A 57,671-nucleotide genomic window follows, 5' to 3' on the forward strand; every position below is an offset into this window, starting at 1 on the left:
GCAAAACTCAAAAATCCCCTATAAAGACTGTTGAATTCGCCTATATACGAAAGTCCGAAACCGTGTAAAGTGGGTGTCAAAAGAGCTTCGGGAGGAGTGGGCAAATGGGACCTGGCATCGCTCAAATGCGCGTGCGGTTCGCGGAGCCGGATCCGCATTACGGACCGGTGCCGTTCTGGTGGTGGAGCGGCGAGGAAGTGACGGAGGAAAGGATCCGCTGGCAGCTTCGGAAATTTCGCGAGGGAGGCCTTCGCAACATCGGCATTATCCATCTGGCGCCGACCGGACCGCAATACGGTTCCTGCGGCGATCGTCCCGTCTTCATGAGCGAGGAATGGTGGACGTTGTTCGAGGTCGCGCTGCGGGAAGCCGAGCGGCTGGGGATGAGGCTGTGGTTCTACGACCAAATCGGGTTCTCCGGCGCCAACAAGCTCGCGCGTCTCGTGGCGGAGAATCCGGAATATGCCGGATACCAGCTGCGCAGGTTCGCTGCATCGGAGGCATTGCCCCCCGGCTCGCAGCTCCTGCTCGAGTCGGGCGGATACCGTTACGCCGCCGTGCGCCAAGGCTTTAACTGGCTGGATCCGCTGGCGTCGGCCGCCTTGCTCGGCCGGGTGCACGGCGAGCTCGAGAAGCGGTTTCCAGGCGACCTGGGCCGAACGATCGCGGGCAGCTTCCAGGACGAGCTGCCGCCGCTGCCGCTCTGGTCGCCGGATGTTCCGGCCGTTTATGGCGAACGGTACGGGGAAAATTTGCTTGATGCTCTCCCGGCGCTGTTCGACGATATCCCCGGCGCGGCCGACGTTCGCCGCCGCGTCTACGCGATCGCGGCGGAGCTTGCCGAACGGGCTTTTTTCATCCCGCTCGGCGACTGGCACCGCAAATACGGCATGCTGATCGGCTGCGATCAAGCGGGACAGGGGCGCAGGGCGGACATACACGGCGCGCAGCGGCTGTATCTCGATTATTTCCGGACGCATCGCTGGTACAACGCGCCGGGAGCGGATATGGACGGAGATTCGAAGGCCCATTCCTCGATCGTCCATCTGAACGGCGGCTCCCGCGTATGGCTGGAGGCTTTCCATTCCAGCGGCTGGGGCGGCACGATCGAGGAAACGATGCATTGGCTGGTGCCGTGGCTGCAGTCGGGCGTGACGCTGTTCAGTCCGCACGCCGTTTATTATTCGACCCGCGGCGGCTGGTGGGAGTGGGCGCCGCCGGATACGGGCTGGCGCCAGCCCTACTTCGAGCACTACGGGATATTCGCGGACACGGTCAGCCGGGTATGCCGCCTGCTCAGCGAAGGGACCCACGCGGCCGACATTGCCGTCCATTATCCTTCATTCGCCGCGCTAGGTTATCTGTCGCTTGACGACGTGAAGCCCCGCGAGCATCCGATGGCCGCTTCCAACCGCGACCCTAACGAGCGGATTACGCAGCTGCGGAAGGCGTATTTGAGCATGGCGGGAACCACGCACCGAAAGGTGGCCGAATCGAATACGGGCGCGCTTCGCGATCGGGGGCTCGACTTCGATATCGTGGACGATTCTTCGCTTGCGGGAGGCGAAGTCCGGGACGGTGCGCTGGAAATCGCGGACGAGCGGTTCCAGGCGCTCGTCCTGTGCGGGACGACCGTCATGGACGGGCCCGCCCTTGCGAAAGCGCGGGCGATGGCGGAGCAGGGCGGGCTGGTCGTCGGGGTGGACGTCCCGGAGGAAGAGCGCGGCGCGCTCCCGGGCGCCGTGTTCGCCGGCTCGGCGGAGGAGGCGGCCGCGCTCGTCGAGCGGAAGCTGGAGAAGCGGGTGGAAGGCCCCGGCTTGTCGCTTCACCGGCGCACGGACGATGCGGACATCTTCCTCCTGCTGCCGGAGAACGGCGCGCTGCTTCGGATGCACGAGCCGGCGGACGAGTCCGCGAGGCCTCTTCCGGCGGCCGTTTACCGGATTCGGACGGCAGGCGTGCCGGAGCTATGGGACCCGGTCAGCGGCCGGATCGAGCCCGTCGCCTATGTGCGCGAAGGCGATTGGATTCGCCTCGAGGCCGGCTTCGACCATTGGCCTTCCGCGCTGATCGTCTGCGCGGAGGAATCCGCCGGCAATCCGGGCAGCCGGGCGGCGGACGTTCCTTCCGCGGCAGTCCCGAACCCGGGAAGAGAGCGCTTCCCGGCCGATCCGGGCGCCTGGACGTCCGGCCGCGGACAGGTCCGGACACTGGACGATTGGCGCGTCCGGATCGAGGCGACGCTGGACAACCGGTACGGCGACTTCGACCTGCACAACGACCGGCGAAGTATAATGCCTCCCGAGCGGCGCATGATGCTGGTCCGCACGGAGCGGCCGGGCGAAGACGGGGCGGCGGAAGGCTGGCATAGGCCGGGAATTTCCGAAGCGGGCTGGGAGGAGCGGCTGTGGAGCGAATCCGCTTACTGGCATGTCCATAAGGGGGAGACCTTCGAGCCGGACAAGGCGCAGCCTCTCGTCTACAGCAACGTGTTCGGCGATTTGAAATTCCGGTCCTGGGCCGGACGGATGGGCCGCGTGCCGCGAAGATATTTGCATCTAGGGGAAGCGTCCAAGGGCGACATCGTATGGGCGTCCGCGTTCGCCGTCGCCCCGAAGGAAGGCCGCTACTGGATGCGGACGGAAAGCAATGCCGAGCTGACGGGCTGGGCAGGCGGGAAGGCCATCGAATGGAGCGGTGGTCCCGAGGAGAAGACGGCATGGATTTGGCTGAAGGAAGGCCCGAATACGGTCATGCTGCGCGCGGAAGCCAGAAAGGACGGCATGCTGCGCGCCGGGATCGAAATCAACGAATCGGCGGGCGAGCCTCTGCCGAAATGGATATACGCGGAGCGGCCGAGCCCCGAATCCCGCTTGCGGATGACGCTGGCGGCTCCCGAGGAGCGCCAGGCGCACCGCGTCCGCGTCGTCTTCGCCGCGCGGGGGAGAGCCGTGCTGCAGGTGAACGGAGTAACCGTTACCGAGCACGGGGACTTCAATCCGTATATTCGCCAAGGACAGGAAGAGGTGGATATTACCGCCTATTGGCGCGAAGGCGAGAACGAAATCGGGTTTCTGCTGCCCGAGGGCAAAGGGGAAGTGTTCGCGGACGGAACAATCGAGCTGCGAGGCGGCGGCGCCATCCCGTTCTGCACCGGTCCCGACTGGCGGGATGAACGGGGACATGCGCCGCTCGTCCTTCATGCGGGCGTGCTGCAGTTCGCGGAGACGGAGTCGCTCTGGATCAACGACCGTCCCCATCCGCTTCCCGGCGTGGGCTGGCTTATGCCCGGCTCGGTACCTGCGACGCCGCCCGTCCCGTTCGTTGCCGATTTGGACGCGATCGGCCGGGCGGTCTGGCTCCGGTTCCCTCTACCTGTCGGAGCGCACCAGCTGCGCCTGGAGGCCAAGGGCCGGGTACGCCTATGGATCGGAGGAGAAGAGGTGCCGTTCGCGGGCGGCGTCTCCGAATTCGAGCCGCAGAATGCGGGTACGATAGCCGCCGTCCGCATCGAACCAGACGGCGCGCTGACGGAAGCCGCCGTCCTCGGCGCGCCCGTCCGGTTCGAGACGGTTCCCCGCCGCGGGGAGCTCGGCGACTGGCGGACGGCGCTTCATCTGCCGCATCATAGCGGAGCGGTGGAGTACGAGACGAAGCTTGCGCTTGAGGAAGAAAGCGCGGTCGCGCTGGATCTGGGCTATGTCAGAGGGACCGCGGAGGTCTGGGTGAACGGCTCGCCGGCCGGCGTCCGCGTGTGGCGCCCTTACCGGTATGCGATAGGGACGCTGCCAGCCGGCTCGCACATGCTGCGCATCCGCGTAACGAATACGCTCGGCACGCATTACGAGCACGGTCGCCCGACCGGTCTCGTCGGCGCGAATCCGGCCGTCACGTATTGGGACAAGACGCCTCGGCCGGAATGGCAGGCTTCTTTTCCGACGGGTGGTCTATACGGTCCCGTGCGCGCATCGATCATACAATCGGGGGAGGATGGACATTGAATATCGATAACTGGCTGACGCCATATAAATGGGGCAAGCCCGTCCTGATCGGCTCGGGCGAGAAGGGGGCCTTCGATTACCATGCGGTCGATTGTCCTTTCGTGTTCCGCCACAACGGCCGTTTCTACATGATGTACGTCGGCTTCGACGGAACCGGCTATCAGACGGCGCTTGCGGTTAGCGACGATCTGCTTCGCTTTGAACCTCTATCGACGATTTTGCGCCGGAACGAGGGCTCGGACTGGGATTCGAGGAACGTGGCGGGAACGTGGATTTTGCGCGACAACGAGATGTTCGGGCCGGGCACGTTGAAGCAGTGGAACGGCAAGTATTGGCTTGCCTATCATTCCTATCCGGGGGACGGCTACGAGGAAGGCTCCGCCAAAATCGGTCTGGCGTGGACGGAGGACGAAAATTTGCTCGAATGGCACCGCCTGCCGGACCCGATCCTGACGCCAGAGGAAGGGGAGCCGTGGGAGAGAGGCGGGCTCTACAAGGAGTGTCTGCTTGAGCACGAAGGAAAATTTTATTTGTTCTATAACGCCAAAAACAAAAACCGCGGGCGGTGGATCGAGCAGACCGGGCTGGCCGTTTCGGCGGATTTGATCCATTGGACGCGGCATAAGGACAATCCGGTCATCCGCGTGACGCCGGACAGGTGGGACAGCGGGTTCGTCAGCGATCCGTGCGTGCTTAAGGACGGGGACCGCTGGGCCATGTTTTTCTTCGGCTACGACTACAAGAAGGCGCAGGAGGGGATCGCTTATTCCGCCGATCTTCTGAATTGGACGAAGCATCCCGAGCCGATCATTACGGTTGGCGGCGAGGGAGAGCTCGACGAAGTATTCGCGCATAAGCCGTCCGTCATCGCCCATAACGGCGTGCTGCATCACTTCTATACCGCATGCAGAAAGCCGCGGGAAGGCGACCGGACCTGCAACTTCTACCCCGAATTTCGGACGATAGCCGTCGCGACGTCGCGGAAGCTTTGATCGTATTCGGCCAATGCCCGCCGGTATATCCGACGGATCGGGCAATCAGTCGGCCGTCTGCGAGCGGCCATAAGGAGGAGCATGGTGGCAGCGATCGAGATTGCGGCTTTGCGCACGGAAGGAATCCATTGTCCGCTGGGCCTGGACGTTGACAGACCGAGGCTATCGTGGTCGTTCGGAAGGCCGGGCGATCGCGGCGGCCGTCAAAGCGCCTACCGGATTGCCGTTGCGACGAGCGAGGAGAGGCTGAAGACGGGAATGCCGGATGCGTGGGACAGCGGCATTGTAAGTACCGGGGCGCATACATCCATCGCTTACGAAGGAGCTTCGCTATTGCCAAGACAGAGGTATTACTGGCGAGTGACGGTTTGGGACGAACAAGGGCAGTCATCGACCGGCGCGGCGGCTTGGTGGGAGACGGGCATGCTGTCCGGCGATCGTTGGACGGGACGCTGGATCGGCGCCTCCGCCGGGGCGGGCGGCGAGAGGCGGCTTGTCCAGCTGCGAAGGTCTTTCGACGTTAAGGGGCCGGTTGCGCGCGCGCGTGCCTACATTTCCGGACTAGGCCACTACGAAATGCGATTGAACGGGGCGAAGGTCGGGCGGCGGGAGCTTGAACCGGGATGGACCGACTACGACAAAACGGTGCTCTACTCGATCCACGACTTGACTTCCCGGGTCAGGCAGGGGGAGAACGCGGTCGGCGTCCTTCTCGGCAACGGATTTTACCGCGTCGCCGGCGGACGCTATGCGAAGTTCAAGGACAGCTACGGCGAGCCGGCATGTCTTGCCGAGCTGGTCATCGATTACGACGACGGCACGACGGAGAAGATCGTCACCGATCGTACGTGGTCGGCGAGCGAAAGTCCCCTCACCTTCTCCTGCATATACGGCGGCGAAGATTACGATGCGGGGCTGGAGCAGGAAGGCTGGGACGAGCCCGGCTTCGCGGAGAACGATAGCTGGAGCCGGGCCTGCGAGCTGCCGCCGCCGCGAGGCAAGCTGCTTGCGCAATCGTCCCCTCCGCTGGCGGTGATGAAGCGGTTCCCGGCGTCCGTCGTCTCGGAGCCGCGCCAAGGCGTCTACGTCTACGACCTGGGTCAAAATATATCGGGCTGGCCGTCCATCCGTATAACCGGACCGCAAGGCGCGCGGGTCAAGCTGAAGCCCGCGGAGCTGCTGACGGACGAGGGCCTGGCCAATCAGAAATATTCGGGATCGCCGTACGAGCTGAACTATGCGCTCAAGGGCGGAAGCATAGAAGAATGGCGTCCCCGGTTTTCGTATTACGGCTTCCGTTACGTGCAGGTGGAAGGCGCGGTGCCTTGCGGCAAGGAAAGCGGGGGGAAAGCCGGTCTTCCGGTGCTGCACGGTCTCGAAGGCGAGATGATCTATCCGGATACGCCCGCGTGCGGCGGCTTCCGATGCTCGGACCCGCTGCTGAACCGGATTCACGAAAACATCAATTGGGCGATCCTCGGCAATATGAAGAGCATTTTCACGGACTGTCCTCACCGCGAGAAGCTGGGCTGGCTGGAGCAGCTTCATTTGATGGGCCCCTCCGTTATGTTTAATTACGATATTGAAGCGCTCTTGGACAAAATCATGCGCGATATGGCCGATGCCCAGCTTCCAAGCGGGATGGTGCCGACAACGGCGCCGGAATACGTCGTATTCAAGGAGCCGTGGCATATATTCCGGGATGCGGCGGCCTGGGGAGGCTCCTACATTCTGGCAGCCTGGGAAATGCTGCAGCGGTATGGCAGCACAGGCCCGCTGGAAAGACATTACGACGGGATGCGCCGCTACCTCGATTATTTGACGGGGACCGCCGACGGATTCATTCTCCGCGCCGGACTCGGCGATTGGTACGACATCGGGCCGAAGGGACCGGGCTTTGCCCAAAATACGCCCGTCGAGCTGGCGGAGACGGCCGTCTACTTCGGACTGGCCCGCGCGATGCGGCAAATTGCGATCGTGCTCGGCAAGGAGGAGGACGCTGCCGCTTATGCGTCGCTTGCCGAATCCATCAAGCAGGCATTCAACGAGGCGTTCTACGACTCTTCCTCCGGGCAGTACGCCGAAGGCAGCGATGCCGCCATGGCTATGCCGCTCGCGATCGGCCTTGCGCCGGAAGAGCGGCGGGGCGCGCTCTTGAGCCGCCTCGTCCGCCATATTTCGGAGAGGGGATGGATGACGAACGCGGGCGACGTCGGTCACCGTTACGTGCTCCTGGCGCTTGCCCGCGGAGGCCGTTCGGACGTCGTCTACCGGATGACGAGGAGCACGGATACGCCCGGCTACGGCTATCAGATCGCGCACGGCGCTACGACGCTGACCGAGGCGTGGGACGGTCCGACCGTCGGCAAATCGCAAAACCATTTCATGCTCGGCCATCTCGAGGAATGGCTGTACGGCGGCCTCGCCGGTCTCGATTACCGGTATCAGCCGGGGACCGGACGCTTCATCGTCAAGGTGAAGCCGGCCGTCGTAGGCGATGTCGCATGGGCGGAAGCCTGGCAGGAGCTTCGTCCCGGCAAGGCGAGCGTCAGATGGGAGCTCGGGCCGGGACGGACGATTGCGATCAAGGCGGAAATACCCGCGAACAGCGAGGGCCGAATTTATATTCCCGCCGCACAAGACGCGGAAGTCCGCAAGAGCGGACCGGAAGCCGACTATTTGGGGCGCGAAGACGGCTATGCGGTTTATCGCACCGGTCCCGGTTGCTATTTCTTTAAATATAAGAATCTGTAAGTTTTGCACTTATAAATGAGCTTATATTTCATCGCGAAACGAGCTTATACCGCCGAAGGACGGCACAGAACCGAGCTGCGCAAGATGCAGCTATCGGTTCGTGCGCAGAGTCAGCCGTTTACGCTTGACCGCTGATTTTGAAGCGGACGGCCGCATTAGGCGAGAGAGGAGTCGACACATGAGATTGCGATTCAATCGGAAGTCGCCGGACTACGAGAACATGGACATTTTGCAAATACATGCCGAGCCGCCGGACGCGCGCGGCATTCCGTATCCGGACAGGGAGTCGGCGCTTGCCGCCGCGGCTGCTTGCGACAAGTACGCCTCCTCCCGCATCCGGACGTTAAACGGCGAATGGAAGTTCCATTACGCGAAGTGCCCGGAGGATGCGCCGGAGCGCTTCTTCGACGAATCGTTCGCGGGAAAGGAATGGGACCGGATACCGGTTCCTTCGAACTGGCAGCTGCTCGGCTACGGCACTCCCTTGTACAGCAGCAGCAAATATCCATTTCCGGTTGATCCGCCGCATATTCCGAAGCGAAATCCGACCGGCTCTTACATACGATCGTTCGAGCTGCCGGCACAATGGGCGGAAGGAGACGTTTTCCTTGTATTCGAAGGCGTGGACTCCGCCTTTCACGTCTGGGTCAACGGGGAGGAAGCCGGCTACGGGCAAGGCAGCCACAACCGCATGACGTTCAAGGTGACGGATCTGGTCCGTCCGGGGGTTAACAAGCTTGCCGTCCGCGTCTACCAATGGTCGACCGGCAGTTACTTGGAGGATCAGGACAAATGGCGGCTCAGCGGCATATTCCGCGACGTCTACCTGTTGTCCTCGCCGGCCGCCGTCCGCGTTCGCGATACCCATATCCGGACCCGCCTGTCCGAGTCCTACGACAGCGGAGTGCTCGAGTTAGCAATAAGCCTTGCGGCGTCCGCCGGCAACAGCGGCGAGGGATATCAGATCAGGGCCGAGCTGCTCGATGCCGGCGAATCGGCGGTCGCAGCCGGCGAAGCCGATGTTCCGGGCCTGGCCGGGGGAATGCAAGAAGCCGGCCTCCGATTGGAGCTGCCCGTGCGCGATCCGAAGCTGTGGTCGGCGGAAGAGCCGCAGCTCTACACGCTGCTCGTCACCTTGTCCGGAGAGCCGGGGCAGGTAGCGGAGGCATACCGGTACGCGGTCGGCTTCCGGGATATCGGGGTGCGGGAAGGACGGCTGCTCGTGAACGGCAGGCCGGTCATCCTCCGCGGGGTGAACCGGAACGAATTCGATCCCGGGCGCGGTCACGTTATTACAATGGAAGCGATGATCGAGGACATCGTGCTGATGAAGCGCCACAATATCAATACGGTGCGCTGCTCGCATTATCCGAACGACGAGCGCTGGCTTGATTTGTGCGACCGTTACGGGCTGTTCGTCGTCGACGAAGCCGATCTGGAGACGCACGGCTGCGTATTTCTCGGCGAAATCAGCCGCTGGATCGACAATCCCGCCGAGAAAACGGCCTTCGAGAGCCGATTGGCGAAGGACCCGGCTTGGAAGGAAGCGTTCATGGACCGTATCGTTCGGCTCGTCGAGCGGGACAAGAACCATCCGTCCGTCATCGTCTGGTCGCTCGGCAACGAATCGGGCTACGGAGCGAACCACGACGCGATGGCCGCCTGGGTGCGGGAGAAGGATCCGACGCGGCCGATTCATTACGAGCGGGCTTCCGATTCGCCGATCGTGGATATCGTCAGCAGCATGTACCCGTCCGTCGATAGGCTCGTCGCGGAAGGCGAGAAAACGAACGAAGCCCGGCCTTATTTGATGGTCGAATTCGGTCATGCGATGGGCAACGCGCTTGGCAGCCAGAAGGAATACTGGGATGCGGTCTATCGCTATCAGCGGCTTTGCGGAGGATTGATTTGGGAGTGGGCGGACCTTTCCTTGCGGCGGCCGGGGCCGGACGGACGCTTCGAATACGCCTATGGCGGCGATTACGGCGACAGCCCGAACAGCGGCCACTTCTGCATCGACGGGCTGCTGTTTCCGGACCGGTCCGTCAAGCCTGCGCTGCTGGAGTTCAAGAAGGCGATTGAACCGGTATGCATAACGCCCGCCGATTCGGATCGCTTGCTCCGGATTCGCAACCGGTACGATTTTGTCTCGCTGGAGCATTTGGCCGTACGGTGGACCGTCTTCCGGGATGGCGCCGCGGTCGAGGAAGGGACGCTGCCGCCGCTTGCGATTGCCGCGGGAGAAGAAGCATCCGTCGCCGTTCCTTACCGGACGAACCCGGAGCGGGAGCCGGGCGGCGGGGAATATTGGCTCCATATGAGCTGCTCGCTCCGCGAGGGGACAAGCTGGGCGCCCGCCGGACATGAAGTCGCTTGGGCGGATATCCCGCTTGCGTCCTCGGCGCCTTCCTTGCCGCCGTTATCGCCGGCAGCGATAAGCGCCGTCGCCTTGGAGGAAGGCAGCCGGTCGCTCACGGCGACCGGAGCGGGGTTCGCGGTCACGTTCGACAAGCTGAGCGGCGCGATGGACCGTTGGGAGCATAACGGCGTAAGCCTGCTGGAGTCCGGACCGCGGATCCAGCTGTGGAGAGCGCCGGTCGACAATGACGTCCATCTGGCGAAGAAGTGGCGGGAGGCCGGCTATCACGAGCTGGAGGCTCACGTCAGAGGCATCGAGGCCCGTCATGCCGCTGGTGGCCGGGCCGTCCAGGTGCGGACGGAGTCGGTCCTCGCCGTGAACGGCCTGCGGCCGGCGTTTGCGGCCGCATCGCTGTACACCGTCTACGGCAGCGGCGACGTGACGATCGAATCTGTAATCAAGCCGCTTAAGGAAGGACTCCCGCCGCTCCCCCGCGTCGGGCTCCGGTTCGTCATGCCCTCCCGATTCGGGAAGATGGCCTGGTTCGGCCTCGGTCCGCACGAATGCTACGCCGACCGCAAGCAAAGCGGCAAGCTCGGCTTGTACGAAGGAACGGTCGAGGAACAATTCGTTCCGTACATCAAGCCGCAGGAGAGCGGCGGCAAGGCCGATGTCCGCTGGGCGGGCATCACCGCGGGCGACGGCTCCGGACTGCTGATCACGGGAGGCGGGGAGACGCTCGGTCAGGTCGGCGCGCGCCCGTACTCGACCGAGGCCTTAAGCGCCGCCAGGCACCATTCGGAATTGAAGCCGCTCGGCGCGACCGAAGTAAGCGTCGATTGGCGCCAATCCGGCCTCGGCAATCACAGCTGCGGCTATGCGCCGACCTTGCCGGAGTATCTGATCCCGGCAGAGCCGGTATCGTTCACGATCCGATTGAAGCCGGTCGTCGAGGGAGAGGAGAGCGCCCAAGACGCAAGCCGGCGAATGCCGGAACGGATCGAGTGGGAACCGAAGGAGGAGGAACGGATTCAATGAACGCCTTGTCTAACAAAATATTGTACGGAGGGGACTATAACCCCGAGCAATGGCCGCGGGACGTATGGGAGGAGGATATGCGGCTGTTCAAGCTGGCCGGCATCGACATCGCCACGGTCAACGTCTTCTCCTGGGCGCGGAACCAGCCGGACGAGAAGACGTACCGCTTCGAATGGCTGGACGACGTCATGGATATGCTGCACGCGAACGGGGTTCGCGCCTGCCTTGGGACCGGCACCGCGGCTCATCCCGCCTGGATGGCGCGCAACTATCCGGACGTGCTGACCGTAGACTCGCAAGGCCGCGGCAAAAAGTACGGCCGCCGGCACAATTCCTGCCCGAACAGTCCGACCTTCCGCCTCTATGCGGAGCGAATGGCGCGGAAGCTGGCGGAGCGGTACAAGGAGCATCCCGCCCTGCTGCTCTGGCATGTCAACAACGAGATGGGCTGGCGGTGCTATTGCGGCAACTGCGAGCGGGCGTTCCGCGTCTGGCTGCGGGAGCGGTACGGTACGCTGGACGCCTTGAACGCCGCATGGTACACCTCGTTCTGGGGGCATACGTTCTACGAATGGGAGGAGATCGTCCCGCCGAGCCAGCAGAGCGAGCATTTCAGCGCTTTCGGCCATGAATGGACGGCCTTCCCGGCCATGTCGATCGATTACGACCGCTTCAACTCGGACAGCTTCCTGGCGTGCTATAAGCTGGAGCGAGACGCGATCAAATCCGTCATGCCGGATGCGGTCGTCACCACCAATTTCCAGAGCAACGGCACCTACAAGCCGCTCGATTATTTCAGGTGGGCAAAAGAGCTGGATGTCGTCGCGCTGGACAGCTATCCGGCCAACGATACGCCGATGAGCCAGATTGCGATGCGGCACGATCTGATGCGGGGGCTGAAAAACGGCGCCCCGTTCCTGCTGATGGAGCAAAGCCCGAGCCAATTGAACTGGAAAACCGTCAACCCGCTGAAGCGGCCGGGCGTCATGCGGCTGTGGAGCTATCAGGCGGTCGCGCGGGGCGCGGAGGCGGTCATGTTCTTCCAGCTCAGGCGCTCCGCGGGCGCCTTCGAGAAGTTTCACGGCGCCGTTATCGATCATGCCGGGCACGAGCATACGCGGGTATTCGCCGAATGCGCCGAGCTCGGCCGCGAGCTGCGCGAGCTGGGGGATACGCTGCTTGGAGCCGGAACGGGTTCGAAGGTCGCCATCGTCTTCGATTGGGACAACTGGTGGGCGCTCGAGCATTCCAGCGGCCCGACGAAGCAGCTCAACTATTTAAATCAAATTCAGCGTTATTACGACGCCTTCTATAGCCGGAACGTGCAGGTCGATATGATCGGCCTGGAGACCGGGCTCGGCGATTACGACCTGGTCATCGCTCCCGTGCTTTACATGGTGAAGCCGGGTTATGCGGCGAAGCTGGAAGCTTATACGGCCGGCGGCGGCACGTTCGTGACGACGTTCTTCAGCGGCATTGTGCAGGAAACCGATCGGGTGACGCTCGGGGGGTATCCCGGCGAGCTGCGGAAGCTGCTCGGCATCTGGGTGGAAGAGATCGACCCGCTGTTCCCGGGCCGTACGAACTCGCTCATCATGAAGGAGAACGCAGGCCTGCCGGCGGAGGCGTATGGCTGCGCCTTGCTGTGCGAGCGTCTGCATACGGAAGGAGCGGAGACGGTCGCCGTCTACGGAGCCGACTTTTATGCCGGCATGCCCGCGATTACCCGCAATCGGTTCGGCCGAGGCGAGGCCTGGTATATCGCGACCGATCCGGAAGCCGCCTTCCTGGAAGCGTTCTTCGAACAGTTGGCGGACAAGCTGAATATCGTCCCGGCCGCCGTAACGCCGCCCGGCGTGGAAGCATGCGCGCGGGAGAAGGATGGGCGGCGATTCACGTTCCTTCTTAATCACAACGACCGCCCGGAAACGGTCCAAATCGGAGAGGAGCCGATCATGGAGCTGCTTAGCGGCATGCGGTTAAGCGGGGAAACGACGCTTCCTCCGCACGGCGTCTTAATTGTCGAACAGCCAAGCAAAGGAGCGGGTCCGCGCGATGGGCGATAACGAGTTGACGATGTGGTACCGGAGGCCGGCCTCCGATTGGGTGGAAGCGCTGGCCGTCGGCAACGGGAGACTGGGGGGAATGGTGTTCGGCGGAACGGTCCGCGAGCGGATTTTGCTGAACGAGGATACGCTTTGGTCCGGACATCCCTACGACCCGAACAACGGTGAGGCGGCGGAATATTTGGATGACGCGCGCCGGCTCGTTCTCGAAGGGAAGTACCCGGAAGCCCAGCAGCTGATCGAGGAGCATATGCTCGGTCCGTGGACGGCTTCCTACCAATCGATGGGCGATCTGTATATTCAGCTCGACGCGAGCGGCGAAGCTTCCGATTACCGGCGGGAGCTCGACTTGAACGACGCCGTCTGCCGGACGCGATTCACGCTGAACGGGGTCCGGTATACCCGCGAAACGTTCGTATCCGCGGCCGATCAGATCATGGTCGTCCGGATGACGGCCGACCAGCCCGGCAAATTATCCGTGCAGGCTTCGCTGGATAGTCTGCTTAATCACGGCACGCGCAAGGGCGCGCCCGATATGATCGTGCTGACCGGACAATGCCCGAGCCGCGTCGAGCCTTTCCATGCGAAGAGCGCGGAGCCGGTCGTCTACGAGGAGAACAAAGGCATCCGGTTCGAGGCGCAGCTCCGCGCGCTGCCGGAAGGCGGTCAGGTAGAAGCGCACGGGAACCGGCTCTGGGTCAGAGGGGCGGATGCCGTGACGTTCCTGCTGGCGGCGGCGACCAGCTTCAACGGTTACGAGAAGGACCCCTGCAAGGACGGCAAAAATCCGAATCGTCTCTGCCGGGAATGGCTGGCGCATGCCGCCGAATATTCGTACGGCGAGCTGCTGCGCCGGCATGCGGCGGATTATCGGGAGCTGTTCGGCAGAGTGGCCCTGGAGCTTGACGCGCCGGGGCAGCGGGAGCTCCCGACGGATGAGCGGATTCAGGCTTTGCGGGACGGCGAAGCAGACGAACAGCTGGCGGTGCTGTTTTTTCAATTCGGCCGGTATTTGCTCATTGCCAGCTCAAGGCTGGGCACTCAGCCGGCTAACCTCCAGGGCATCTGGAATGACAGAGCCAGACCGCCCTGGGCATGCAATTATACGGTCAATATCAACACGCAGATGAATTACTGGCCCGCCGAGACATGCAATCTGGCGGAATGTCACCTGCCTTTGTTCGATATGCTCGAGGATTTGCGCTCGGCGGGGAAGGAGACGGCGCGCGTCCACTACAAGGCCGGAGGCTGGGCAGCCCATCACTCGGTTGATCTGTGGCGCTTGACGACGCCTTCCGGCGGCCCGTCGAAGGGGCCGGCGAGCTGGGCGTTCTGGCCGATGGCGGGGGCGTGGCTGTGCCAGCACCTCTGGGAGCATTACCGATTCGGCGGCGACCGGGTCTTCCTGGAAGGCCGGGCCTATCCGGTCATGAAGGATGCCGCCCTGTTCTTCCTGGACTTTCTCGTGGCGGATCCGGAAGGCTATCTCGTCACGAATCCGTCCACGTCGCCGGAAAATACGTTCATCGGGCCGGATGGCCGGAAGGCGGCGGTCAGCATGGGATCGACGATGGACAACTCGCTCATCTGGGAGCTGTTCACGCATTGCATCGAAGCTTCCGCCATCCTCGATATCGACGCCGAGCTCCGCTCGGAGCTGATTGCCGCCCGAGCCAGGCTTCGGCCTCTTGCGGTCGGCCGCCACGGCCAGCTTCGGGAGTGGTTCGACGACTTCGAGGAAGCGGAGCCGGGGCACCGTCACATGGCCCATCTCTACGGCCTGCACCCCGGTCATCAGATAAACAAGCGCGACGATGCCTTGCTCGCGGACGCTTGCCGGGTATCGATCGAGCGCAGGCTGGCGCACGAGAAGGAAGACGCGGTCGGCTGGTGCTTCGCCTGGCTGATCAGCCTGTTTGCCCGACTGGAAGATCCGGCGATGGCGCACCGTTACTTGGTCAAGCTGCTCAAAAATCCGTTCCCCAACCTGTTCAACGCGCATCGTCATCCGAAGCTGACCTTCTACCCGCTTACGATCGAAGCCAACTTCGGAGCGACGGCCGGCATTGCGGAGCTTCTGCTGCAAAGTCACGCCGGCGAGCTGAACCTGCTTCCGGCGCTGCCCGAAGCATGGCCGGAAGGCCGGATTAGCGGTCTTCGGGCGCGGGGCGGGTTTACCGTTCATATGGAGTGGAGCGGCGGAAAGCTGAAGCGGGCCGTCATCGAGTCGGCCGACGGGAATCCGTGCCGCATCCGGACGGGGACCCCCGTGCTTGTAAACGAGGGAGCCGTCGCAGCGGCGGAGCTCGAGCCGTCGGTTATCGAATTCGAGACGGAAGCGGGCGCCGCCTACATCGTTTCGCCGCCGGCTTAAAGCGCGGCGGCGGCCGCTTCCCTTCCTTCAGATGTATTGAAACCGCCTACAATTTGCTCGGAACGCCTATTGGTTCCCGTATCCGGAGCGTTTATTTTTTAATAGGAGTCTTTTTCTCCAACAAGATCTATGAATGGGAGGTTATGAAACGATGAAGAACAGAATTTGCGTAGCGCTTGTCTTGTCATTGATCATGCTGGTGTTTGTCGGATGCACCGGAAATAACGGCGGCAATAACGCAATCGAGGCGGTGGAGAACGATCAGGAGCCGGAAATCGTCGTCGAAGTGGATTCGCCCGATAACGAGCTGTTCATCTTTACGGCCTGGCCCGCTTTCTACGTCGACGAAGCGATATTCGAACAGCAGGTCGGCCAATTCGTCCGCAAGAAGTTCCCGGACGTCAACCTGAAGCATATCGCCTGGAACGACGGGACGAGATACGAGGACTTGATCGCGAAGGGAACGATCCCCGACATCGTATTCGACGACATCGGCCGCAACACGTTCCGGCAGATCAAGAAGTTCAAGCTGGAATACGACATGAGCGACCTGGTCAAAAAATACAATTTCGACACTAGCAGATTGAATCCGTCCGATTTGCAGCATTCCTTGAATACATCGGACGGAAAGCTATACTCGCTGCCTTTTAATACGAACGATTACGTGCTGATTTACAACAAGGATCTGTTCGACAAGTTCGGCGCCGATTACCCCAAGGACGGCATGACCTGGAACGAGGCTTACGAATTGGCCAAAAAATTGACGCGTCAGGAGGGAGACGCCACCTACAAAGGATTTCAGATGAATCCCGTCCATTACATGAGGTTCAATCAGCTCTCGGAGCCCGCGCTCGACCCGAACGAAGACAAGTCCGCCATGCTGTCCGACAATTGGCTGAAAATCTTGGACAACATTAGAAGATTTTATGAAATTCCCGGCAACCAATTGGTGAAAACGAACGACTTCGTCAAAGGCAATATCGCCATGATCGTGGATACGATGGAGAATGCGTTCCGCATCGTCAATGAGAACAAGGACATCCATTTCGATATTTCTTCCATTCCCGTATTTCCGGAAGCGCCTACGGCCAAATTCCAGCCCAGCACGAACGGCATGTTCATCACGCAGCAATCGGATAACAAGGATCTTGCCTTCGAAGTCATCGCCTATTTGCTGTCGCCGGAAGTTCAAACCGAGCTGTCCAAGCAAGGCGTCCTGTCTCCGCTCAAGGATCCGGCGGTCCAGCAGGCATTCGGGACAGGCATACCGGAATGGAACGGGAAGCATTTTCAGTCGATCTTTCATTTGACCGGCGCCATGCCTCCCCCCCGCAAACCGGGGTTGACCTATATTTACGCCAACATAGACCTGGCGTGGAAATCGATTGCGGAAGAATCCAAAGATAACCAAACCGCGCTTCGGATCGCCAATGAAGCGATGGATAAAGCCATCCAGGAGACGATCGCGATCCAGAAGCAGGGCGGCGACAGTCCTCACCTATAAACGGCCGGGCATGCCGTTCAAGGCGGCCCGCATAGTCAGGAGACCATTTGCATGAGCGAACCCACCGGGAATTACCAATTTCAAACGGCCGGGAAAATCATCGCCGGCCCGCATGCCATTCAAAGATTGGGCCATGCGCTTACCGGCGCGGGCCAGGCAAGCAGGGCGCTCATCGTCGCCTCGGACACGATGCGAAAGCGCGGAGTAACGGATGAAATAGCGGCGCTGCTGGCCCAGAGGGGCATTGCCTCCGAAGCGATCGGCGGCGTCATGCGGGAGCCGACCGCGGACCATATCGAGCAATTGGCCGATCGGGTCGGGAAGGAGCATTTCGACGTCTATATCGGAATCGGCGGAGGCAGCGTGCTCGATGCGACGAAGCTCTTGTCCGTCTTGCGAACGAACCGGCTGGGCGTAAGAGAGATGATCGGCACCGAGCTTATTACGGGCGAAGGCATTCCGACGGTTCTCATCCCTACGACATCGGGCACGGGATCGGAAGCGACGCCGAACGCCATCGTCACGCTAGCGGAAGAGAAATTGAAAATCGGCATCGTCAGCCGCCATTTGCTGCCCAGGCTCGTCGTGCTGGATCCGGTGTTGACGCTTGGGCTTCCGAAGCCGATTACGGCCGCGACCGGCATGGACGCTTTCACGCACGCGCTGGAGTCTTATATCTCGAACAAGGCGAACCCGATCAGCGACATGCTGGCGCTGGAGTCGATCCGCCTCATTTCGCGCAGCATCGTTCCCGCTTTCCATAACGGGAGCTCGCTGGAAGACCGCAGCGCGATGCTTCTCGGCTCCATGCTCGGCGGAATGGCGCTTGCCGGCTCGGGGACGGCCGCCGTTCATGCGATGGCTTATCCGCTCGGGGGCAGGTTCAACATCCCGCACGGGGCGGCGAACGCCATGCTTCTTCCTCATGTGATGGCGTTCAACCTGGACCGAATTCGGGACAAGCTGGAGATCGTCGCGGCTGCAATGGGGATCGCGAAGGAACCGGGTAGGCCCGCCGCGGCGGCGGAGCGGGTGATCGAACGGATTGCGGAATGGACCGAAGAGCTGGAGATCCCTCAGGATCTGACGGCCTACGGCGTGCAAGCGGCGGATATCCCCTCCCTGTCGGCGGCTGCCTTCAACGTCCGGAGGCTGATGGACAACAACCCGAAGCCGGTGTCGACCGGTCAGATCGAAGCCGTATACCGTAAACTGCTCCCTCGGGAGGCGATCAAGTGAAGCTCGCGATCATCGCCGACGATTTGACGGGAGCAAGCGACAGCGGGGCGCAGCTTGCGGGGACGGGCATGCCGACGACCGTATTGATTAATCCCGCCTATCGGGGGCCGGTTGAAGGTCATCACCTCGTCGTCGATACGGACAGCAGAGCCGTTTCTCCGGAAGAAGCCGCTTTACGGGTCAGAGAGATGGCGTTCATGATGAAACAAAAAGGATATACGGCGATTTACAAAAAAATCGATTCCACCATGCGCGGCAATCCGGGGGCGGAAATCGAAGCGGTCGACGCCGTGTTCCGGCCCGACTTTGTCATCATCGCGCCCGGATATCCCCGCAACGGAAGACAAGTCGTGGACGGCCGCCTGTACGTGGACGGGGTTCCGCTGCAGGAGACCGAATTCGCGCGCGATCCCGGAACGCCGGTGCATGACGGCTACATCCCGAACCTGCTGCGCGGGCAAACGTCCGGGCCGATCGGCATGGTGACGAGGAACGAAATCCGCGACCCGGATTTTCGGCTTGGCGAGAAGCTGGACGCCCTCCGTGCCGGGAACATCCGCTATGTTCTGTTCGATGCGGAGACGGAAGAGGACTTGAAGTGGACCGTGAACGAAGTCATCCGCACCGGTTATTCGGTCGTTTGGGCCGGTTCGGCCGGGCTGGCGAGCCATCTGCCGTTAGCGCGCGAGGAGGTTCCTCTCCGGAGTGGGAACAGGAGCGTAGCCCGGGAGGATGCCGTCCTCGTCGTCGTCGGGAGCGTAAGCGGGCGATCGAGAAGACAGCTCGATCTGCTGCTTGAACAGGGCGATGTCTTCCCCGTCGAGCTCCGCTCCGAACGGCTTGCGGACCGTCCGGAATCGCGCCGCGGCGAATTGCTGCGGGCTTTGTCCGAAGCAAGCAAAGCGAAAGGTCGATTCCGCAACCTTGTCCTGTATTCGTCAGGAAGCCCCTCGGACGTGAAGCAGGCGCTGGAAGCCGGCCGGAGGCGGGGAATTCGCGCCTCCGGGGTAAGCGACGCCATAGCGGATGCGCTGGGGGAAGCGGCGCTGCACCTGCACGGCTTGTTCCGGTTCAAGGGGATGGTTCTGACCGGCGGAGATACGGCGAGGCGGGTATGCACGCGGCTTCGGGCCAATACGATGAGCTTGTTCGGAGAAGTGGAGGAAGGCGTGCCTATCGGCTTGCTTGACGGGGACCGGGAGGTCATTGCCATTACGAAAGCGGGCGGCTTCGGCAGCGATGCCGTGTTATTGAACGCCATCAGCAAGCTAAGAGGGGAGGGGCCGACATGTTGCCCGTAATCGCGATTACAATGGGAGATGCCGCGGGCATCGGTCCGGAAATCATCGTAAAATCGCTCCTGCGCGAATCGTTGTTCGAGCATTGCAAACCTTTCGTTATCGGGAACGCGGCCGTTCTGCAGCGGGAGATCGACCATTGCGGACTGCCTTTGCGGCTCCAGCTTATCGAGGATCCGCAAGCAGGCAATTATCGCCATGGCCTCGTTCCCTGCATCGACATCGGCGCGCTTCCGGCCGATTTGCCGTACGGGAAGGTTTCGGCCGCGGCGGGCGATGCCGCTTTCCGCTATATCGAACACGCGGTCAAGCTCTCGCTCGAAGGAAAGGCCGATGCCATCTGCACGGCGCCGCTGAACAAGGAGGCGCTTCATCTGGGAGGACATCCGTATCCGGGACATACGGAAATATTGGCCGCATTGACCGGGACGGAAGACTATTCGATGATGCTGACGACGCCGAAGCTGAAAGTGATTCACTTGACGACGCATGTCGGACTGCTCCGGGCGATCGAGCTGATCGATCCCGAGAGAACGTACCGGGTGATCCGGCTGGCGCATGACATGCTGACAAGAGCGGGCATCGAACGGCCCCGCATCGGCGTATGCGGAATCAACCCCCATGCCGGGGAGAACGGGCTGTTCGGAAACGGGGAGGAACGGGAGAAGCTGGTACCGGGCATCGAACGGGGCCGTGCGGAGGGAATCGACGCGACGGGGCCATACCCTGCGGATACGCTGTTTTTCCGGGCAGCGCGCGGCGATTTCGACGTTGTGGTTGCCTGCTACCACGATCAGGGCCATGCGCCGGTTAAGGTGCTGGGCATCGAAGCCGGCGTCAATATTACCGTCGGACTGAAGGGAGGCGTCATCCGAACCTCGGTCGATCACGGAACGGCCTTCGACATCGCGGGCCGGAACGAAGCGGATGAGCGGAGCCTGCTTGCGGCGCTTCATGCGGCGGCGGAGCTTGCGCCGAAAGGAGCGCGCGGCTAAAGCGGAAGCGGCAATCAAACGGGCAGCGCGAAACCGCCTATAAGGAGGATGCTGTCAGCCTATAAATACGCCAAACAAGCCGCTTACAATTAATCCATGGAAAGGGAGGGATGCGAAGTCCGACGGTTAGCGGACACGAAACTTATGTAAGCGCTTATATTTGATAATAACGTTGAAGGAAGTGTGAATGATGAAGCGAATGTACGGATTTCTTTCGGTTCTGCTTTTGTTTTACACGATCTGTTCCCCCGCTGCCCTGGCAGAGGAGGCGGCCGGGAAATCGGTCGACCAATTCACCGATTTGAAGCATCTTCCGGCCGAAGTGAAAAATAAGTTCGACGTCTTGATCAAATCAGGCATATTCCATGGCATTTCGGATGACCGGTTCGGATTGGATCTAAAGATGAACCGCGCGCAGATGGCCAAAGTGGCCTCCCTTATTTTCGAATTGCCGGTCGATTACGGGCTGAGCGCTTCCAGTTTCTCGGATGTTGCGAAGGAAGGCCCGCACGGTTATGCGCTTCCGTACATCGAAGCGTTGAAAGCGGCGAAGATGACGAAAGGATCCGATGCAAAAGGAACCCTTTATAATCCTTCCGGGGAAGTCGGCCGGCAGGAGCTTGCAACGTTTCTGATCCGGGGACTTGGACTCGAGGATGAGGCCCTCGAGGCCAAGCCGGTCGATGACCGGACGGTTAGCCAGTGGGCGCGCCCCTATGTCGCGCTCGCGCTGGAAAATAAACTGCTCGCGAACAAATACGGCGGTACGGCATTCGAAGGGGCGGCTCCCGTGACCCGGTACGAGCTTGCCTTAGCCGCTTACGAGGCGCGCAATCTGTTTATCGCGGGCAAAGTGCCGGATAAAGCGTCGATCGTTAACGCGCATCCGACCGGCGCCAAGGAAGTGACGGTCTGGCTGAACAAAGAGGTCGACACCGGGAAAGCGAAGCTCGGCGTAACGAGGGACGGATCGGACCGGCCGGGCGATATCGAATGGGCAAGCGATAAAATGACCGCCACGATCACGCTGGATCAGAAGCTGACGCAAGGAAAATATCTCGTCAAGCTAACCGGCTTGGACGAGGAGGCGGTCGACAGAACGGAAGCGGAATTTACCGCGCAGGATGAGCGGCTTGCCGCATTCCGATTCGCCTCGTCTTCGGATATATTGCCGCAAGCCAAAGTCATCATCCCGTTTAAAGCGGTCAACCAATACGACGAGGAATCCGACTGGACGGCAAGCGATTTCCGAATCGAAGTGGGAGCCGACAAGGTCAGGGCGGTCCCGCTCGCCGGCAAGCAGGCCTTCCAGCTGGACTTGAGCCGTCATACGAAAGGCGCGCCCGTCTCGGTTATTCTGATGCCCAATCCGATGACGGCCGACACCAGCCCGGTCAGCAAGCTGTTCACGGTCGGCGATCCGCCGATCGTCTCGAGGGTCGAACTGGGCGAGCTTAAATTTCTCGGTTCCGATAAGGCGTTAAAGCCCGGCGGAAGGGCTTACCAGCTGTTTTCCGCCTTCGACCAGTACGGCTTCCGCATCAGCGACGCCGATTTATTGAATGGCGAGAGAGGGATCACGACCGCTTTCTCGGAACCGGGCGTATTTCGCGACAACCCGTCCATGGGCAAGCTGTTCGATTACGACAACGACGGTTATCCCGACTTGTCCATCGAGGTATCGCCGGACGTGAAGATTGGCAAAGAAGTGAGTTTGATGCTGTTCACCAGAATCTATGGCCAGCAGACGTCCGTGAAGCTGAAGGTGAAGGCGGCGCAAATGCCGGCTTCCGTCGAATTCGACTTCGCCGATACGCTGACGGTCGGGGAAGAGGACGTCTATATTCCGATTATCGTCAAGGACGAGGAGGGCGTCGCCCTTTCCCAATCGCAAATCGTCGATGCCGAGACGAGCGGCCTCCTTCAGGTCGCGAGCTCCGGCCAGCTGGTGGTGGAAGCGGACCCGCCGTTCCGGACCGATTACAGCGTTACGCCGAACGTAAGCCGCAAAGCGGCCATCCAGGCGAACGGAACGGATAGGGGCAAGATTCGGATTGCCCGGGCGGCGGGCGCCGGACAGGCGCTGGTCTCCGTCATCTTGCCGCACACCGGCAAAAGCGCGCAGCTAAGCGTCTATGTCGAGGAACCGCAGGAGCGGGTGCCCGCGTCCGTCAAGCTGGACGGCGACAGCAGCATCCTGCTTCTTCCGGGCAAAGAGCAGCAGGTGAAATTTAAAATATTGGATCAGTACGGCGACCAATTCAATGCGGCGCTTCCCGACTACAAAGTCGAATACAAGCTGGAGAGGACCGCGGGCGAAGCGGGGGCGGTTACGACCAAAGGCGCGGCCGTTCTGAACGACGAGACCGCCGCGGTCAGGATCGAAATGAACGACAGCTCCGGGAAAGGGGTAACGTTCGTCGCCGATCCGGCGAAAACGGGATCTTACCGGCTAAGCGTCTCGCTCATAAGAGTGGACTCGTCCGGCGCCCTTATCGGCATCCTGTCTTCGGCTTCGGCCGTTGCGGAAGTATACGGAGGCAGTCAGACGCTGACCTACGAAATGGAACTTGACGATACGCTGTTCGCGGCCGGCAGCTACTATTACGAGCGCAAGGAAATTACGACGGTCACCGATTCGACCTACCTGCTCGCCAGCAGAGACCTGTTCGCAAGGGAAATCGAAATCAGCGCCAAGGACGAACAAGGCAGAGACGTCGCTCTTCCTTCCGGTATTATTCGGCAGATCGGGTCATCCGACCCGGATGTGATTGGCGACGACGACGTATCCCGGATTATAGGGCTGAGCGCCGGAAAGGCGACGGTTACCGTCATTTTCGATACGCCGACGGGGGCGCGAACGCTGAGCAAGGAAGTGGTCGTTAAAGATGAGCGTCCGGCGATTCAGGAGATGAAGGTCGACAAGTCCGCGAACGTGATCGACAGCAGTCTTCCGAACGGCCTTCTTCCGTGGGATGAACGACTGATGAAGAAGGTTACCGTGACCGACCAGTACGGCAACAGCGTCGCGAACGATAAAATCGCCGAATACAACGATTTGTTCGGCATCTCCTTCTTAATCGGAGACATTCATTACGTGCCGAATACTTCTCCGGACAAGAAAGATAAAATCTATATCGACGACGGCAACCGGATCGTGTATAAGCCGGGCAGCGGCAATGAGGACGAACCCAATATGACGGATTTCACTTTGACGGCGGTTGCGCCTAACGGCAAAACGTCCTCGACCTTCATAACCGTAAATTAATTCGCAGCTTTCGATTTCCGCCCCTGCCGGTACCGGCAGGGGCGGTTTTCTTTAAAGGGGGACCTTCGCGGGAGCGAATATAGGGCAGGGAAGGACAAAGAAGCCGACAAAAACGGACTTGAAAAGCAGATTTCCCCCATAGTTCGGGCAGAATCCACCAATGATCGGCCAACGCAGTGAGATATACTAAATTTGACAGCGACGCACGATATTTCAATATGCGAAATGGGGGATTCATAATGACGACGGCAAACCGCATCGACGAACGGCTCGGCGCGGGGAGAAAAGCGCTTCGCACCTTACCGGGCGCTTTGCTGCTCGGTTCGACGGGCGCGCGCCTTTGGGCCGATTATTTGGAGCCGCGGCCCGGCTTCGGCGGCAGGTTCGATTTTATTCACAAGGTTAACATTCCCTTGCTTTATACCGTATCGGCATCCGGAACCGAGAGCTTCGAGCCGTGCCGGACGGCATGGTACCCCAGCCATTTGAGAATGGAATATGAGGATAACCGGCTATCGTTCCGCGAGCAGAAGTTTATTGCATGGGACGATTGCGCCGTGTCCTTCCAGACGTGGACCAACCTCGGCAGGGAGGAAATTGTGCTGCGGCTGGAAACTTACGGAGATGTGTTTCATGACACCGGCAGCGGGCTTTACGGGACGTTCCCGGTCGGGCATCTTAGCTTTCATATCGACGCCGCAATCGTATCGAGCGATGAAGAGTTGTTCCGGGAAGTCCTTCTGAAGCCGGGGGAAACGAAATCGTTCATGATCGCCGCGGCGCTTGGAATCAGCGGTCAGGACAAGCCGGATGAGCTGACGCGGAGGGCGGGCGCGTATGCGCTTGGCGGCCGTTCCCATGAGAAGACCGTTGCCGGTTATATCGATGCTTATCAGCAGTGGTTCGATCGTATTCCGGATTTTCGCTGCAGCGATCCGCTGCTGAACAAGACGTGGACCTACCGCTGGTTTTTGCTGCGCCACAATTTGGCCGATCCGAAGTACGGGCGTCTGCAGCATCCATTGTTCTACGAGGGCAGATCGCACAAGAAGAGCAAAGCCCCTTTCAGCAAGGGGGGATGGGAATTTTGCAAGCTGATCAACCTGTCCGTTCCGCTGCATCTCATGGACGCCAGATGGCATCACGACCCGGCCTACGGCGTAGGCTCTCTGCAAAACATGAAGGAAAGCCCGAACGAGGACGGCATGTTCTGCTGCCTGACCGTCGATACCGTGATGCATTCCTTCGCCAATTTCTCCTGCTGGGCCGCGTACCAGCTGTACCTCGTACACCGGAACAAGGAGACGATGAGGGAGCTGCTGCCGGGCTTGAAAGCGCAGATCGCCGCCTGGAAGCGGGCGCACGGCAGCGACCGGGACGAATTGATGATCGAATACCGCCATACGCGCACGGGCAAGGAATACCAGCCGAGCTATTGGTATTTTCATCAATATCCGAGAAACCCGAAGGATCCGGCAACCTATACGCATGTCAAACGCGTCGACCGGACGGTATACCATTATTTGAATGCGCTTGCCGTAGCCAGGCTGTGCGAGGAGCTGGGCGATCCGGACGCCGGGGCGTTCCATGAGCAGGCAGAGCTCATCAAAGAAGATATATTGCAAAAAATGTGGGATTATGAAAGCGCATTCTTCTATGATCTTCATCACGAAACCGACGAAAAGGCGCTGGTGAAAAACATCGTCGGCTTCTATCCGGCTTGGGCGCAAATCATCGACGGCAAGCATGACGCGCTCATCGATCATCTGTTCGATCCGGGAGAGTTCGACACGGGCTGCCCGTTTCCGTCCGTCGCGGCCGATTGTCCCGCTTATACGAGGGACGGCGGATGGATGGGACATTTCGTGAAAGGGCGCAACGGCTGCGTGTGGGACGGGCCGACATGGCCGTATACGAATGCGATCGTCCTCGATGCGCTGGCCAAGGAGAGCAAGCGGAGCGGCCACCGGCATGACAGCCGGTTCATCCGCTATTTGCGCGAATACTCCTTTCTGCACTTCTTCAACAGGGATTTGAACCAGCCCGGGCTCGTCGAGCATTACAACAGCGCGACGGGCGAGCCGCTCAGCGACGAGCAGGAGTACAATCATTCGTTCTACATCGATCTGCTGATCGCGCATATTGCCGGATTGTCCATCGAAGCGGACCGTATCGTCCTCGATCCGGTCGATGCCGGACTCGATTATTTCTGCCTTGACCGGATCAAGGCGGCCGGGGCAGAGCTTCGCGTGACTTACCGGAAGCCCGGATGCGTGCCGGACGATGCCGGCATCGAAGAAGGCTATCGGTTGTACGTGAACGGCGAACAAGCCTTTGCAAGCGACGGACTTCGCCGGTTCGAACTGCCTTTGCGCGAATTGCGGCGATGAACGGAAGGAGGAGATTGAGGTGAACGGAATAATCGCGGAGCTTAGGGGCGAGAATTTCTTTGATCTCGACATCGATATTTTCGTCAACCGGGAGCAGGAAGCCTTTTCTCTCGGCCAGCACACGCATGATTTCGTCGAGATCAATATTGTCGGAGAGGGCTGCGGTTTTCATTACATCGAGGATCAGGTGGTGCAGGTCAAGCAAGGGGACGTCTTTCTCATCCCGATCGGCACCTCGCATGTATTCCGCCCCTCCTCTCCGGAGCGCGATAAGGTGCTTGTCGTGTACAACTGCATCTTCCGGAACAAGGCGATGGAAAATTGGAGCCATCATTTCTCCGAAAATTCGGAAACGATTCGCATGATCCTGTACCCGCAAGAGCGGAAAGGAAGATGGCTTCAGTTTCACGACAAGCACAGCACGCTTCACAATATGATCCACAACATGCATTGCGAATATTTGAAACGGAATCAAGGCTGCGAAATCATATTGAACACGACGCTGATCCAGCTGTTGATCATGCTGCAGCGCATGGAGATGGAGAAAGAGTACATGCCTTCCCCCAACGACAAGCTGGACGACGTCATGCATTACATTAAAAATCATTACTCCAAAAATATTACGGCCCAAAACGTGGCGGACCATTTCTATATGAGCATCAGCCACTTTCAGCGGCAGTTCAAAAAATTGACGGGACATACGTTTATCCAATATTTGCAAAATATTCGGATTCAAAAATGCTGCGAGCTGCTCGAATCGACGGATATCTCCATCCACGAAATCGCCAACCTGGTCGGATACCTGGACATGAAGTTTTTTCATGCGCTGTTCCGCAAGAAGACGGGCGTCACGCCTAGAAAATACCGGCAAAATTTCCAGGAGTGGAAGATCGAATAGCTCCGCTCCCAAAAGCGTAATCCGCCTATAGAATGTGCGAACCTCACCTATAATTCAATCAAAAAGCCAATATATAATGATTACCATAATAAAAAAGCTGTAACCGTTATCATGCAAATAGGAACCGGGAGGTGCCAATGTGGGCTGTATCATATTGAATCACGTGGAAAAACGATACGGCAAGGACAAACTTAGCGCCGTGCAGGATTTTAATCTGGAAATCAAGGACGGAGAATTTCTCGTCATGGTCGGCCCGTCCGGATGCGGCAAATCGACTACCTTGCGAATGATCGCGGGGCTCGAGAACATCTCGTCCGGCGAAATTTATATCGGCGACCGTCTGGTCAATCATCTGCCTTCGAAGGACCGCGATATCGCGATGGTATTTCAAAACTATGCGCTATATCCGAACATGAACGTTTACGAGAATATCGCGTTCGGTCTGCGCATGCGCAAGCTGCCCAAGCACGAAATCGATATGGCCGTCAAAAAAGCGGCCCGGACGCTGGAAATCGAAAATTTCCTGGAACGGAAGCCGAGGCAGCTGTCCGGCGGGCAGCGGCAGCGCGTCGCGCTCGGCAGGGCGATCGTCCGCAATCCGCAGGTGTTCCTCATGGATGAGCCTTTGTCGAATCTCGATGCCAAGCTGCGGGTGCAGATGAGGACGGAAATCATTAAGCTGCACAAGCAGCTCGGCGTGACGACGGTATACGTGACGCATGACCAGGTCGAGGCGATGACGATGGGCAACCGCATCGTCGTCATGAAGGACGGGATCGTCCAGCAGGTCGATACGCCGCAGCGAATATACAGCAGCCCGAAGAACATGTTCGTGGCCGGATTCATGGGCGCTCCTCCGATCAACTTGGTGGAAGGCAAGCTGCTCGAGGTGTCCAGAGGGGCGCTTGAGTTCCATACCCGGAAATATTCGCTCGCAATCCCCGACAGCCAGTCGAAGAAGCTGATCGATAAGCGAAAGGCAGGCAGGAGCGTCATGCTCGGCATTCGAAGCGAGCACGTCCATCTGGATCCCGCCATGCGAGAGACGAACCCGCATTCGCAAATTCCGGGCATCCACAAGCTCAGCGAGTTTATGGGAGCGGACCTTTATTTATATGCCGAGATCGGGGCGAGCCAATTGATGACCGTCCGCTCCAACATCGACCAAGGCAGCCGGGAGAACGAAAAGGTTATTGTTACGCTCGATATGCGGAAAGCGCTCTTCTTCGATTTGGATACGGGAGAAAACTTGCTGCACGACGATGATCGCATGGAGGGATGAATCGTGAGAGAGTTTTTGCGGTTCCGGCATCGGATCGGAATCGCGATCGTGTTGGTGTTGCTGTCCGGGACGGCCTTTAACGGCTATGCGTCGCAGCTGCCGGCGGGCGTGAACGATTCCGTAACGGAGGACGAGGCGCCGCCGCAGGCGCCTGAATCCGGCCTCCAAGACGTCGGCGGACAGACGGATTCGGATCGCGGCGAGCCTTATTATTCCGAAGTGCTGGAGCAGTGGAAGCAGCAAGGAATCCCCGAAGCGAGCGGTCAAATAACCGTCCGGGGGACTGCGTACGCCGGCAAGTCGGACAATGCGAGAATCGAAGCGGGCTCCTTCGAGAACAAAGACGACGTGCTCGTATGGGCGGCGGAATCCGATGAATGGATCGAATATGAAATCGACGTCGAACGGGAAGGGCTGTACGCGATCGACATTTCCTATCATCCCTTCGTCGGGGAAAAATACCGCAAGCCGATTACGCTGAATGTTCTGTTCGATCAGAGCAGACCTTACCTGGAATCCAGATCGATTCAGCTGTACCGGAAATGGCAGGACGCCATGCCTCCGGAGAAAGACGAATACGGCGATGAAATCCGGCCCGCTTCGCAGGATGTCAGCGACTGGATGACCGCCCGGCTGCGCGATTCGGGGGGCGCCTACGAACGTCCGCTGCTTTGGCATTTGACGGCGGGCAAGCATGTGCTGCGCCTGTCCGGCAGCGATCCGCTGGCGATCGAGTCGATCATGCTGCAAGCTCCCGATCCGATCGACGATTATAAGACCGTCGCAAGCAAGCGGACCGGGGAAGCGGCTGCCGTATCCGGCGATGCGATCGAGATCGAGGCGGAGCGGGCGGCTTGGAAGAACGACTCTTCCGTCTCGCTTTCCTACGATAACGACGTCGCCTCCACTCCCTATGAGAGAGGGAAGTTGATCTACAACGCCATCAACGGAGAACGCTGGGCGACGGGCAATCAAGAAATAACCTGGACCTTCGACGTTCCGGAGGACGGCTTATACAAAATCGCGATGCGCTTTCAGCAGTCCTATTCCTCCAACCGTTCGACATTCCGATCCATATCGGTAAACGGAAAAGCGCCTTTCTCGGAAATGGAGGCTTACCGGTTCCCTTATGCGTCGGGCTGGCAAGGGACTACGCTCCAGGACGGGAACGGCGAGCCGTACGAGTTCGAGCTGAAGAAGGGGACGAACACGCTGACGATGCGCGTCACGCAAGCTCCGCTGAAGCCGATCATGGTCGATTTGGACCATATTATATCCGGTCTGAAGGACCGGGCGCTTGATATAACCGCGCTCACCGGCGGAGCCGTGGATCCGAACAGGACCTGGAACATCGAACGCGATTTGCCCGATTTTGTCGCCCAATTCCAGGACTTGTACGATCGGCTTCGCGATGTCGAGAAGCGTCTCATCTCCGTCAACGGCAGATCGGATGCCCTGACGCAGGGGATGGTTACCGTCGAGAAGGATATGCAGGAGCTTCTGGGCAACATCAATCATATTGCTTACGAAGCCGATAAGCTGACGGGCATGCAGGGCAAGCTCGCCGATTATTTGCAGCAGCTGGGCACGCAGCCGCTTCAGCTCGACCGTCTGTACATCGTCCCGGCAAGCGAGGACGTTCCGAAGCTGGAAGCAAGCTTCTTCCAGAAGGTCAAAGGTGGCTTGTTCGACTTCCTGCATACGTTCAAGCCCAAGACGAAGCTTGGCAACGGGGAGAAGGGGGAGCTGAACGTCTGGGTCCAGCGGGGCAGGGACTACGTCAATCTGATCCAGCAGCTGGCCGATGAAATGTTCACCCCGGAAACGGGGATCAAGGTGAAGGTGAACCTGCTGCCGAGCTCGGATCAGCTCGTGCTCATGAACGCGGCCGGCATCGCGCCGGACGTCGCGCTTGGCCTGTCGCAGGATCTTCCGTTCGAATACGCGGTGCGGGGAGGGTTGTACGACCTGACGCAATTCCCCGATTTCGATCAAATCTACGAGCGGTTCGCTCCCGGAACATGGATACCGTTCTATTACGACGGAGGCTATTACGGCATCGCGGAGACGCAAACGTTCGAGATGCTGTACTACCGCAAGGATGTGCTGAGCCGCTTGGGGTTCGACGTTCCGGATACGTGGGATGACGTCTACGAGATGCTTCCGACGCTGCAGCAGAACAACTTGAACTTTCCGCCCGTATCGAACGCCGCGTTCATCTATCAGAACGGCGCCGAATTTTTCGAGCAGGACGGAATGAAGACCGCTTTGACGACGCCGAAAGGGTTTGAAGGCTTCAAAGAGTGGACGGATCTGTACAACGTTCATGCCGCCGACCAGCAGCTCGCCAGCTTCTTCCAGTCGTTCCGAAGCGGCGCCGTCCCGATCGGAATCGCCGATATAACCGCCTACATCCAGCTGATGGTCGCGGCGCCGGAGTTGAACGGACTGTGGGGCATCGCGCCGATACCGGGCAAGCTGCAGCAAGGCGGAACCGTTGCCCGCTGGATGAGCGGCGGCGTCCAGAGCGGCGTCATGTTCAAAAGCACGAAAATGGCGGAGGAAGGCTGGAAGTTTCTGAAATGGTGGACGTCCGCGGAGGCGCAGGAGCGATTCGGCAACGATATCGAGATGCTGAACGGACAAGCGTTCCGCTGGAATACGTCGAATATCGAGGCTTTCATGACGCTCCCGTGGAAACCGGAAGATGCGGCCAGCATCCTGGAGCAGTGGCGATGGTTCAAGGAAATCCCGAACGTCCCCGGCTCCTACTATTTGGCCCGCGAGCTTCAAAACGCATGGAATCGCACCGTGCTCGACGGCATCAATCCCCGGAGCTCGCTGGAAACCGCCGTCAAGGACATCGAGCGGGAGATGAGCCGGAAATTGCAGGAATTCAAGTTCATCGACGCAAACGGCAAACCCGTCAAATCCTTGGATTTGCCGGTGGTGAAGGAGCCTTGGAAAGGAGTGGAGCCGTATGTTGAAAGCGGAATCGAAGCCGATTAACAGCCTGGATGCGACAGCTGCCTATAATACGGCGCGCAAGACGCAATCGCTCCTCAAGACGATCTGGTCCTACCGCGTTTCTTATCTTTTCATCGCGCCGTTCATGATCTGCTTTATTCTATTCATCATGATTCCGGTCATCGCGGCCTTTTGTCTCAGCTTTACTTATTTCAACTCGCTGCAGCCGCCGCGGTTTGTCGGATGGGACAATTTCCGCTACATGATCTCGCAGGATTTGCTGTTTATCAAGTATGCGCTGCCCAATACGTTCAAATTTTCCGTTATTGTCGGTCCCGGAGGCTATCTTGCCGCGTTTTTCCTGGCGTGGCTGATCTCGATCCTGCCGCGGACGTCGCGCAAATGGTTTGCCCTGGCGATGTACTCCCCGTCCCTGACGGGGGGGATCGCCATGGCCATCGTGTGGCAGCCGATGCTCTCCGGTGACCGCATCGGTTACTTGAACAGCTTCCTGCTTAAGCTCGGCCTCGTCAGCGAGCCTCAATTGTGGGTAACGAGCAAGGAATATTTGATGACCTCGATGATCGTCGTCACCTTGTGGTCCAGCATGGGAATCGGCTTTCTGGCCATGCTGGCCGGCATTCTGAACGTGAACTCCGAGCTGTACGAAGCCGGCAAGCTCGACGGCATCCGAAGCCGCCTGGAGGAAATATGGTACATTACGATTCCGTCGATGAAGCCGCAGATGCTGTTCGGCGCGGTCATGGCCATCGTCGGCACGTTCAAGGCAGGGGGGATCGGCAGCCAGCTTTCCGGCATGAACCCGACGCCGGAGTATTCGGGGCATCTGATCGTCAACCATATTAACGATTACGGCTTTATCCGCATGGAGCTCGGCTATGCGACGGCTTTATCCGTCTTCCTCTTGCTCTTGATGTATGTGGCCAACAAGTTTTGTTGGAGTTTGTTCGGTACGAAGGAGGATGAATGATGAAAACGACGTCGGCGATTCGCTTTTCCGGGCTTTGGCGGAGACGCGCCAAGCCGTTCCGCCTGACTCCGACGGAGAAGATATCGGCGGTCATGCTCGTTCTTCTCAGTATTTTTATGCTGATGCCGCTCGTGTACATTTTCAACAACGCGCTCAAGCCTTACCAGGAGCTGTTCAATTATCCGCCGACGATATGGGTTCGGAACCCGTCGATGCAAAATTTCATCGAATTGTGGGCGATTACGAAAAACTCGGCCATTCCGATGTCCCGGTATATTTTCAACAGCGTATTCGTGGCCGTTGCGACCGTCGTGCTCGTCACGGGCGTAAGCGCGATGTGCGCGTATCCGATCTCCAAGCATAAATTTCCCGGTCATCGGATCGTATTCGGCTCCATTCTCGTGACGCTGTTGTTCGCGCCGGAAACGGTCGCGATTCCAAGGTATTTGGTCGTCAGCAATTTGGGCGTCATGGACACGTATTTCGGGCATCTTCTCCCGATGGTTGCCGTACCGGTCGGCGTGTTTCTAATGAAGCAGTTTATCGATCAGCTGCCGGACGAATTGCTGGATGCGGCGAAGATAGACGGCGCGAAGGAATTTACGATCTTTCTGAAGATCGTCATTCCGATCTGCATGCCCGCGGTGGCGACGATCAGCATCATCGCCTTTCAGGACGCATGGGGAAATACGGAGACGTCAACCCTCTTCATGCAGGATGAGACCATGAAGACGTTTCCGTTCTTTATTTCCACGCTGACCTCCAATATGGCCAACAATGTGGCAAGGCAAGGGGCGGCGGCCGCCGCCGCGCTCATCATGTTCCTGCCGAATCTTATCATATTTCTTATCTTTCAGAGCAAGGTCATCACAACGATGGCTCACTCGGGCATCAAGTGATGCGGAGCAAACGGAGGTCTAAAGCATGAAACCTAAACGCGGCGGGCTGTGGTTGTTCCTTTCGCTGATCATCTTGAGCACCGTGTTTTTTCCATTAACGGCCAAGGCCGACGTCAAGTACGACACGTACACGAAGAATAGCGCCGGCAACCTGATCTGGCTGCAGCCAGCCTACATTCCGATCGATGTCATCGGAGAAGATTTGTATATGCCCGATCCGAACGATCCTTCGGTGAAGACGGTATCGTCCCTGTCGCATCCGAAAGACATTTTTATCGATGACGACAACGAGATCTACATCGCGGATACGGGAAACAACCGGATCGTGCATCTGGACGGCGGCGGCGGGCTCGTCCGCTTCCTAACCGTTCCGGAAAGCGCGCTGAACAAGCCCGAAGGGGTGTTCGTCACCAAGGAAGGCGAAATCTTCGTCGCCGATACCGGCAACCGGAGAATCGTCAAATTGGATAAGGACGGGAAGCTGGTCAAGGAATTCGTTAAACCGGATTCGCAATTTATTTCCGACACGTTCGTCTTTACGCCGGTCAAGCTGATCGTCGACGAGCGCGGATTTCTGTACGTCGCATCGCAAGGGAGCTACGAGGGACTGCTCGTGCTCGATCCGAACGGCCATCTTCAAGGGTATTTCGGAACGAACGAGACGGTGCTGTCCGCCATGGACGCTTTGAAAAAATGGCTGTATACCGAGAAAATGTACGCCAGGGAAGTGCTGAAGAGGCCGGAGACGATCAACAGTCTCGCAAGCGACGGCAACGGGTTCATCTACACCGTTACCGGAGGATCGATTTCCAGCGACCAGCTGAAGAAATTGAACTCCCGCGGGGCCGACATGCTGCGAAGCTCGCAGGGCTCGTTCGGGGAATACCGTCCGTCCGATGCGAGAGGGCTCGCGCCGACCGCCGTCAAGACCCCGCAGCTGATCGACGTGGCGGTCGACAGCGAAGGTAATATCGCGGTCGTCGACCAGCAGTTCAAATATATAAGCCATTACGACGGCAACGGAACCTTGCTGTACTTCTGGGGCGGGCCGTCCGCCGCGGGCACCTCCCAGATCGGGCTCATGAAGAGCCCCGTCGCGCTCGATTTCAACGCGCGCAACGAATTGTTCGTCCTGGACGATCAGGAAAATATTATTCAGAAGTTCCGGATGTCGGAATTCGGACAGAAGGTCGTCGAAGCGAACAAATTGACCTTGGCGGGCTTCTATGAGGATAGCGAGAAGCTGTGGCAGGAGGTGCTTCGGCTGAACGCCGATTTCAGCCCGGCGATTCAAGGTCTGGCGCAGGCGGCGTTCAAAAAGGAGCAGTTCGAAGAGGCGAAAAGGCTGTTCAAAGCCGCGGGCGATCAGGAAGGGTTTTCCGAATCGTATTGGCAAATTCGGCTGCTGTGGTTTCAGCAAAACTTTTCCTGGATCGCTACGATTATAATGGCAGGCATTTTCCTGATGGTCGCGCTCGATAAGTGGACGGTGACGAAGCGTCTCAAGGCCAAATGGCGCAGCCGGGAACGATCGCGAAATCCGCTCATTACCCATTTCAAGCATGCGTTCTTTATTTTGAGGCATCCGGTCGACGGCTTCACCGCCATCCGGTATGAAGGCAAAGGAACGTATTGGAGCGCGGCCGTCATTATCGCCGGGACTTATTCCGCCCTCTTGATTCGCGAATACGTCACCAGCTTCTCGTTTCAGCTCGTTCATTTCGTCAACGTTTACAACGTATTCACCCAGTTTTTCATCGTGTGGATCATGTGGGTCATCGCCAATTATTTGGTCAGCTCGATCTACCGGGGCGAGGGCAGATTCCGGGACATCTTCATAGGAAGCGCTTACGCGCTCGTTCCGTACATTCTTATCGGCATTCCGCTAGCCTTGCTGTCCAACGTCATGACGTTGTCGGAATCGTCCGTTTACAACTTCGTTTCCCAAGGCCTCGTCATTTGGATCGGCCTGCTCATGTTCTGGAATACGCAGTGGATTCACAATTACAGCGTCGGCGAAACGATCATTAACATCGTGCTGACTCTCGTCACGATGATCGTCATTGGCCTTCTTCTCTTTATTACGGTTGGATTGACAAGCGATTTGTTCTCCTTCCTCTATGAACTCTACCAGGAGGTGACTTTGCGATGAAGTGGATCAAACCGCTGCTCGCCAAACGGAATTTGCCCGCCGTAATCGCAGCCGTCCTGCTTGTTATTGCCGTTAGTCTGATCGCCGCCAATACCCGGTTCGTTTGGAAAACGACGGCGGCACCGCCGCCGGCTCCGGCGGATAACGGCTCCGGCGGCGCTCACACCGATAGCCAAGCCGCGCTGCCCGATTCGACCGGCTTCAGCCAGGTAGCGGAGTCGGAGCTGCTCCGTCTGAAGATGGACGCCAAAACCGGCCATTTCATGATGGAGGACAAAAGGAACGACGAGGTCTATTATTCCTATCCCGATCCTAAGTATTGGGCGAAGGAAGACATATCGAAAACCTGGAAGCAGCATCTCTCCTCGCCGATCATGCTTCAGTATGTCGATTTCTCGGAGCCGATTCTGAATCCGAAGGAGCTCAGCTTTACTCCCGGCGTTGACCGCATTAAGGACTTGAAGACGATCCCCGGAGGCTTCTCGCTGACCTTCGAGCTGCCGGAGACGGGCTTTACGATACCGGTCGAGGTTACCGTCGACGGCGATTACGTCCAGACGAAGATCGTTCGGGAGGGCTTGAAGGAGAACAAGCTCGGACTCGTCTGGGTCAGGCTGTATCCGTTCTTCGGCGCGACCCATACGGACGGACAAGAAGGCTATTTGTTCATCCCGGACGGCCCCGGGGCGCTCATCCGGTTCAAGGATAACAAGCTGAATGTCAATAAGGTGTACGACGAGAGCGTGTACGGCTCGGATATGGTTTATCAGGGACTCTACAATAACCGGAATCCGGTTACGATGCCCGTCTTCGGAATGAAATCCGGCGATAAAGGATTTCTGGCCGTCCTGAACGACGGCGAGGCGTATGCCAATATCGTAGCGTCGCCCGCCGGCGTGTTCAGCGATTACAACTGGATTACGGCACAGATGAACTTCCGGTCGAGCTTTCTTCAATATACGAGGAAAAACGCGGAGGAATCCGGCTTCGTCGATTTCAACCGGGATGAGCTGTTCGGCAGCGATCGGGCCGTCAGGTACTACCTGCTCGATAAGGCGAATTCGGACTATGTCGGGATGGCGGAGCGCTACCGCCGGTATCTAATAGAAGAAAAAGGATTGAAGAAGATGGATGCCGCCTCTTCCGGCGTGCCGCTTCACATGACCATTGTCGGCGGCGATCAGGAGAAGGGAACGCTGGCGGCTCGGTACATCAAGGGCACGACGACCGCAGAAGCGGAGCAAATGGTGAGAACGCTGCACGAGCTGGGAATCGGGAATCTGTCCATCACCTATACCGGATGGCAAAAAGGGGGCTACAGCGAATTCGGGCGAACGCTGCCCGTCGATCCCGGCATCGGCGGCGACGAAGGGATGAAGTCGTTCGTCGATTATGCCCACAGCCTGGGCGCTCCGGTCTATCTGGATACGGAATACGCCTTGAACAACACCGGGGCGGGAGGCTTCGAGAAGGAATTTGCCGGCGTGACGAATTTGGCCGGGCAAACGATCGACATGCGCATGCTTTACAACGAGGATCATGTATCCGCGGTCAGCGATAAGTTCAATTTGAATTCGGTCAAAGGCGACTTGGAAGGCTACAAGAAGCTGGGCATCGACGGCCTTGTCGTGAACCGCACGGGGCAAGAGCTGTTCAGCGATTACAATACCAAATACGGCTCGTCAAGGGATGAAGCGAAGGAGGTCCAGGCCGAAATTTTGAACACCGTCCGGAACGGTTTGGGCGGCGTGCAGGGCGTAAGCTCGAATTTTTATGCGTTGCCGTACGTTCGCCATATTCAAAATATGGTTTCCGACTACTCCTACGATTTGTTTGCGGACGAGGCGGTTCCCTTCGCGCAAATCGCGACGCATGGCTTGCTCTCGTATTCGTTTGATTATTCGAACAACCGGGATGAGAACGGCAACGGCTTTTTGCGGGAAATCGAATACGGGGCCGTCCCTTCATACGTGTTCACCCAAGCGGACACCAGCGATTTCCAGCGCGCGTACGGCATCCGTTTCTACAGCACGAAGTTTTCGGACTGGAGCTCGTACGCGGCGGAAGAATACAAGCGCTTCAACGAGGCGCTCGGCGACGTTCAGAACCAATTCATCGTCGATCACAAGACGATCGCGCCCAATGTAAAGGAAACGGGCTACGAGAACGGCAAGCGGATTATCGTCAACTACAATACGGAGCCTTATGCGTACGGCGATTTGGAAGTTCCGGCGAAAGACTTCATCGTGTTGGACGGGGAGGCGGCGAAGCCATGAATAAAGCGACGAAGCTTAGAGCGTCCATGATGGAATATGTCGAAGGAACGATATTCATTGCTCCCTGGTTTATCGGCTTTGTGCTGTTCATGGGCTTTCCGCTCGGATTTTCCCTCTACATGAGCTTCCGCAAAGTCAATGTGGTGGCGACGGGGATGACAAGCTCGTACGTCGGGCTGAAGCATTACAAGGATATATTGCTGGAAGACGGCAGCTTGCTGTATAACGATTTGATCCCGTTTCTTCAGAAGACGCTGTTCATGGTTCCGGTTATCGTCATCTTTGCGTTGCTCATCGCCATTGTCTTGAACCAAAGGTTTGCCGGCCGTTCGCTGTTTCGCGCCATATTTTTTCTGCCGGTCATCTTGTCCACGGGACAGGTCGTCAGCGAGCTGCTGACGCAGGGGGAAGGCGCGCTCGGCTTTATGTCCAAATACAACGTGTCGGGACTGATCAGCGGGAATCTGCCCGCTACGTGGGCGACCCCGCTCATCTGGATCCTCGATTCCTTCGTTCTGATTTTGTGGTACTCCGGGGTTCAAATTTTGATCTTCCTCGGCGGAAGGCAGACGATTTCCAATTCGGCGTACGAGGCGGCTCGCATCGACGGGGCGGGCCCGTGGGCGGCTTTTTGGAAAATTACGCTGCCGGCGATGACGCCGTTTATTTTCCTGAACATGATCTACACGGTCGTCGACTTGTTCACGTTCCCGACCAACCCGATTATTATGCGGGTGCGCGATAGCGAGTACGGGCAGTTCAGCGCGCTCATCTGGCTTTACTTTATCATCATCGGCATCTTTTTGATTATTATTTTCATTCTTTTCAGCAGGGCGACGAAATCCCAGCGAATGGTCGCATAGCGGCCGATCATGACGGAAGAGGTGAGGCAGGATGGACAAAATGCTGGCCAAAATCGGTTTGCGGACCAAACGCGCGGACATTTCCGCGCGTTTGGGAACAAAGCTGGAATTGTCCGCGGATTTAAGCTGGTTGAGCAAGGTCCGGTATTCCATTTTCGGCAGGGAGGCCGACAAAGGGCTTTTATTTAAACTATTCATTTACGTGATTCTGATCGACGCGGCTTACATTTACTTAAAGCCGGTGCTGCACATGGTCACATCCATGGTCAAGGACGGAGCGGATTTGCTGGACCCTTCGGTCAATTGGATTCCGCGGGTCGTCTATTTCGGCAATCTTCAGGATGCCTGGGCATGGCTCCAATATCCGAAGGCTTTCGGGCTCAGCATGCTGCTGTCCGTCTCCGTGGCTCTGCTCCAAACCTGCTCCTGCGCGATTGCCGGCTATGCCTTCGCAAGGCTGAAGGTGCCTTTCAAGCCGGTCCTGTTCTTCTTTCTGCTGATCACCTTTATCGTGCCGCTCCAGCTAACGATTCTGCCGAATCTGGTCTTCGCCAGAGTGCTTGGCGTTCTGGATACGGTCCTTCCGATCATCGTTCCCGCCTTGTTCGGGCTTGGGCTTAAAGGCGCGCTGTTCATTATCATTTACCGCCAGTTCTTCTCCACCCAGCCGAAGGAGCTTGAGGAAGCCGCCAGAATCGACGGAGCGAGCGTCTACAAAGTGTTCTTCCGAGTGATGATGCCGCTGGCCAAGCCGGCCATTCTTGTCGTATTCCTATTCTCCTTCGTCTGGACCTGGAATGACTTCTATTTGCCGAGCATGTATTTGGCCAATACCGAAACGCCGCCGCTGTCGCTCGGCATCTCGCGCATCGCTTCGATGATCCGGGCGCAAGCCGAAATTAGCGGACCTTCCATCTTCACCGAGCCGATCAGCATGGCGACGACGTTCCTGATGATCCTGCCGCCGATCATCCTCTATGCATTCGCCCAGCGGTGGTTCATCGAAGGCGTTGAAAGAACGGGTATCGTCGAATAGGTAAAAGAAGTAATAACAGCCTATAAATGTGAAATGATCCGCCTATAAGTATAGGAAGCATCCGATATACATTTGAACTAACGGCAAGCAGGAGAGGAGCGTGATACGCCTGGGAAGGACGAAATGCCAGACGAGGGGGAGGTCGAATGACTACCGCTGAACGATCGTTAATCGAAAAACCGCTTGTCAGGGCCGAAGGCATCGCGAAAACGTTCGGACACGGCGCCGGCAGCGTGCAGGTGCTGAGGGGCGCGAGCCTGACCATTCAGCCGCAAAGCCTCGTGGCGATACGAGGGAGATCCGGCTCGGGAAAAACGACGCTCATCAATATATTGGGAGCGCTCGACCGGCCGACGGAAGGAAAGGTGCATTTTAAAGGAACGGAAATCGGCGGGCTGACCGAATACAGGCGGAACAAGCTCCGCCGAACCGATATCGGGCTGATCTTCCAGTCCTTTGCCCTTGTGCCGATGATGTCGGCCTTCGAGAACGTCGAGTTCGGCCTTCGCATTGCGGGAATCGCTCCCGATTTCCATCGCGAATATGCGGAAAGAGCGCTCGAGCTTGTCGGCCTTAAAGGCCGGATGAAGCATCGACCGTTCGAAATGTCGGGAGGCGAGCAGCAGCGCGTCGCGATCGCTAGGGCGATTGCCCATAAGCCTTCGCTCATCCTGTCGGACGAACCGACGGCGGAGCTGGACAGCAAGATGGGGCTGCAAGTGATGAAGGTATTTATGGATCTGGTCAAGTACGAGGGATTGACCGTTGTCTTGACGACGCACGACGCGGCGATTATGGAAATCGTGGATCATGTTTATGCATTGGAGGATGGTCGCATTGCCGAGGAAAGGTAAAGGGATCCGGATCGTTATTGGCGTATCCGCCGTTATGCTCTGCCTGTCGGGCTGCTCGCTGCTTCCGGTCGAAGAGAAGCAATTGAAGCCGCCGCTCGCCAAACCGGCCGAACAGAAGATTGAGACCGTGGAAGTGAAACAAGGCGACATCGTGAAGCAGGTTACCGGCGTAGCCGCTTTCGTATCGGACAAAATGGATTATTTGTTCTTCAAACAATCGGGCGGAAGGCTGTCCCGGATCAATGTTCAATTGGGCGCCAAGGTGAAGGCGGGGGACGTTCTGGTCTCCACCGAGACGGACGAATTGGAAGCGGATGTGCGGCTGCAGGAAATCGAAATCGAGAAAATCAAAATCGAGCTCGAGCAGGCATTAGCCGAGAAGGGACAGGGCGATCCGGCGGTCAAGATGAAGCTGCTCGATCTTGAAAGCGCTCAAATTCAGTTGAATCTGCTTAAAAAGCAGCTCGAACAGACCAGGCTGATATCGTCCGTAGACGGCATCGTCACTTATATCGAACCGATGGAGCTTGGCGAACAGGTTTCGGCCTACAAGAAGCTGGTGACGATATCCGACCCTACCGAGAGGAAGCTCCTTTACGAAGCTTCGGACCGCGGCAATCTTGCCGGCGTTCAGATCAATATGAAGGTCAGCGTCAAGCTTAACGACAAAACCTATCAAGGGAAAGTGGTCCAGACACCTTCGACGGCTCCGGCGAGCAACAACGAAGCGATCGATGCCCGCAACGCCAAATCGGTCGTCATCGACGTGCAAGGCTTGCCGTCCGGAGTTAACATCGGCGATCAGGCGGACATCACGATCGTAACGGAGAAGCGGGATCAGGTGCTGATCATTCCGAGATCGGGGCTGCGCACCTATTTGGACCGCGATTATGTGCAGGTGCTGGATGGGGAAAGCCGCAAAGAGATCGATGTGGAGAAAGGAATCGTGACCGACACCGAGGTGGAGATCAGAAAGGGCTTGTCCGCAGGGCAAAAGGTGATTTTGGCTAATTAGGGGGCTTACGCATTGGCGCTGTTGATCATGATTTTGCGCAAAATGATAAAAAACAAATGGCTGGAGCTCAGCCTGCTGTTCGGCCTCGTCTTAACCGTCGCTTTAGCAAGCAGCATGCCGATCTATACGAACGCCATCCTGCAGCGAATGCTAAGTCAGGAGCTGCAGAACCTGCAGTCGGACACCGGACAGTATCCGGGCACGTATTGGCTGTCTGCCGACAATCCCGCCGCCGAAGGCGGCAAGGCCCCTCCGGATGAAGGCTTCTTCGCAACGGACGACTATTTAAGTCAGAAAGCGTCCGGCCGGTTCGGGCTTCCGGTGCAGCAGTTCGTTCGGGAGAGAGCCACGGCCGTATACAGCTTCCTGCCGTCCGACACCGAGCGGATGGACGTCAATAAGATCCGGTGGGCGAATTTCGCCGCGATCAGCGACGTGGAGAAGCATATTGCGCTGAAGGACGGACGGCTTCCGAAGAAAGAGCCGGTTGACGGCGTCTACGAGGCGCTTGTCGTTCCGGACGCGCTGACGGAACTCAATCTGGTTCTCGGCAATGTCTTTGCGGTTAAAGACGACAAGGTGAAATCGGAGATCAGGGTTAAGCCGGTAGGCGTGATCGAACCAAGCGATTATACGGATTTGTTCTGGTACAACTCCACGGTCAGCTACAAGAGCAGCTTCCTCATCGATCTGGATTTGTTCGATAAGTCGTTCACGAAAGGCAACGAGCTGACCGTCGAATCAAGCTATTGGTACTTCGCGCTCGACTACACGCGAATGACGCTGAGCTCGGCCAAGGATTTCCTCGCGGAGAACGGACGCATCGCCGCCCATATGAACGGGCAGTACGACACGCATTCGAAAAACGCGCCGGCGCTCCGAACGCTCGGCGTATACAAGGAGAAGGAAGCGAAGCTTAAAATCCTGCTGTTGTCGCTGAACGTGCCGGTCATGCTGATGCTCGGGTTTTACCTGTATATGGTGGCCAACCTGATTACGGAACGCCAGAAGACGGAAATCGCCGTGCTGCGCAGCAGGGGCGCAAGCCGGTTGCAAATCGTGCTCGGCTATACGATCGAAGGCTTGGTCCTTGGCGTCATCGCGTTTTTCGCGGGACCGTATGTCGGGGTCATGATCACCAAGGTGCTCGGAGCGTCCAGCGGCTTTCTGGAATTCGTCCAAAGAGCCAAGCTGCATGCGGAAGTGGGCAGGGAGGCATTCGAATACGCGCTGATCGCCATTGTGTTGTCGCTTGCGATGACGCTGCTTCCGGTACTGCTCGCGACCCGCTTCTCGATCGTCGCGCATAAGCAGCAGCTGGCGCGCATTCGGAAGCAATCGTTCTGGCACAAGTATTATATCGATTTCCTATTGATCGCGATATCGCTGTACGGCTTGCAAAGCTATGAAACGAGGATGAGCAAGCTGCTCTCTATCGGCGCGAATACGGCCGATATGTCGGTCGATCCGCTTCTGTTTCTTATTCCGGCGTTTTTCGTTCTGGGGCTCGGCTTATGCCTGCTCCGTCTATACCCGTGGTTCATCCGTTTGATTTATTTGATCGGAAGACGCTGGTGGCCGCCGTCGCTCTATTATACGTTAATCCAGGTCGGACGGACGTCCGCTTCGTACAAATTCATCATGGTGTTTATGATCATCACGATCGCTACCGGCATATTCAGCGCGAGCGCCAACCGCACGATCAACAAAAACGTCGCCGACAAAATCGATTACCGGATCGGCGCGGACATCGCGATGACCATCCGTTGGGAAAGCGACGCGCCGCCTATTCTATTGTCCGGCGGAGCGGCCGGCGCGGACGGGGATACGGCGGAGGAGACCGCATCCTCGAATAACGGGGCCCCGCGGAAGACGCAGTATACGGAGCCTTCGTTCCTGCCGTTTACGCAGATGCCGGAAGTGGAGCATGCGGCCAAGGTGTTCGTCAAGAAAGACGCCTCCTATTACGCTCCGGCGAGAGGCAACGACGGGGACGCTTCGAAGCTGCAGGAGCGGGGCAAAGTCGAATTGATGGGCATCGATACCTATGAGTTCGGCATGACGGCCTGGCTCAGAGACGGACTTCTCGATTATTCGTTCAACTCGTATTTGAACCTGCTCGCATCCGAGCCGACCGCCGTCCTTATTTCCAGATCGATGGCTATTCAGCATGGCCTGAATACGGGCGATTTGATCCAGATCGGCTGGTACGGCGCGGATACGGCGGAATTTATCGTCTACGGAATCGTCGATTATTGGCCGACCTGGAATCCGGGCGCGGGCGGGGCTCCGCAGCCGTCGGCGGACGACGGCGGCTCCGCCAAGCCGGCCATGCCGAGCCTCGTGATCGGCAATCTCTCTTATATTCAGAACAGCGTCTCCCTTGAGCCGTATGAGGTATGGCTGAAATTAAAGGAAGGGTCGTCCAGCGAGGATGTCTACCAAGCGGTAACGGACAAAGGCTATGACATTACTTCGCTTGCGGATGCGAACCAGGAGCGGATCAGGGCCGTCAACGACCCGTTCCAGCTTGCGATTAACGGCGTCATGACGCTTGACTTCCTTATTTCGATCGTCATTACGTTCGTCGGCTTCCTGCTGTACTGGGTGCTTTCCCTGTTCGCGCGAACGCTTCAGTTCGGCATCCTCCGGGCGATGGGGATATCCATTTTCCAACTGATCGGGATGCTGATCGCCGAACAGCTGCTCATTTCCGGGGCGGCGATCCTTCTCGGGGTATTGAACGGAAATTTGACGAGCCGGCTGTTCGTGAGGCTGTTCGAAATGTCCTTCGACAAGAGGACGCAAATTTTGCCGTTCGAGGTGACGTTTAATCCGAGCGACCAGGTTGGGTTGTACGTGATCGTGACGATCATGATGGTGCTGGGCATCGGAATCCTCGGCTTTACCGTATCCCGAATCCGCATCCATCAGGCGCTCAAGCTGGGGGAGGATTAGGATGATCCGATGTGAAAACCTGGTGAAAATTTATAAGCAGGCCGATTTGGAAGTGGTTGCCCTGCAAGGTCTTGACCTGCAGGTCGAGGCCGGCGAGCTGATGGCGATCATCGGCAACAGCGGCAGCGGAAAATCGACGCTGATGAACGTACTCGGAGGACTGGACCGGCCGACGGCCGGCTCGGTCACCGTAGACGGCAAGGATCTGCTGCAAATATCGGATCGGGAGCTGGTTCGGTACAAGCGGGAAAGCGTCGGCTTCGTCTGGCAAAATAACGCGCGCAATCTCATTCCGTACTTGACGGCGGAGGAGAACGTGGAGCTGCCCATTCTGCTCAAAGGCCGGCGAAAGCGGGAACGCGCGCGGGAGCTGCTTGAGGCGGTCGGCTTGAGCCATCGGCGCAACAACCGGCTCAGCCAGCTTTCCGGCGGCGAGCAGCAGCGCGTCGCCATCGCCATCGCGCTGGCCAACCATCCGAAATTGCTGCTGGCCGACGAGCCGACGGGATCGGTCGATTCGGCCATGGCCGGCCAGATTCTCGATTTGTTCCGGCATTTGTCCCATACGCTCGGTCTGACGGTCGTCATCGTCACCCACGACCCGCAGCTTGCCCAAAAGGTGGACCGCGTCGTTGCGATCCGCGACGGCAAAACGTCGTCGGAAATGGTCAGGCGCACGTCTTACGCGCAAGAGCTGAACGAACTTGCCGCCGATACCGAGGAAGACTCGCATATCGAATACGCCGTGCTCGACAGGGCCGGTCGGCTGCAAATTCCCGCATCCTATTTGGAAGCGATCGGGGCGAGCGGCAGCAACAAAGTCCGCGTCACGCTGGAAGACGGGAAAGTCGTCTTATCGCCTCCCCTGCCTTAAACCGGGGGGCGGCATTTATCCATCAAGCAGTTACTCATTCCATGAATCGGGGGGAATCGCATCCATGAAACGTCGTCTTATTGTTATGTTCGCCGCTCTGGCGGCTGCGGCCGTCGCCTTATCGGCGTGTTCTTCTTCAACGACCGCTACGGAAACGCCCGAAGAGAAAACGGCTATTTATGTAGGCAACGACACGATCGGCGATACGCTGACCAAGGACCATTTGACCAAGCTCGGGTTCGAAGTGACCGAAATGACGGACCGGGAAATTACGGACAAAAAAGCGCAAAACTACTCGCTCGTCTACATTAACTCCACCATCAGCAGCGCGGGCAATATCGGCACCAAACTGTACAATACGGCGGTGCCCGTCATTTACGCTTCCGGCAAAGTGACGAGCTACAACGACATGACGGGGACGGGGGAGAATACCGATTTCGGCAGAGTGCTGGGGACGGCCTTGAACGTAAAGGACGGCGAGCATCCGATCGCATCGGGTCTGAGCGGTACCGTCGAGGTGTACAAATCGAACGGCGGATTCGAATTCATCGTGCCTACCGGCGATGCCGCCGTCATCGCGACCGCCGCGGACGACGATACGAAAGCGCTCATCGCCGTGTACGACAAAGGCGTCAAGAACGGGATCGGCAATGCCGTGCCGGCCCGGCGCGCGTTTATGTATTTGGCGCCGGAGGATATCATCTATGCGACCGATGACGGCTGGAAGCCGTTCGATGCGACCGTGCAATGGGCGATCGGCGAGAAGTAAGCACGGATGCAGTTATCGGCCTATAAAGGGGAATTGAAAGCCCCATATTTCGGTCCGGCCGCTATGTTAATTTTAAGCTAAGCAGTTGAAAGCGCTTCTACAAAAGAACAAGGAGGTCTTTCATTATTTATGAAAAAACTATTGATTACGGCTCTGGCAGCGTGCTTTGCCATTACGGGACTGGCGGGCTGCACAAGCAACAACGGCACGAATGCGCCCGAGCAATCCGACAACGCGCAAAGCACGAACGAGGCGAGCGTTGAGCCCGCGAATACGGAAGGCTCCGGCGACGGAGGCAACTCGCTGTTTTTCTACACCGCGCAAAACCCCGTCTACGAAGACGAAGCGAATTTCGAGCGTCTGATCGGACAGTACATCAGGAAGAAGTTTCCCGATATAGACCTGAAGCACGTCCACTGGAACGACGGTACGCGGTACGAGGATTTGATCGCCAAGGGGACGATTCCGGATATCGTATTCGAGCAGGTCCGCCGGAACACCTCCCGAATGGTCAAGAAGTTTAAATTGGAATACGATATGAGCGATCTGATCAAGCAATTCAATTTCGATACGAGCAAATTGGATCCGGCAAGCATGGAGGTCATCAAAACGGCTTCGGACGGCAAAACCTATGCCCTTCCGTTCGAAATGAGCGATTTCGTGCTCGCTTATAACAAAGATATTTTCGATAAGTACGGGCTTGATTATCCGAAGGACGGCATGACGTACGACGAGGCTTACGAATTGGCCAAGAAGCTGACGCGCCAGGACGGGGACATTACGTACAAAGGCTTCCAGCAGCATCCGAGCCATTACATGATGTACAACCAGCTATCCGAGCCCGCGCTCGATCCCAATGAAGACAAAGGCGCCCTGGATTCGGATACGTGGCTGAAAATCGTAAACAATATCCGGCGTTTCTACGAAATTCCGGGCAACCAGTTCACCACGACGAGCGATTTCCCGAAAGGTCAAATGGCGATGTCCGTGGATGTCGTGGAAAACGTGCTCAAATGGTCGACCGAATATCCGGATTTGAATTTCGACCTTGCGTCCGTCCCCGTATTTCCGGAAGCTTCGAGCTCGAAATATCAGCCGAACCTGAACGGCCTGTTCATTACGCAGCAATCCAAAAATAAAGAGCTGGCGTTCCAGGTCATCCAATATCTGCTTTCCGACGAGGTGCAGGCCGAGCGTCAGAAAGAATCGATTATCGGACCGTTGAACGTGCCCGAGGTTCAGCAGGCGTTCGCCCAGAACGTTCCGCAAATGAAGGACAAACACATTCAAGCGTTGTTCGCTCTGCAAAGCGCGATGCCGGCGCCGCGCAAGCCGGGTCTGACCTTCATCAATCCGCCGGTTCAACAGGTGTTCCAGCCGAATATTTTCGAGCAGTCCAAGGACAGCGCGACGGCGCTGCGGGTCGTCAACGAGATGATCAACAAACAGCTTGCGGAAACGAAAGCGGCCATCGACGCGGGCGGCGACGGTACCGCCTATCAATAACGGACTTTGCGGGAAGGCCTCTCCGAATCGGAGAGGCTTTTACATCTAAAACGGGAGGGCTATGAACAATGAAGAAGGCTGCTGCTTACGCGCTATCGACGATACTGACAATCTCGGTACTTGCCGGCTGTACGAACAATACCGGGGGCGAAAGCTTGAACGAGGGGGGAAACTTGACGGCAAACGCAAGCGGAACCGGTAATGACGGCTCCGCTTCGAACGACAATGTCTTGTTTTTTTATACGGCCCAGAACAAGGTCTACGAGGACGAAGCGAATTTCGACAGGCTGATCGGACAGTACGTCAAGAAGAAATTTCCGGACATTACGCTGAAGCACGTGCACTGGAACGACGGCACGCGTTACGAGGATCTGATCGCCAAAGGAACGATTCCGGATATCGTATTCGAGGAGACGTACCGCAACGCCCGCCGGATGATCGAGAAGTTCGAGCTGGAGTACGACATGTCGGAGCTGATCAAAAAATTCAATTTCGATACGAGCGTGCTGGACCAAGGCAGTCTCGAGCGGATCAAGACGGCTTCGGGCGGCAAGCTATACGCGCTTCCGTTCGAGCAGAGCGATTTCGTCCTTGTCTATAACAAAGATATTTTCGATAAATACGGTTTGGATTATCCGAAGGACGGCATGACCTACGACGAAGCCTACGAACTGACCAAAAAGCTGACCCGTCAGGACGGGGACATCACCTATAAAGGCTACCAGCAGCACCCGAGCCATTATATGTATTACAATCAGCTGTCCGAGCCCGTGCTGGATCCGAACGACGACAAAGGGATGCTGGATAACGAAGCCTGGCTGAAAATCGTAAACAATATCCGCCGTTTCTATGAAATTCCGGGCAACCAGTTCGTAACGACCGGCGATTTCCCGAAGGGTCAGATGGGGATGTCCGTGGACGTCATCGAGAACGTGCTGAGATGGTCGCAGGAATACCCGGACCTCAACTTCGATATTGCCTCGGTTCCCGTATTTGCGGATGCGCCCGGGAGCAAATATCAGGCCAATGTGAACGGGTTGTTCATTACGAAGCAATCCAAGAAGAAGGACCTGGCCTTCCAGGTTATCCAATACTTGCTTTCGGATGAAGTTCAGGAGGCCAGGGCGAGTGAAGGGATCATCAGTCCGCTGAACAAGCCGGCGGTGCAGCAGGCATTCGCCCGGAACGTCCCGCAGCTGCAAGACAAGCATGTCGCGGGCATATTCGCTTTGCAAAGCGCGATGCCGGCGCCGCGCAAGCCGGGTCTTACGTTCATCAACCCGCCGGTTGCGCAGGTGTTCCAGCCGAATATTTTCGAGCAGTCCAAAGACAGCGCAACGGCGCTTCGGGTCGTCAACGAAATGATCGACAAGCAGCTCGCGGAGACGAAAGCGGCGATCGAGGCGGGCGGCGACGGCACCCAATACCAATAATCCGATCTGCCCGATTGATCGATATCACCTATGTTGATCCTCGGGTCCGTATCGGTTTTACCTATTCCTGCACGATGGGGCGCTTCCGGCGCCCCATTTCTCTATGGAAACGGCGCCGGCGGCCGGTCCCGCGAAAGCACGAATCACCTATAGAATAAGCGATCATCACCTATAATCGGAGAATTCGGCAGCAGTATAATGAAACCATCGGATTACGTTACAGAATCGACAATAGCGCGTAAGATCCGCTTCTTATCGGTCATCAACGCGCGTCTATATCCCGGAAAGGAGTTGCTCATCGAATTGACGGAATTGCCGAAACCACCGACGAATGTGGAAAAATGGGGGATATTCGAGCTCAGCCTGTTCGGGCCGTCCGAAGGAAATCCGTATCAAGAGGTTCATCTGACCGCCCGTTTTCAGTATAAAAACCGGATCGTCGAGCCGGAAGGCTTCTATGACGGAAACGGCGTTTACCGCATCCGGTTCATGCCCGACGAAGTCGGCGTCTGGCGCTATATTACGTCTTGCAGCAGTCCCGAGCTGGACGGCCGTCACGGCGAGTTTACCTGCACGGAGCCGTCGCCCAGCAATCACGGACCGGTCAGGGTGAAGGACGGCTATCATTTCGCCTACGAAGACGGCACGGCGTATATGCCTTTCGGCACGACTTGCTACCATTGGACGCATCACGGCGATGAGCGGAACGAAGAACTGACGCTGCAAACGCTCGAGGCTTCTCCTTTCAATAAAGTCCGGATGTGCCTGCTTCCTACCCGCGGCATGAGGCCGCCCCGGATCGTCTTCGCCGGAACCGGTCCGGAGGATGCGGACCGGACGCGCTTCAATCCGGCGTTTTTCGCCCATTTGGAGAAGCGCATCGCGGATTTGGGCAGGCTTGGCATCGAAGCGGACCTCATTCTGTTCCACCCCTACGACAAAGGCGAATGGGGCTTTGACGGCATGGATCGGGAGTCCGACCAATACTACTTGCGCTACGTCATTGCCCGCTTGGCGGCGTTCCGCAACGTCTGGTGGTCCTTGTCCAACGAATATGACTTTAACAAATGCAAGACCGTGGAGGATTGGGACCGGCTGCTTCAATTCGTCCAGCGACGCGATCCTTACCGGCATCTTCGTTCGATCCACAACGGCACCAAAATGTACGAATCTTCTCCGCTGTACGATTTTTCAAAGCCGTGGATTACCCATCAGAGCATTCAGCATTGGGACCCCGAGCTGACGACGGAGTGGAGAAGGGCGAACCGCAAGCCGGTCGTTATCGACGAAATCTCTTACGAAGGCAACAGCCCCCGCAGATGGGGCAACATTTCCGGCGAGGAAATGACGCACCGCTTCTGGGAGACGATGGCCAGGGGCGGTTACGTCACCCACGGCGAGGCGTATATCGATCCGGATAAGCTGGCCTGGATTTCTTCCGGGGGCACGCTGCGTGGCGAAAGCGCGGAGAGAATGGCTTTCCTGCGCCGGATCATGGAGGAGGGACCCGCCGATTGGCTGCAGGCCGCCGAAGACGGCGACTATTATCTGAACTATTTCGGCCGCCATCAGCACGCCTACTGCGAGCTTTCTCTCCCTATGGGGGCGGAGTATGCCGTCGAGATCATCGACGCCTGGAAGATGACCGTCACTCCGCTATGCGGCACGTTCAGCGGCACAAGCCGGGTCGAGCTTCCGGGCAAGCCCTATACGGCGCTGCGCATACGCAAATCGGGACAGGCGGCAGGGAGAGAGGAGCGCGCATGAAGGCGATGAATGAAGTGGAACGCTGGGGAATATTCGAGCTGACGCTGAAGGGCCCGGCCGAAGGCAATCCGTTCGTCGAAACCAGGTTCGGCGCCCGGTTCATGCAAGGGCCGCAAGTTTATGAAGCCGAAGGCTTCTATGACGGCGGCGGAACGTATCGAGTCCGTTTCATGCCGGAGACGGCAGGGACCTGGACCTTTTCGACTTCGAGCTCCTGCAGGGAGCTGGACAAAATTACCGGACAATTCAAGGTTATGCCGGCGGCGGAAGGGAACCGCGGTCCGGTCCGGGTCAAGAACGAGACGAAATTCGGCTATGCGGACGGTACCCGCTACGCTCCGGTAGGCACAACCTGTTACGTCTGGCATTTGCAAAGCGACGAGCTGCAGGAACAAACGCTTCGTTCGCTGCAGGCCTCTCCCTTCAACAAAGTTCGAATGTGCGTATTCCCGAAATCGTATTTGTTCAATCATGCCGAACCCGCCTGCTATCCGTTCGAAGGATCGCCGCAGGAGGGCTTCGACCTGTCGCGGTTCAATCCGTCCTATTTCGCGCATTTGGAGCGGAGAATCAAGGACCTGTCGGAGCTCGGAATCGAGGCGGATCTGATTTTGTTCCATCCTTACGACAAGGGGCGATGGGGCTTCGACAGGATGTCGGCCGAACAGGACGAACGGTACCTGCGTTACGTCATGGCCAGGCTGTCCGCATTCCGCAACGTATGGTGGTCGCTGGCGAACGAGTACGATTTAATGACGGAGAAGACCGAAGAGGATTGGGACCGCTTCTTCCGCATCGTTCAGGAATACGATTACGGAACGCATCTGCGATCCATTCATAATTGCAGGGACCGTTACGATTACGGAAAGCCGTGGGTCACCCACATCAGTATGCAAACCGGCGATGTGAAAGCGGTTTCCTCTTTATCCAGAAACTATTTGAAGCCGGTCGTTGTCGATGAATGCGGCTACGAGGGGAACATCCATAAACGGTGGGGCAGTCTGACGCCGGAGGAAATGGTATGCCGGATATGGGAAGGGAATTTTCGGGGAGGATACGTGACGCACGGGGAGACCTATGCGCGCGGCGACTCCGTTCTATGGTGGGCCCATGGCGGAACGCTGCATGGCGAAAGCGTTCCGCGGATCGCGTTCATGAAACGGCTGCTGGAGGAGTCGCCCGAGGAAATTAAATACTGCACCGCCCGCCATGACGCTTCGACGCTGGAAATGGCCGGTGAGCATTATTTTCAATATTTCGGTCCGCACCGCTTCGCTTTCCGCGAGTTTACGCTGCCGGAAGGGATATACAAGGCGGAGCTGATCGATACCTGGAACATGACGGTTACGCCGATCGGCGAGCGGCTCGAAGGATCGTTCCGCATCGATTTGCCCGCCAAACTCTACTATGCTTTAAGAATTCAAAGAGTTGAGGTTGAGAACGCTGAGACGGGAGAGTGAAACGGCCTTGGACAAAACAAGAGAAGTCCTGCAACATTCGGCAAATAAGATTTGGTACGACAAACCGGCCAAAGTATGGGAGGAAGCGCTTCCGATCGGGAACGGACGTCTTGGGGCCATGATATTCGGGAAGGTGTATGCGGAACGTCTGCAGCTTAATGAAGACTCGGTGTGGTACGGAAGCGTGAAGAACGGCGACAACCCCGAGGCGAAGCGGTATTTGCCGGAAATACGCCGGCTGCTAAGAGAAGGCCGGCAGCAGGAAGCGGAAGAGCTGGCGCAGATGACGATGATGTCGATCCCGAAGTCGCTCAATCCGTATCAGCCGCTTGGCGATTTGAACCTTTACCATAACGGAGAGAAGGGCATGATCGCGGATTATTACCGGGATCTCGACATCGAGCACGGAATCGCCCGCGTCAACTATCGTCTGAACGGCGTCCGGTACGAGCGGGAAATGCTCAGCAGCTCGGTCGATCAAGTCATCGCCATTCGGATCGCGAGCGAGGTGCCCGGGGAGCTGAACCTGCGGTTTCAATTAAGCAGACGGCCTTTCGACGCCGGTACCGAGGCGCCCTCCGGCGACACGCTGCTGATGAAGGGGGAATGCGGGAAGGACGGCATCACGTTCTGCACGGCGCTCAAAGCGGTGTCGGGCAGAGGCTCGGTCCAGACGATCGGCGATTTCCTGCTTGTTCGTCACGCCGACGAAGTCACCTTGTACCTGTCCGCGGCAACGACGTTCCGCCACGAGAATCCGCAGGCGGAATGCGTCCGGCAGACGGAGGAGGCGGCCAGCAAAGGGTTCCGGAAAGTGAAGGAGGACCATGTCGGCGAGCATGCGTCCAAGTTCCGCCGCGTGGCGCTTAAGCTAGGGACGGAACAGGAAGCCGCCCGCGCGCAGTCCGTTCCGACGAACGTAAGGCTGGAGCGGTTCAAGGAAGGAAAAGCGGATCCGGCGCTTGCGGCGCTGTATTTCCAGTTCGGCCGTTATCTGTTGATGTCGAGCTCAAGGCCCGGCTGCAACCCCGCGAATTTGCAAGGAATCTGGAATGAAAGCTATACGCCCTCCTGGGAGTCTAAATATACGCTGAATATTAATACGGAGATGAATTATTGGCCGGCAGAGGTGTGCAACCTGGCCGAATGCCACGAGCCCTTGTTCGATTTGATCGAGCGAATGCGGGTTAACGGCAGAATAACGGCCTCGAAGGTGTACGGCTGCCGAGGCTTCGTCGCTCATCACAATACGGATATGTGGGGCTCGACCCAAATCGAGGGCAACTTCATCCCGGGGTCCATCTGGCCGATGGGAGGCGCTTGGTTGTCGCTGCACTTGTGGGAGCATTACCGCTTCGGGATGGACGAAGCTTTTCTAAGGGAACGGGCTTTTCCGGTCATGCGCGAGGCGGCTGCGTTTATACTGGACTATTTGACGGAGGATGAGCATGGCCGATTGCTCGCGGGCCCGTCCACGTCCCCCGAAAACCGGTTTATCCGTTCCAACGGCGCGATCGGGGCTCTCTGCATGGGTTCTTCCATGGATACCCAAATCGTCTACACGCTGCTGAGCGCATGTCTGGAGGCGGCGAAGCGGGTTCCGACGGATGAGGCGCTGCGCCGTCAATGGGAGGAGGTACGCGGCAGGCTGCCGAAGCCGCAGATCGGGAAGCGGGGGCTTCTGCAGGAATGGCTGGAGGATTGGGACGAAGCGAAGGCGGGCCATCGTCACATGTCCCATCTGTTCGGGTTATATCCGGGCGAAATCATCCACGTCCGGGATACGCCGGAGCTGGCCGAGGCGGCGCGCCGCTCGCTGGAGCGCCGAATCGACAACGGCGCCGCGCATACCGGCTGGAGCCTTGCCTGGGTAATCAATTTCTGGGCGCGGCTCGAAGAAGCGGAGAAGGCGTACGAGAGCGTGAAGCTGCTTCTATCCGATTCGACGCTCCCGAATTTATTCGATAACCATCCCCCGTTTCAAATCGACGGAAATTTCGGCGGGACGGCGGGCATTGCCGAAATGCTGCTGCAATCGCATCGCGGGGATTTGAACGTGCTGCCGGCGCTGCCGGATGCCTGGAAGCAAGGCAGCGTACGGGGGCTGCGGGCGCGAGGCGGATTTACCGTCGATCTGGAATGGGCGGAAGGCGAACTGACCGGCTGCCGCATTCAAGCGTCAAGAAGCGGGAAGTGCCGGATCGTATGCGCGCGTCCCCGCATGCCGCTTCATATTGCCGCGGACGGTCTGGCGGTCGCAAGCCGTTCGGACGGACCGGTTACGGAATTCGAGGCCGTAGCGGGAAATACTTATTTCCTTGAGCCGGAACGCATCGACCGTACCGTTCAAACCGTTCCGGGCGGCTGAAGAGGAGAACCATCAGAAAAAGGAGGACGAAGAGTTGGACCGGCATCGCCAGCATGACCCCTTCGCCGAAATCGCTTTCCGCGAACACCCGGCTTACGATCAATCCATTCACGAAATTCCGCCCATCGCCTATGAGACCGTTTATTTTACACCGGGGAAGGAGATGGCGGATAAGCCGAAGGAGATAACCTATGAAGAGAGCTTGTCCGGCTTTCGCGAGCGGCTGCGGGAGCTTCGCGGCCGTTACGCTCCTTTTCTGCGAAATCTGACGCCGGATCCCGGCATTCGCCGCGGCCAGCAGCCGTTGACCGAGTTCCTGTTCCGTTACCGGACGGAGGAGGACAAGCGGGGGTTCCGGCGCGTATTGGAAGGAAGCGGCGAGTGGGAGAAGGTATCGATTCCGGATTTCCGGGGACCGACCGACGAAGAGGGCCGATGGACCGGTTATTACCGCGCCGAATTCGAATACGGCCCGAACGGTTCCGGCAACCGGGTCTTCATCCGGTTTGACGGCGTCGATTACAAAGCTACCGTATACTTGAACGGCAAATGCCTGGGCAGCCACGAAGGCTTCTTCTCGCCGTTCGATTTCGATGTGACGGAGCTGCTTCAGGCGGAAAATACGCTCGTCGTCGAGGTGCAGAACGACTACCCGATGATGGGTGTCGGAGGCTCCCAGCTCGACGGGGACAAAATTTACGCGGCGACCGGTCCGGGCTGGGACGACCCGGAAAGCGGCTGGCACCACTGCCCGCCCGGCGCGGGCATTTACGGCGCCGTCTATCTGGAAGAGCGGCCGCCGCTCTACATTCACGATTTATTCGTCAGACCCGATATCGACGGGGGAAGCGCGGAAATTTGGATCGATGCGGTGAATGCGACGGATGGGCTGATCGAGGATGCGGAGCTTCTGGTCGATATCCTGCCGAAAAATTTCACCGGCGAAGCATTCGGACCGTTTCGCTTCAAAGCGGCGTACGCGGGTCCGGGCTTCAATTATTTCCGGTACCGGATCGAGCTCCCTTCCTTCAAGCTGTGGGAGCCGGAATCGCCGTTTCTGTACGTGGCCCGGGTTCGGCTCGAGCCGAGCGGCGGGCGTCCGGACGTCCGCGACCGCCAGTTCGGCATGCGGAAGTTTCATCAGGACGAACAATCGGTGCCGAAAGGTACGCTGTATTTGAACAACCGCCCGGTCATCCTGCGGGGCGCCAACGAGATGGGGCATTTGCAGCAGTGCGTCATGCAAAACGATACCGGGCAATTGATCGACGATATCCTAATCGCCAAAATGGCCAATCTGAACTTTTACCGCATTACGCAGCGGCCGGTTCAGGAACAAATTTACGACTACCTCGACATGCTCGGAATGATGCATCAGTGCGATTTGCCGACATTCGGCTTTATCCGCCGCAACCAGTTTTGCGAAGCGGTCCGGCAGACGGCGGAGATGGAGAGGCTGATCCGCAGCCATCCGTCCTCCATTATGGTATCGCTCATTAACGAGCCTTCGCGGACGGAGAAAAGAAGGAAGGGGCACCGCTTCCTGCACCGGGATGAATTGGAGGCGTTCTTCGTCGCGGCCAGACAGGCGATCTATATCGAAAACCCGGACCGCGTCGTGAAAAACACGGACGGCGACTACAATCCGCCGACGCGCGAGGGGCTTCCCGATTTTCACTGCTACAACATGTGGTACACGGACAATATGATGACCGTCGGCAAAATGCACAAAGGCTTCCTGCCCCCGATCAAAGAGGGGTGGAAGGCGGGATGCGGCGAGTACGGAACCGAAGGGCTGGACAATCTCGAGGTCATGCTGAAGCGGTATCCGCGGGAATGGCTTCCGTCCGGCTTGCAGGACCCGTGGTCGCCGGCCGAAATCGTCAAAGCGCAAACGTACGCGCTGCACGGGGATTGGTTCGCGGAGCAGCAAACGATCGCCGATTGGATCCGCGCCAGCCAGCGGCATCAAAGCCTGGCGACCAAATGGATGACCGATGCCTGGAGAAGGAGAGCCGATTATATCGTCTCCACCGCCATCCATTTGCTGATCGACGCCTGGCCGGCCGGCTGGATGAAGGCGCTCGTCGGCGTGGACCGGATACCGAAGCCCGCCTATTTCGTCTATCAAGCCTGTCTGGAGCCGGTGCGCGTTCATTTGCGGAGCGACCGATACAAGGCATACGCAGGCGAACGGCTGGAGGTGGAGGCCTGGCTGCTGAACGATTCGTCGCGGACGCTGGACGGCTGCCGCATCATCGCGACGCTGAGGGACGAAACGCGCGATTACGGTCATTTTGAACTATCGGCCTGCGGCGTTCCGCATACGTCTTCGCGGTATGCGGGCACGATCCGGATCGACGTGCCTGAGCCGGCGGCAGGCAGGGGAGTGCTATACGTAGACGCCTGTCTTCTGAACGAACGAGGGGAAACGGTGAACGCGGAACGGTTCACATTCGAAGCATTCGCTTCAGTCGCTTCGCCGGAAGCCGGGGCGGCGCCTTCGGTCGCTTGTCTCGGAGACGGGGCGGAGCGGCTATGCGCCCGTCTCCGTCTATCCGCAGAACCGTATGACGCAGGGCGCTGGACGGACAGCGGCATACCTCTTGTCGTATCCTCCGGCAAGCTGTTCGAAGCGAGCAAGACGATCATTTTGGAGAGGGTGAAGGAAGGGGCGGCGGTCGTGCTCCTCCGGGATGGCGACGATGAGCCGGATACATGGGACATCGCAGGTTCTCCCGTCCGAACGGTCAAGATGAAAAACCGGTACGTACTGGCGGCGGCGTCCGGCAGGCCGGAGCTGGAAGGGCTGCGGGAGGACGATTTCTCCTATTTCTACGAGGCGGGCAAAGACCGGATCGAAGGGATAGCCGACTGCCATCTGGAAGGCGAAGGGCTTGAGGCGCTCATTTTCAGCTGTTATTACAGCCGCTCCAAGCAGGAGAAAGGAACGCTCCCGGTCGTTGCGGCGAAACGTTACGGAAACGGCGTTCTCCGCTTTGTCGCGCTGCCGCTGGACGGAAAG

32 protein-coding genes (1 of these 32 only partly in view) are annotated in these 57,671 nt (G+C 58.3%); all 32 read left to right on the plus strand.

What is annotated here, in order from left to right; translation table 11 throughout:
• Window positions 1-104 precede the first annotated feature (104 nt).
• Entirely contained in the window at window positions 105-4,001 is a 3,897-nt protein-coding gene (locus IDH41_RS07915; protein WP_223829541.1) for a glycosyl hydrolase family 2 protein, read from the plus strand.
• A complete protein-coding gene (locus tag IDH41_RS07920) occupies window positions 3,998-4,993 on the plus strand; it encodes a glycoside hydrolase family 130 protein (protein ID WP_190859852.1) in 996 nt (331 codons plus the stop codon). The genes IDH41_RS07915 and IDH41_RS07920 overlap by 4 nt, the downstream gene beginning before the upstream one ends.
• Before the next feature lie 84 nt (window positions 4,994-5,077).
• Window positions 5,078-7,747 (plus strand): alpha-L-rhamnosidase, encoded by a 2,670-nt coding sequence (locus IDH41_RS07925; protein ID WP_317890704.1) that lies wholly within the window; start codon window positions 5,078-5,080, stop codon window positions 7,745-7,747.
• Between the two features lie 178 nt (window positions 7,748-7,925).
• Window positions 7,926-11,144: a glycoside hydrolase family 2 TIM barrel-domain containing protein gene (locus tag IDH41_RS07930; RefSeq protein WP_190859856.1), complete on the plus strand. Its 3,219-nt coding sequence runs from the start codon at window positions 7,926-7,928 to the stop codon at window positions 11,142-11,144.
• Complete coding sequence (locus tag IDH41_RS07935; RefSeq protein ID WP_190859858.1) at window positions 11,141-13,210, plus strand: beta-galactosidase; 2,070 nt, start codon at window positions 11,141-11,143, stop codon at window positions 13,208-13,210. The genes IDH41_RS07930 and IDH41_RS07935 overlap by 4 nt, the downstream gene beginning before the upstream one ends.
• Window positions 13,200-15,584 (plus strand): glycoside hydrolase family 95 protein, encoded by a 2,385-nt coding sequence (locus IDH41_RS07940; RefSeq protein ID WP_190859860.1) that lies wholly within the window; start codon window positions 13,200-13,202, stop codon window positions 15,582-15,584. The genes IDH41_RS07935 and IDH41_RS07940 overlap by 11 nt, the downstream gene beginning before the upstream one ends.
• A gap of 151 nt (window positions 15,585-15,735) precedes the next feature.
• Window positions 15,736-17,088, plus strand: a complete 1,353-nt coding sequence (locus tag IDH41_RS07945; protein ID WP_223829542.1) for an ABC transporter substrate-binding protein — start codon at window positions 15,736-15,738, stop codon at window positions 17,086-17,088.
• Between the two features lie 51 nt (window positions 17,089-17,139).
• Complete coding sequence (locus IDH41_RS07950; RefSeq protein WP_190859862.1) at window positions 17,140-18,327, plus strand: iron-containing alcohol dehydrogenase; 1,188 nt, start codon at window positions 17,140-17,142, stop codon at window positions 18,325-18,327.
• Window positions 18,324-19,628 (plus strand): four-carbon acid sugar kinase family protein, encoded by a 1,305-nt coding sequence (locus IDH41_RS31910; protein WP_190859864.1) that lies wholly within the window; start codon window positions 18,324-18,326, stop codon window positions 19,626-19,628. The genes IDH41_RS07950 and IDH41_RS31910 overlap by 4 nt, the downstream gene beginning before the upstream one ends.
• Complete coding sequence (gene pdxA, locus IDH41_RS07960) at window positions 19,616-20,620, plus strand: 4-hydroxythreonine-4-phosphate dehydrogenase PdxA (protein WP_190859865.1); 1,005 nt, start codon at window positions 19,616-19,618, stop codon at window positions 20,618-20,620. The genes IDH41_RS31910 and pdxA overlap by 13 nt, the downstream gene beginning before the upstream one ends.
• A gap of 190 nt (window positions 20,621-20,810) precedes the next feature.
• A complete protein-coding gene (locus tag IDH41_RS07965) occupies window positions 20,811-23,888 on the plus strand; it encodes an S-layer homology domain-containing protein (protein ID WP_190859867.1) in 3,078 nt (1,025 codons plus the stop codon).
• Between the two features lie 239 nt (window positions 23,889-24,127).
• On the plus strand, window positions 24,128-26,278 hold the full coding sequence (locus IDH41_RS07970; RefSeq protein ID WP_190859869.1) for an MGH1-like glycoside hydrolase domain-containing protein: 2,151 nt from the start codon (window positions 24,128-24,130) through the stop codon (window positions 26,276-26,278).
• Window positions 26,279-26,297: 19 nt separating this feature from the next.
• Window positions 26,298-27,176 carry a helix-turn-helix domain-containing protein gene (locus tag IDH41_RS07975; protein WP_190859871.1) on the plus strand — a complete coding sequence of 293 codons (879 nt, stop codon included), beginning with the start codon at window positions 26,298-26,300 and terminating at the stop codon, window positions 27,174-27,176.
• 139 nt (window positions 27,177-27,315) lie between these two features.
• Complete coding sequence (locus tag IDH41_RS07980; protein WP_190859873.1) at window positions 27,316-28,458, plus strand: ABC transporter ATP-binding protein; 1,143 nt, start codon at window positions 27,316-27,318, stop codon at window positions 28,456-28,458.
• Window positions 28,459-28,461: 3 nt separating this feature from the next.
• Window positions 28,462-31,467 carry an extracellular solute-binding protein gene (locus IDH41_RS07985; RefSeq protein ID WP_317890705.1) on the plus strand — a complete coding sequence of 1,002 codons (3,006 nt, stop codon included), beginning with the start codon at window positions 28,462-28,464 and terminating at the stop codon, window positions 31,465-31,467.
• The gene (locus tag IDH41_RS07990; protein ID WP_223829544.1) at window positions 31,439-32,416 is read left to right on the plus strand and encodes a carbohydrate ABC transporter permease; all 978 of its coding nucleotides are present in this window, start codon (window positions 31,439-31,441) and stop codon (window positions 32,414-32,416) included. The genes IDH41_RS07985 and IDH41_RS07990 overlap by 29 nt, the downstream gene beginning before the upstream one ends.
• Window positions 32,416-33,315: a carbohydrate ABC transporter permease gene (locus IDH41_RS07995; RefSeq protein ID WP_190859875.1), complete on the plus strand. Its 900-nt coding sequence runs from the start codon at window positions 32,416-32,418 to the stop codon at window positions 33,313-33,315. The genes IDH41_RS07990 and IDH41_RS07995 overlap by 1 nt, the downstream gene beginning before the upstream one ends.
• Window positions 33,316-33,340: 25 nt before the next feature.
• Window positions 33,341-35,467, plus strand: a complete 2,127-nt coding sequence (locus IDH41_RS08000) for a YIP1 family protein (protein WP_190859877.1) — start codon at window positions 33,341-33,343, stop codon at window positions 35,465-35,467.
• Window positions 35,464-37,743: a DUF5696 domain-containing protein gene (locus IDH41_RS08005; protein WP_190859878.1), complete on the plus strand. Its 2,280-nt coding sequence runs from the start codon at window positions 35,464-35,466 to the stop codon at window positions 37,741-37,743. Before IDH41_RS08000 ends, IDH41_RS08005 begins: the two co-directional genes overlap by 4 nt.
• Window positions 37,740-38,606 carry a carbohydrate ABC transporter permease gene (locus IDH41_RS08010; protein ID WP_190859880.1) on the plus strand — a complete coding sequence of 289 codons (867 nt, stop codon included), beginning with the start codon at window positions 37,740-37,742 and terminating at the stop codon, window positions 38,604-38,606. Before IDH41_RS08005 ends, IDH41_RS08010 begins: the two co-directional genes overlap by 4 nt.
• A gap of 31 nt (window positions 38,607-38,637) precedes the next feature.
• Window positions 38,638-39,642 (plus strand): carbohydrate ABC transporter permease, encoded by a 1,005-nt coding sequence (locus IDH41_RS08015; protein WP_223829545.1) that lies wholly within the window; start codon window positions 38,638-38,640, stop codon window positions 39,640-39,642.
• Between the two features lie 146 nt (window positions 39,643-39,788).
• A complete protein-coding gene (locus IDH41_RS08020; RefSeq protein ID WP_190859882.1) occupies window positions 39,789-40,496 on the plus strand; it encodes an ABC transporter ATP-binding protein in 708 nt (235 codons plus the stop codon).
• On the plus strand, window positions 40,480-41,511 hold the full coding sequence (locus IDH41_RS08025) for an efflux RND transporter periplasmic adaptor subunit (RefSeq protein WP_223829546.1): 1,032 nt from the start codon (window positions 40,480-40,482) through the stop codon (window positions 41,509-41,511). The genes IDH41_RS08020 and IDH41_RS08025 overlap by 17 nt, the downstream gene beginning before the upstream one ends.
• Window positions 41,512-41,523: 12 nt before the next feature.
• Window positions 41,524-44,469, plus strand: a complete 2,946-nt coding sequence (locus IDH41_RS08030) for an ABC transporter permease (protein ID WP_190859884.1) — start codon at window positions 41,524-41,526, stop codon at window positions 44,467-44,469.
• Window position 44,470: 1 nt separating this feature from the next.
• Window positions 44,471-45,343 (plus strand): ABC transporter ATP-binding protein, encoded by an 873-nt coding sequence (locus IDH41_RS08035; RefSeq protein ID WP_190859886.1) that lies wholly within the window; start codon window positions 44,471-44,473, stop codon window positions 45,341-45,343.
• A gap of 64 nt (window positions 45,344-45,407) precedes the next feature.
• Window positions 45,408-46,112 carry a hypothetical protein gene (locus IDH41_RS08040; protein ID WP_190859888.1) on the plus strand — a complete coding sequence of 235 codons (705 nt, stop codon included), beginning with the start codon at window positions 45,408-45,410 and terminating at the stop codon, window positions 46,110-46,112.
• Between the two features lie 129 nt (window positions 46,113-46,241).
• Window positions 46,242-47,618 (plus strand): ABC transporter substrate-binding protein, encoded by a 1,377-nt coding sequence (locus IDH41_RS08045; RefSeq protein WP_190859890.1) that lies wholly within the window; start codon window positions 46,242-46,244, stop codon window positions 47,616-47,618.
• Between the two features lie 68 nt (window positions 47,619-47,686).
• The gene (locus IDH41_RS08050; RefSeq protein WP_190859892.1) at window positions 47,687-49,051 is read left to right on the plus strand and encodes an ABC transporter substrate-binding protein; all 1,365 of its coding nucleotides are present in this window, start codon (window positions 47,687-47,689) and stop codon (window positions 49,049-49,051) included.
• Between the two features lie 303 nt (window positions 49,052-49,354).
• Complete coding sequence (locus IDH41_RS08055; protein WP_223829547.1) at window positions 49,355-50,818, plus strand: DUF5605 domain-containing protein; 1,464 nt, start codon at window positions 49,355-49,357, stop codon at window positions 50,816-50,818.
• The gene (locus IDH41_RS08060) at window positions 50,815-52,278 is read left to right on the plus strand and encodes a DUF5060 domain-containing protein (protein WP_190859894.1); all 1,464 of its coding nucleotides are present in this window, start codon (window positions 50,815-50,817) and stop codon (window positions 52,276-52,278) included. The genes IDH41_RS08055 and IDH41_RS08060 overlap by 4 nt, the downstream gene beginning before the upstream one ends.
• Before the next feature lie 7 nt (window positions 52,279-52,285).
• On the plus strand, window positions 52,286-54,646 hold the full coding sequence (locus IDH41_RS08065; RefSeq protein ID WP_190859895.1) for a glycoside hydrolase family 95 protein: 2,361 nt from the start codon (window positions 52,286-52,288) through the stop codon (window positions 54,644-54,646).
• On the plus strand, window positions 54,597-57,671 hold the 5' portion of the coding sequence (locus IDH41_RS08070) for a glycoside hydrolase family 2 protein (protein ID WP_223829548.1). Its footprint extends 129 nt past the window's final position; 3,075 of the gene's 3,204 nt are visible here — the first part of the coding sequence; it begins with the start codon at window positions 54,597-54,599; its stop codon lies beyond the right edge, outside the window. The genes IDH41_RS08065 and IDH41_RS08070 overlap by 50 nt, the downstream gene beginning before the upstream one ends.

This window comes from Paenibacillus arenilitoris (assembly GCF_014705655.1).
Taxonomy (GTDB): Bacteria; Bacillota; Bacilli; order Paenibacillales; family Paenibacillaceae; genus Pristimantibacillus; species Pristimantibacillus arenilitoris.

Excerpts from the sequence above, each read along its gene's own strand:
- IDH41_RS07915 (WP_223829541.1), top strand. The coding sequence starts at position 105 with ATGGGACCTGGCATCGCTCAAATGCGCGTGCGGTTCGCGGAGCCGGAT.
- IDH41_RS07930 (WP_190859856.1), top strand. The coding sequence starts at position 7,926 with ATGAGATTGCGATTCAATCGGAAGTCGCCGGACTACGAGAACATGGAC.
- IDH41_RS07935 (WP_190859858.1), top strand. The coding sequence starts at position 11,141 with ATGAACGCCTTGTCTAACAAAATATTGTACGGAGGGGACTATAACCCC.
- IDH41_RS07940 (WP_190859860.1), top strand. The coding sequence starts at position 13,200 with ATGGGCGATAACGAGTTGACGATGTGGTACCGGAGGCCGGCCTCCGAT.
- IDH41_RS07945 (WP_223829542.1), top strand. The coding sequence starts at position 15,736 with ATGAAGAACAGAATTTGCGTAGCGCTTGTCTTGTCATTGATCATGCTG.
- IDH41_RS07950 (WP_190859862.1), top strand. The coding sequence starts at position 17,140 with ATGAGCGAACCCACCGGGAATTACCAATTTCAAACGGCCGGGAAAATC.
- pdxA (WP_190859865.1), top strand. The coding sequence starts at position 19,616 with ATGTTGCCCGTAATCGCGATTACAATGGGAGATGCCGCGGGCATCGGT.
- IDH41_RS07965 (WP_190859867.1), top strand. The coding sequence starts at position 20,811 with ATGAAGCGAATGTACGGATTTCTTTCGGTTCTGCTTTTGTTTTACACG.
- IDH41_RS07970 (WP_190859869.1), top strand. The coding sequence starts at position 24,128 with ATGACGACGGCAAACCGCATCGACGAACGGCTCGGCGCGGGGAGAAAA.
- IDH41_RS07990 (WP_223829544.1), top strand. The coding sequence starts at position 31,439 with ATGTTGAAAGCGGAATCGAAGCCGATTAACAGCCTGGATGCGACAGCT.
- IDH41_RS07995 (WP_190859875.1), top strand. The coding sequence starts at position 32,416 with ATGAAAACGACGTCGGCGATTCGCTTTTCCGGGCTTTGGCGGAGACGC.
- IDH41_RS08000 (WP_190859877.1), top strand. The coding sequence starts at position 33,341 with ATGAAACCTAAACGCGGCGGGCTGTGGTTGTTCCTTTCGCTGATCATC.
- IDH41_RS08005 (WP_190859878.1), top strand. The coding sequence starts at position 35,464 with ATGAAGTGGATCAAACCGCTGCTCGCCAAACGGAATTTGCCCGCCGTA.
- IDH41_RS08010 (WP_190859880.1), top strand. The coding sequence starts at position 37,740 with ATGAATAAAGCGACGAAGCTTAGAGCGTCCATGATGGAATATGTCGAA.
- IDH41_RS08015 (WP_223829545.1), top strand. The coding sequence starts at position 38,638 with ATGGACAAAATGCTGGCCAAAATCGGTTTGCGGACCAAACGCGCGGAC.
- IDH41_RS08020 (WP_190859882.1), top strand. The coding sequence starts at position 39,789 with ATGACTACCGCTGAACGATCGTTAATCGAAAAACCGCTTGTCAGGGCC.
- IDH41_RS08035 (WP_190859886.1), top strand. The coding sequence starts at position 44,471 with ATGATCCGATGTGAAAACCTGGTGAAAATTTATAAGCAGGCCGATTTG.
- IDH41_RS08040 (WP_190859888.1), top strand. The coding sequence starts at position 45,408 with ATGAAACGTCGTCTTATTGTTATGTTCGCCGCTCTGGCGGCTGCGGCC.
- IDH41_RS08045 (WP_190859890.1), top strand. The coding sequence starts at position 46,242 with ATGAAAAAACTATTGATTACGGCTCTGGCAGCGTGCTTTGCCATTACG.
- IDH41_RS08050 (WP_190859892.1), top strand. The coding sequence starts at position 47,687 with ATGAAGAAGGCTGCTGCTTACGCGCTATCGACGATACTGACAATCTCG.
- IDH41_RS08060 (WP_190859894.1), top strand. The coding sequence starts at position 50,815 with ATGAAGGCGATGAATGAAGTGGAACGCTGGGGAATATTCGAGCTGACG.